The organism is Blautia sp. AF26-2, assembly GCF_003460955.1.
Taxonomy (GTDB): Bacteria; Bacillota; Clostridia; order Lachnospirales; family Lachnospiraceae; genus Fusicatenibacter; species Fusicatenibacter saccharivorans.
Genome location: NZ_QTWD01000001.1, coordinates 9,777 through 64,395, shown reverse-complemented (window position 1 = coordinate 64,395; position 54,619 = coordinate 9,777). Strand labels below are relative to the sequence as shown.

Genomic DNA, 54,619 nt, shown 5'->3' with positions numbered 1-54,619 from the left:
CCTCCACAAGATAGCCGTCCTTTTGGAGCATATCGCAGAGTTCTTCCCGCATATAGACTTCATCTTCCACAACAGCAATTCTTTTCATGACAGCACCTCCTTCCAAATTATTCTTCTCTCTGCGGCTGCATCAGTGTCAGCAAATACCGATCACTGGAGCGCTTGACCACTCTCATATAAATATATTCTATCACGCAAAGTAGTAAAATCATAGCAGCAGATACAAGCAGCATTTCAGACACTGTCCCACGGGTTCGGGACGAGAGTATTCCTGTAAATAACGCCCTGACTCCAAACAGACTGCTGACAGCCGCAACCAATACAGGAAGTCCCATAAACCAGGTAATTTGCTTTCCAGCAGACTGGCAAAGGGTTTCGTAAGTAGCTCCCAGGCGGATCAGGGTCTGGTATCTGCGCCCGGTTTTCTGCTGACTCATCAGGAACTGAACACCCACGATGGTGTTGGCAACTACCAGGAAAACAATCGCAAGATAGAGGGTAATATAACTGGATGCTATGGTGTAGAAAAGCTGACGACCTATATTCTGAAGATAGCTTTCATATTCAATGCCAGTTTCGTCCAGCTTCTCGTTCAAATCCAAATATGCAGTCATAAGGCTATTTCCATCCAGAGCCTGCTCACTGAGCACCGCATTGACATAGGTATCATACATTCCCTGGCTATAATATAGGAATGCTTCATCCGGAAGAATCAATGCAAAGGACAAGGTTATAGAACGGTCCGTGACCAAATTCACAGACTGAACCTCTCCTGTAAGATGAATCGGACTACCATCCAGTTCCACCTTGGGCTGTCCGGCCAATACTTGGTTCAGCATTGCGGTACGACTTACTGTAGTAAACTCTGTATCAATATAGACAGCGGCCTCCTTTTCGCCTAATTGGAGAGCCGGTTTGCCGGACAATTCCAACAAACGATTATAGTCCGATAAACAAATCAAATATGGGTATGTGGCATAACCAAGATTGTTCAGAAGGACATCCCGGTCTTCCGACTGGGGCAGGCTCCGAAGAGAGTCCATAACAGCGTCCATGCTGTAGGCATTATCATAATCTTCTGTGGTGCGAATACGCCCAACCCTCATTTCAAAAAGCTCTGAAAATTGATTTTCCAAACCGTTTTCTTTCAGGGCTGCCTTTATATTCGGAAGAACCTGCGATGAATCTTCTGCAGTATGATCTTCAAAAGTATAGTCGATTACATGGCCAGAAGACAGGCTATTCGTTCCTGCAATTCCTACGCCCGCACCAAAACAACACAGCGCCGCCAGAATCAGCAGGGAGCTGATGGCCATGGAGGTTGACTGATGAATAACATTCTCCTGAATCTGCCGGAAGGTAAATACATGAAGCTGCTTATTTCCTTTTCCTTTCTTAACAATCAAAGCAATCAGCGCACGCATCCCATAGAAAAGCAGCATCGTACCAACTATGCCCAACAGCAAAGTCAGTCCCATCATACTTACCTTTGTCCATGCAATTCCCTGAATCGCCATGTAGTAAGCCACTGCCAACATCACACTTCCGCATATAGCAGCCAGTCCATAGATAACAGATGGCATTTGCTTTTTGGGGCGGTTCGTTGGCTGGGATAGCAAAGTACCGATCTCCTGGCGGCTGATTCGTCCACTCAAAATCAGAAGTGCCGTCAGCTTAATTGCCAGAAATCCTGCCAGCGTCCATTCAATTGCAGACCAGGATAAAGAAAACTGATGACCGATGATCCCCATGCCTACCAGCTTGGCGGTGACAAGACTGACAATTTCTGAAAGCACCACAGCCACAGGTAAGCCTATGAGCATGGCAAGAATACTGGTCAGGAAATCTTCCGCCAGAAGCATACCAAACAGTTTACTTCTACGCATCCCCAACATTAGATAAACACCAAACTCATGCCGTCTGCGCTCGAACTGATACTTGCAGGCAAAATAGATCAAAAAGAACAGAATACCGAGGGTCATCCCATAAAACGCAGGAATCAGAAGCAGGAGTTTGTCAACTGCGTCACTCTCCATTTTCTGCAAAAAGAGCATCACATCTTGAGTGGAGATGGAAAGAATCATGTAAAAGGCAACAATAGAAATCACCAGGGAGCTGAAAAACAGACCGTTTTCCTTTCGGCTGCGGTGGCTGTTCCGAAGAATGAGATTAGAGAACATTTGCGCTGCCCCCTCCCAGTTGCGCCATCACCTTCAGGATGCGCCCGTAGAACTCCTGCTGGCTTTCGTCTCCACGCCGAAGCTCATGAAAGATCACGCCGTCCTGGATGAACAGAATGCGCTTGCAAAAGCTGGCGGCATTGGAATCATGGGTTACCATCAGGATCGTAGCTTGTTCGTCACGATTCAGGCCGGACAGCTTCTCCATAAGACTTCTTGCGTTCTTAGAATCCAGCGCACCCGTCGGTAGGTTCAATTTAGTAGTATGAAAATCTATGTTATTTTTTACGTATTTTACGTATATTTTTGTTGACATTACGTAAAATACGTGCTATTATATACTTGTAAGGAGGAAACAATACAAATGAGATTTCGAGAAATTGAAAAAATAGTCCTCAATGACGGATGGGAGTTGGTAGATGTGAGAGGTTCACATCACCAATACAAGCACCCAACCAAAACGGGAAAAGTTACAATCCCAAATCATCGAGGCGACATTCCTCAAAGGGTTGTCAACTCCATACTCAAACAGGCGGGTCTCAAATGAGACCTGCCACCCATTAAAGAAAGGAGCGTTATCATGAATTATATTTATCCTGCTGTTTTTTATCCGGAGGACGACGGGAGATATTCAGTTATTTTCCCCGACCTCAATGATTTAGCAACTTACGGAGATAACCTTGCGGACGCTTTCGCAATGGCTCAAGAGGCTTGCGGTCAGTATTTATTCACATCCTTGCGTGATGGTGATGTTCTTCCCGCTCCGACCCCTCTTGATGCAGTTGAAAAGGACGAGGATGCAGCACTTGTCAATTTGATTTGTGTCAACCTCGACGAATACGCCCGTGCGTACAATGACAAGGCGGTCAAGAAAACTTTGAGTATTCCTGCATGGCTCAATACTGCATGTGAAAATTACGGTATCAACTATTCAAAAGTTTTGCAGGATGCGTTGATTGCCAAAATTCAAGCACGTTCATAAATCCATTATAGTACAAGGACGACACCCGTTTCCGGATGCCGTCCTCTTTTTTTGTCTGTATGCTCTTATAACTGTTCAAACTGTACATGCTCGGATTCTCCGGAGAGATAGAGGTCTCCGATTGTTCTGACCATCTTCTTTCCGTCCACAACATGAATCTCTTTCACATAATATGACTGTCCTCTGATAGCACGACCGCAGATGTTCTCATTGCCCCACTCTGCGGAACGTCTGATATTGAGTGAGCCGTCGCAAATGACCGTCACTTTCATTTTTCCCTGCGGGATAATGACTTTGTCCTCCGGCTCGTCCTCTTCCTCCTGTGGCTCTGTATTTGCCCCATTCTCGCCCGTTTCCGGTTCAGACGGAGGATTTGTCGTCTCTGCATCGTTTGAGGCTGTTCCCCCGTCCTCTGCGTCCTCCTGCTGCCCTGCTGCATCCTCGTCACTCTCAAATGTTGTCATTTTCTCAACGGTTTCCGCATCGACTGTTCCGACCTTGTTTCCGTCCGCATCGTATGTGTTGACGCTGCCGTCCGGATTTGTCTGCAATGCTCCCTCCGGAACATTGTCCGTGAGTGAGCCGATGACGTTTCCGTTTTCATCCCACACAACAAAGCTCTCGTCCTTTGCTGCTGCTTTCATTGCTCCCTCAATGGTCTTGTACTCTTTGCAGTCCTCTTTCTTGAACTCTGTTCCTTTGCCTAAATAGTATAACATGATTTTCCCTCCTATTTGCTCAAATACTTGCTTGACGCATATCCGACGATGTTCTTGTAAACCACATACAACCATTTCACACCGTTGCAATCGTTATAATATCCATAGCACTGGACTTTCTCACCGTTTTTCATCACCGCAAGGATTGACTTTCCTGTTCCTGCTCCCGCACGGAGATTCAATCCGGATGCAGTCACCTTGTAAGTTCCTGCAAGGCTCTTGTTGAACCCGTGTGCAACGTCGACCTTTGCATTGCTCTTGACTGTTGTTGTGTTGGATGCACCTGTTCCGGATGACTTTGCCCCGTCCGTGAGGTTCACTGCAACGTGAGCATTGTCATTGAGGGTGATGTCTCCCTCAAGCAAATACGCATCCGATGTCAGATATTTGCTATCTGTCAACACCTCGAATCCTGCTGCCTTGAGACCTGCTCTCATGTTTCCGGTATAGAGATAAATGCTCACATTCTTCATTTTCTCATTTCCCAGTCTGTAACCTGCACCCTTTACGATTGCAGCGACACCGGATGAACAATCTGCCTCACACGCAATCGTGATTTGTGCAGGGTCGTAATTCGATGCCTTGAGATGCTCCCAAAATGTGTATCTCTCTGACTGGTCATATCCGATTTTATTGTTGACTGCTGCTGCCTTTGCCATGCTCGCAATCATTTTTCTGACCTTTGCATCCGGATGACGGAGGACACATTTCCACGGTCTGTTATACCAATTTATAACCCTCCACTCTGTACCTGTCTGGTCTCCTGCCTTTCCTCCGCTGTATCTGTTATTTTCATCATGTCCGCAATTTGAAATCATTTGTTTTCCTCCTTGTCAAATTCTTCTGTGTTTCTGTCCGTCATGTCTCCCATAAGTTCCGGACAATGTTCCTCAAGTTCTGTGTACACAATCAACCCGCAAATCAGTAACGGAATACCGACCCATAAAATCGCACATCCTAATGAAAGAATGAACCATACTACTACCGACATTCTTTCCGCAAATTCGTCATCCGGATAATAATATTCGTCATAGTAAAGCTCCTGTTCCTTTTTGCTTGCCCTGTCGACCCAAATGTAAAACGCTGTCATCGCTAAAAATACGACGACCGCACCCACAACGTACACAATCCCGATTGTCTTTGCGTTCTGCACGAAAAAGTCTATGATTTTACTCATTGACCTCACCTGCCTCACCGCTCACAAGCGTCTGCATCGCTTTGTTGCTCTCAAGCATCTTTTTCATTCTCTCAAGTGCCTCGTCGACCATCATCGAAAAAGCCTCAAAAGAAATCACTCTTGCAAGCCACGCAAACCTTGCGACAAACATGTCATATACATAACGCAGCTTGATTTGACCTGTACCGCCTCCCAGTTCCTTTTCTGCCTTTGTGACTGCATAAAGCAACCACTCTCTCACTTTGTTCAACTGCTTGTCTGACGGCATTTTCACGAAAACATATATTGCATATCCTCCCGCTGCTAATACCGCAATCAGACCCACAATCACAAACCAATTCTCGACGATGTATTTCATCCTTGTACCTCCTCGTCATCCTGTTCCGGTTCGTCATTGTGTTGTATTTCTCCGTTTGACTTTGTTCCCTTGACCGTTTTCACGGACTTAATGAGTGCCATCGCCCCGCCCTCGACTGATAGAAAACGGAATACATTCTCAATCAGTGTCGACGGTTCTGAACCCATCCGCAAAAACACAAATATCATCACGACTGTAAAGATAAATGCTGCAAGAATCAAAGTGAATACAACACGTTTCATGAACAGACCGGACACCTTTTTGTCATGTCTCTCTTTTCGCTCCCTTATCCGGTACATTCTTTTCAGATGCCGGATTCTGATGCGTCGTTCCTGTTCTGTCATTCTCATGTATTGCCTCTTTTCTGTGAGGTTGATTCTTGCCTGTTTCCTGCCCTCCTGTTATCGGTCGGAATGCTGTTCTCCGTCCAGTCTCTTGTGATAACTCTTGAGTGACTGTTCCACAATGACAACACGCTCTCTCAACTGTTTCATCTCCTCACGGTTCTCTCTTGATTCCCGTTTGATGTCCTTGATGTCGTCTGCGATGTTCTCAAGTTTCACAACCACCATTGTGTCATTTTCTGCTCGTCTCTCCGTTTCTTCCTGTGTGTCTTTTTTGTCGTTCCTCTGCTTTGAGCAGATTCCGAAAAAGATTGCGAATGCAACCGACACTCCGGAGATTAGCAAGGAAACCTCAATCGTCAACGGCGTTCTCCTTTCCGAACTCTGTCGCCTCGATGTCGTCGGTGTCGCAGTATTTCCGCATGTGATATTCGAGAACATCCATCTCCCTGTCTGTCTCCTCTACCTCTTGCCGGAGTTCCGCTCTGACCGCCTCCTCGATTTTCGACTGTTCAATGATTGTTTGCTGTTTTTTCACGATTGCCGATAGATTTTCCGTCACATCGCACAATCGTGATATTATTTCAAGCGGACTCATTCTGTATCACCGCCGGAGAATTTTTCTCCTGTGATATATTCATATTCATCCGCTGAAATACTGCCCTTTGCGACACGCTCGGAAATCTGTTCCTTTGTGAGAGTGCCTTTTTTGTACATTCTTTTGAGACTTTCAACAAGCATTTTCATACTAAATCAACCCCTCCTCAATCAACTGCTGTGTGTATTCGTCAATGACCGCATCTTTCTGAAACTGTGTCACTGATTCGACGATTCCGGATGTGTTCTCCTCAACGACTGACTTCATGAGTGCCATGTTCTCATATTCCTTGACTGTCATTTCTTTCTCGTCGTACTGCCATTCGGTCACTGTCTGCATCTTTCCGTCGCTGCCCTCAACCTCTCTTGTCACCTGTTCGATGTTCTTACGCAGGTAAACCGTTGACGGCGACGATGTCCTGTCGACCTCCTCCGGCTTGTCCGGCTGTGTTCCTGTCACCTTTTTCCAGTCTGTCATGTTCGTTCTCCTTTCTGCTATGCTTTGAAACTATCCTCTTGAGTTTCTTGACATTGATTTTTGGTTTGATGTAATCAATGTAATAGTTGTATGTGTCCGTGTGTTTGAACAATCCCATATATGACAACATCACCGATGCGTTATACCATGAGATTTTATCCTGCTTTGAGATATGGTTTGCCTTACGTCTCGCAGCCTCAATGTTTGATTTCCGGATGGTTGTCCGGTCATGGTGAAATTGAAATCCCATAAAATCAAGCATACGACCCTTTGTGACCTGCTTTCCGTCTTTATCGAGTACCGGATTCCCGCCTTTATCAAATACCGGATATTCAAATCTAAACACCTGCCAATCGCCTTTTATTTCAAGGTCGAGATTGTCATTCAGATATGTTTCGATTGCTGCATGTATTTTGTGCAGTTTCTTTTTGCTCTTTCCCAGTATCACCATGTCGTCCATATATCGCATGTAATGCTCTGCATGGAGTTCCTCCTTGATGTAATGGTCGAGTGCTTTCAAGTAAAAATTGCCGAACCATTGTGATGTGAAATATCCCAACGGAACGCCTTTTCGCATCTCCTCAATAATTTCTTTCAGTTCATCGAACATCGCTCCTGCGATGCCGATTTCCTGCAATATCTCCAACGCTCCGGAGATGTCGTCAAATGCTATGCATCCGACAAGCGTTTTCGTCTGCTCTGCATCTATCTCAACGCCTGCATCCGTCAAAATTTTTGCAACGAGTGCTATTTTGTCATGTTCAATCAGTATGCAGAGTAATCTATAAAACCGTTTATCTCGAATTACCTCTTTGAGTTTCCTTTTGAGGATTCTCCGGTTTATGGATTCAAAGAAATGGTGAACATCCATCTTGAGAACAAAGAATTTCTTTCCGTCGTAGGAATCAAGCCATTTTCTCATGTACTTTTTTCCGTAATGAACACCCCTGTCCGGAATGCTCCCGCATGAAAATTCATACAATCCATTCATCACAATCGGTTTGAACTGACCTATTGCACAATGGTGAATGACCTGCTCATATTTGTAATGTGGTTTTAATATACGGCGTGTTTTCTTGCTGCTGCTCTCGTTGATGATGCTCGGTTTGTGATAGTCCGGAATGAACAACTCCTCTGTCAACATCTTTTTCAAGAGTTCTGTGTGTTCATCGAGGTTCTCTAATACCTCCCGCACATCATTCCTGTTCTTTTTCTTTTTGGATGCATTTATAAAACACTGTTTTATGTAGTCGTCTTGCAACATTGGTTCATATAGGTTGTTGTAACTTCTCATATAGTATTTTCTTATCTCCTATCGGTTTTTGTGCTTATGCTTACTCAACCGACCCTATATCCGGAATGATTTTCGCCTTGTGGCGTGGGATATAGGCTGCATTTGATTAAACGCTCCGATATGAGAAGAAATTGGACGCACCGATGTTCCAGTTCGCATTGCCCGCAGAATTGTTCAAATTCAAGTAATCCGCACCGCAGTTCTCGCCATTGTTACAGTTACCGCCGACAAGGGCGACCGCAGGGAGCAGGAACACCGCCCGACACCGCACCCTATATCCCTATATTCATTTTTCTAAAAACGACCACACCGCCTAACGGCGGGAATAGCGGAGGCGTTCCCCCTCCGTTCCTCCCCCTTGCTGCTTACGCAGCGATAGGCTGTTCTAAGAAAACGGACGCACCGACGTTCCAGTCCGCACCGCCCGCAGAAACGTTCAAATCCAAGCAATCCGCACCGCAGTTCTCGCCATTGTGACAGCTACCGCCGACAAGGGCGACCGCAGTTATTCCGGCGTTCCACCAAAAATAGTCACATGTGTATGTGCTACTGCTGCCACCTATTGAATTGACAATGCGTCCGAATCTGCTTGATTTTGTTCCTTTCTGATAACCGCTGCCGGATGATGCAAATGTGATTCCGACCTTTTCAAAGTCCTTTCCTGTCAGATTGTACGGAGGTGTCATCTTTGCAAGGATTTCACCGCCTACCATCAACAGACCGTTGATTCTATCCCAACGGTTGCCCCACCATTTTTCAATGTAGAACACTTTGACCTCATGTGTTGTGTCGTTATATCCGAAAAACTGTCCTTTGTCCTTGAGTGTTCCGGTTGCAAGATGCCCGTAATTCTGTGATGCATCGTTCACATATCCGGATGTCTGACCCTGTCCGAATGCAGTCTGTGAATTGTCTGTCTTTGACATAATCTTGAGGATGCAATTCAACAGGTTTCGTTTGCTCCATGAGCCGATATTCCATCCCGCACCGTTTGCCTTTGCTCTTGCAATCTCTGTCGATGCGTTTGTGTTATACATGAGTGCCTGTCCTGCAAGTGAGCGGATGCGTGTTCCATCATATGAACCGCCGAACATCGGGAAATAGAGTTTGTCTGCATGTGAGCCGTCCTCTCTGACATATGCGTCATCGTTGTATGATTCATCGTACTGGACGTTTGAAATAATCATGTACTCATAATTTCCGACCTCAAACTGCGAGAGCCAAATCTTGCCCTTGTCACCGCTGCCATCGAATACGCTCATTGCATTTCCTCCGTATGCCGTGTTTGAGACATCGGATGCCGTTTTTCCATCTGCTTTCTTTGTGTGGTCGTTCGGGTCGAGTTTATAATCTTCTGTACCGTCATATTTGACCATTGCCGGATAATTGTTCTTTACAAAAAAGACGTTTCCCCAGTCTCCAAAATCGAACCGTCCGGCAGAATAATTCATTGCAGCGGGTGTCATTCCCACCGCATCGAAAAGATATGTGCATCGTGTCGCCGGATTGCTGTCATTTTTGTTGATTTTCATTCCGTAACGCTTTACACCCTTTATTCTTACATCTTCCCCGACTGCTGCCAGTATAGCGTTTGTATTTGCATATGTGCGGTCGAGTGTGTCTTTGTCTGCTACTTTTACAATTAAGTCTCCGCTTGCCATTTTTTACGCCTCCCTTATCGTCAAAATTCCATCCTCAACCGTGAGGACACATGATTTCTTTGTGACGGTGTCAACCATAGTGTTGAGACCGTTCACAATGCCTTGACACGCTTTTGCTGCTGCACTTGCTGTCGACGCTGCATTGTTTGCCGTTGCTGCTGCACCGTTTGCACTGTTCGTCGCCTCTGTCATGTTCTTGCTGAAATTGTTCACGGTGTTCATATATCCCTGTGTCAATGTCAGTATTTCCTCATAACGGGCATTGTTGACGATAATCGGCAGGTCAAAGAATTTCTTTTTACCATCTCCCTGTCTGATTTGATAATGACCGGATGTGTCAATCTCAACTCCGATTTCTCTTTCCTTGAGAATCAGAGTGTCCTCAACCGCTTTCCAGTCTGCCGTTGTTCCGGTGCATGGTCTGATTGCTGCCATTGTTCAACCTCCTTTGCTCCGTGATTATGGAATATATCACACAATCACTCCTTTGTGTTCGTTTCGCCGTCTGTTTCCAGTATCATGGAATTATACTGCTAATTGTCGGGAGGTCGGCGTTCCTCCGTCAAAATCAACGCCCTCATTCGCATTTCTGACCTGTGGCGTTGCTCCGTCAATGAAAATCGGTGTCACTGTTCGCAGATACGGTGTTTCGCCGTCACAATCAAGATACATGCTCGAATATAAAGCCTCGGCACGGTTGAAATAGTCCTGCACACTCTCAAGGATTTTCTCTGCGGATGCAAGCAGGGAATTTTGAATCGTGTCGTCAATATCCTTTTTATCCTGCTCGACCTGTTTCTTTGCCTCTGTGACTGCCGTCTGCATCTGTGAGACTTCCTGTCGAATCTGCGTCGCCGTGTTCAATGTCGCCTCAAGTTGCTCTTGATTCTGTAATGCATCCTCTGCACGCTCTGTGACCTCTTTGCAGGCTGTTGTCGCCTTTTTGGATGCATCTGTTGCCTCATTCGTATTCTTGACCGCCTGTGAGGTGTCCTGCTGCCTCTGCTGCTCCTGTTGGATGCGGGTGTTCTCATTTTCCTGTCGCTTATTTTCTGCCGTCACCCTTGCCTGTTCTGCTTTCACTCTCGCATTCTCTGCGACCACTCTTGCGGATTCCGCTTTCTTGACTGCTGCATCCGTGTCATCAATATTCTTGATGTGTCCTGCAATCCGGTTCTCAAGGTCTGTGAACTCATTCGCTGACAAGATAGCATTTTCATTCCTCTGTGACGGTTCAATCTCCATTGTGAATGATGCGGATGTGATAACCTGTGAATCATCGCTTGTCCGGATTTCAATGTCGCAATACGCCGTTCCGGAGGCTGCAAGTGCTTGATTCGTCAATTCGACTGTCACATCCGAACCGGAATATGAACATGTGTTATACACATGCTTTCCGTCCGGCTTTGTGATGTTGATGACCGCTCTCGCACCCGTCGGGATTGTGTACGGTTCACCGTTGTTGAGCAGTCTTGCGACAATGAATCGTGTTGCCTTGTCTCCCTGCTTTGCAGATACTAAATATCTTTTAGTGTCTCCGGACATTTCAAGATTGATGTTCGTTGTCAGTTTCGTCAATGCTGCCATGCTCTCACCTCCTCTCGGTGTTTACTTCTTATTCCTCCGGATTCTCCGGTTCATCCTGCTCCGGATGCTCCTCGTCCGGTTCTGTTTTCAGAACTCTCTTTGCTGCTTTCTTTGCCTTTTCAAGTTCCTCGTTTTTTTCTGCCATCATTGTATTTGTTGAGTTTATGAGTTCAATCTTTGCCTCACTCCTTACCTCTGCCAGTACGGAGGACAAAACTCCGTCCATGATGCAGGGAGGCAACGCATGTCTTTTCTGTATCGTCTCCATGGCGTTGAGGATTTCTCCCTTTGCACATTCAATTCTTACTGCAATCGGTGTATTCATGATTATTCCTCCTTTGCTGCCTGTGTCGCTGTTTGTGCTGCAAGCAGCATGTCAAGTTTCTTGTCAATACTCTGCAAGAGTTCTGTGTTTGTCTCCTCTGCTGATTCCCTCGTCACAACCTCTGCTGTTTCGTTTGGTCTTGATGTGCTTTCCGCATCATCCGGAAACTTGAACTCCGGCTCTGCTGCCTGTTTGATTTCCTCTGTTTGAATATTTTCGTCATTCATCTGCATTGTTTTTCCTCCTGTTTTATCCGTTACTCCACGCACCCGAAATCAAAATCCCATTCTTGAATGTCAATGTTGCTGTTGACCATTTTGACAATGTTCCATCGCTGTTCACTGCTAAAGGTTGCTTGAATGTCAATGTTCCATTGATTGCCCCATCTTCAAAACTCACTTTTCTCAATTTATAATAGTGCATGTTAATGTCTGCCCCTGCATGTAGCATATTTGCCTCATAATTGTTGCACTGTTGTGTGCAGTACGCCCATTTCATCATGTATGAACTGCCGTTTGCACTTTCCTTGTTCGCCCATGACATATATGCTGTGTCATATTCTATATCAAACACAAGTCCTCTCTGACTGTCATTCCCTATCATGGTGTTTGTTCCGATTTTTCCGACATATTTTCCGTCACGATAGAAATGTTCACCGTTGTAATCGAATCGTGTTCTTTTTGTGTTGTCTGTGATAGTTCCTGTGTACATCGTGATTCCTGTCGAATCAAACTGCATGTACGAACTGCCTTTGTTGAATGCAATTCGGACATTGTATGCGTTCTGTGTGATTAGTGTTCCGAAATCATCCTCATTCACCTTTTTGTTGACCTCGGAGGTGATAGCATCTGTCTTGAGTTTTATTGCAGCATTCATTTCTTTTGTTGTTGCATAACTCTCAAGCGTTTCAGATACGCTCAATTCGATTGCATCGACAGCAATATCAATGAGTGATTGTGTTTCCTTTGTTGTGGAATAATCTCCCATTGCTGCCTTTGTTTGATACGTCTGTGACACATTGAGTTCAATTTCACCTTTTGAAACATCAATCAATGCATCCGTTTCCGTCTTGTCGTAATAGCTTTCAAGCGTGTGCATAACGCCCAACTCAACCGCCTCTTTTGAGGCTGTGATTTTGGTTTCAATGTCCTCTGTGGTCGAATAATTCTCAAGGACTTTTTTCGTCGTCCTGTTGGAGATGGAGACCGCCTCCTCTGTGGCTGCTGCCGTCTCCTCTTTCTGAATCTCTGCGAATGTCTTTCTCGCATTGGAAATCTCAACCGTGTTCTTTTCCGGTGATTCCGGATATTCTGTGATTTTGACAATCCTCTGCTTTTCCCTCGTCCTCGTTTTCTTTGACACAAGCGTGACTGTATCTCCGATTCCGTATGAGAGAATGTCTTTGTATTCCTCTGATGCTTTCGCAAGGTCAACCACCTCTGCGGTGTATGCCTTGTATGGTCTTGACATTTCCTCAATCTTTGCTGTCGCATCCTCAATCAGACTTGTGGTATTGGTATATCTTTCGTCTTTCCAAACATACGCCTTGATTTTGGAACTATACTGAAAATTGTCGATGTAATCTTTTCCGGTCAGCCACTCCGGTGTGATGCCGTCCTTGCCTATCGGATAGATTCTTGTGTAAAAATCGTATGTGTCCGATTTCAATGATATTTTCCGGAGGTTCAACCCCTCCATGAAATAGCATCCTTTGTCGCTGCCTATCCGGTCATATATGTCGATTGTCTTTGTCAGTGAATGGATGATGCACTCGCAGCGGTATGTTGTGAGGCACTTTTGCAGGACATCCCATGCCGTGACGCTCTCCTGCTCGTCAATAGTTCTTTTCTTTTTTACCGTGCATGTTCCGACATGCCATCCCGTACCCTCGAACGCAAACTCAAGACACGCTTTGATTGTTTGTTCATTCGATTCAAAGCCATACGGGAACGGCGTTCCCTCCAATTCCTCTACATTGAGGACGGCTGTGTATTTGTTGAACTGTTCACCCTTTTCGACTGCTTTGATAACAAATTCGTCCGTTTTGGTGCGTATATAGTATTCTTCTTTTAGCAAGTCGACCAACGCTCCCGCTGCCGGATAACTGAACGACAACTCTTTGTCTCCGGAATCCAGTGTCGTGGTGATTTCCCTGTCCTTGAATCCGGACAATGTTCCGATTCTTTTCTTTTTGTCATTAAAAATCTGCAATGTTCTCACCTCCTAAATCCACATAGGCGTGTATCTGATAGTCACTCTCGCCTTTGTGTTGGAGAATGTGAGTGCTGTTTCTCCGGTCTTTAATACCGGAAACGTCCACATGTTCACCTTGTCGAATGCATTTGCCCCGTCGATTGTCACAAGTCCGTTCTTTGTATCTATCACAACCGTCTTTCCTGCTGCCAAACTCTCAATGATGATGTCGTCCTCTCCCAGTCCGGCGATTGTGTAATTCGTCAAGGCACTCTTTGCATATACCTCCACAACGCACGGAGCGTCTCTTGTACCCACTTTATAGAACGATGCAGAGGTTTTCCCGTCAAATGTGATTGAGAGGTCGTCATCGACAAAAAAACCGTCAAATTCGAGGTTTACAATGTACCTCTGTTTTACATTCTTTTTTTCATAGTCATTCGTTGTGATGAATCCGATGTATGTTCCTTTGTAGCCGTCGAGTTCCATCTTGCAAGCCTTTGTGAAATTGCTCATGAACTCCGATGCAGCACGGATGATGTTGTTCCTGTCCTTGCCTTTGAAATATATTGACAGTTTCAAATGACCCATCTGAACCTCTGTCTCAAATTCCGTCGGCAGTGCTGCACCCGTCAACCATTCATATGAATTAGAAAAAGAGGGAGGCTGCACATCGGCTGTCAACTGCTTTGCATCGTATTTTTTGATGTCTATTCCGTTTATTTTCATCGCCCTGTTTTACCTCCCTTTTCGTTTATTTGTTACCATTTCCGCATCTACCTTTGACACGGTTCTGCTTGCGATTTCGTCGCCGTCAATGTATGTGTGATTTGTCACATACACAACTTGTGATTTCTGAACTGCATCAAGTTTCTTGTCAAGGATGCTGTTCAATTTGTTGTAAAATTCCGCAAGAGGCAATATCGCCTCGTCTCCTGCCTCTCCTCCTACCATGAGGCTGTTTCCGTTGATTCCGAACACGGTCGGATTTGTCATAATACCGCCGGATTTATACCACTGAATCGAGAATGACGGGAGTGAACCTTTTCCTCCAATTCCGAACGGTGCTTTTCCTCCGCTCACGCTAATATGGGGCAGGTTTAAGTGTGGCAATGACCACTTGAAATTGAATGCCGATTTGATTCTCGACAATGCACCTGTCACCACTCCGTGTGCGGATTCCATTTTTGAGGAAAATGACGACTTGATATTCTCCATCGCAGATGATGCGGTCGATTTCGCACTCGCTAATTTGCTTGAGAATGCCGATTTGATGCTGTCAAGTTTCCCGCCCGTCAGAGTGTTCGCCGTGCTCATGAGAGAGTTCATTGTGTCCTTTACGCCCGTGAATGTAGCAGACACGATTCCCTTGATTCCCCCGCCCTTTTCACTGTATGCGGATTTCATGTTGTTTAGTTTCGTTGACACATTGGACTTTGCTGTCTCCATGAGTGAGGTTGCCTTGTCCTTTATGTTTGTGAAATCTGTTGACCATTTTGTCTTGATTTCCGAAACTTTTGACGAGAATCCGGATTTGATTTCCGTCAATTTATTCGATGCATTGTTTTTCCACTCGGTCATTTTGTTCGTGACCGTGGTTTTCATATTTTCCCAACCCGCCGAAACATTTGACTTGATGTCTGAAACCTTTGTCGAGAAATTTGACTTGATTTCGTTCAGTTTGTTCGATGCATTGGTTTTCCATTCCGTCATTTTTGTTGTGACGGTTGTTTTCATATTCTCCCAACCCTCGGAAACCTTTGTCTTGATTTCCGATGTCTTTTCAGAGAATTTCGATTTGATTTCAGAGAGTTTTCCTCCGGATAAATTATCAACGAATGTGAATCCTGCTGAATAATATCCTTTGATTCCCTCCCATCCGGCAGCAACAACGCCCTTGATACCGCCTCCGTTTTCTTCATAGGCGGTTTTCATGTTCCCCAGTTTTTCCTTTGCTGTTTCGGTCGCTGCCGACATGACATTGTGAACCGTGTCCTTTACGCCGTTGAATACTTTCGATGCAGCTTGTCCTATTGTGCTGTTTTTTATGTTGTCACCGATTTCCTTGACCTTATTCGTGACCGCCTCTTTCGCTTTCGTGAATGCTCCCGTGATGGTCTCTTTGATTTTGTCGAATTTCTCTTTGATATTGCCCCACAATTCGGATAATTTCTCTTTGACCTTATCCCAGTTTTTATATAGGGCGACACCTGCTGCAATCAGTCCGGCAATCAATGTCACAATCAGAATGATAGGACATAGATTCATGACCGCATTCAATGCCGTCTGTGCTACCGTCATTCCTCCGGTCGTCGCTGTGGCTGCTGTTGTAGCTGCCGTGTGTGCTGCCGTGGCTGCTGTTCCTGCCGTATCTGCTGCCGTTCCTGCTGCCGTGGCTGCTGTTTTAGCCGTAATCTTTGCAATGATTTTCGCAGCACCGGAAACAAATTTCTGTCCGGTCGTTACCGTGTCGGAGATTCCCTTTGCCACTTTCCCGAATCCGATTGACAACGGACCGATAGCAGCAACCACAAGACCGACTTTGAGGACTGTTTCTTGTTGTGCCGGAGAGAGCGACGTAAACCATTTTGTCAACTCTTGAATCTTTCCGGTCAATTTTTCAATCATAGGTGCTGCGGATGTCTGTGCTGTGGATGCCAGTGTCGACAACGCCAGTTTTGCGTTGTTCATTGCAACCTTTGCATTGTCAATCGGGTCGAGTGTTCCGTTGTAGGTGTCCTCGACTGTTGAACCGTATTCCTCCATTGATGACGAAAGACTGGTGAGGTCAATTCTGTTCTCACGAATTGCCTTTGTCATTTCCGCAGCACCTTTTTTCCCGAACAATTCCGTTGCAATCTGCATCGCCTCGGTCTCTGTCTTTGCGTTCTTGATGCTGCCGATAGTATCTGACAACGCCTCGTCCATTGATTTTCCCTCTGATGTGGCGTTCTGTAATGCTTTTTTCAGACCCGCCATTGCTTGAGTTGAATCAACACCGTTTGCGTCGAATTGAGCCATTAAATTGATTGCTTGAGGCAACGACAATCCCATTTCTTTGAATTGTGCGTTATTGTCGAGGACATATCCCTCTAATGTATCAACAGAGATTCCTGTTTCCTGTGCCTTTGCCGTGAGCAATCCTAACAGGTTTCCTGTCTGTGATGCATCGACGTTCCATGCTTTCATGATTTTGTCAACTTGGTCAACTGACTGTGTGACGTTTGTTCCGTTGATTGATGCAAACTGTACGAACTGCTTTGAGGTCTTTTCAAGTTCCGTTCCTGTTGTGTGGAATCTTGTGTTGACTTCTCCGATTGCCTCGCCTACCGTTGACATATCCTCCGGCATTGTTCCGAAAACATTATCCGCAGACTTTGTCAACCCCTCAAGTGCCTTTCCGGTTGCTCCGGTCTTTGTTACTATGGTGTCATAACCCTCGTCGAGTTCCGTGAATGCTTTGATTGATGCTGCACCAATGCCCGCAATTCCGGCAGAGACAACCGACATTTTCTTTCCGAAACTCTCCATCTTTGTTCCTGCCGTATCGCAAGCAGTCGCAAATTTTTCAAGTTTATTGTCTTTTAATTGCTCATTAACATTTTTCAGTTCTGCCTCCATATTCATGAGGGCAGTCTTTGACTTTTCTGTCTTTACTGTCTGATTTGCAAGAGCCGTCTCTGTTTTCCCGATTGCCGTTTCATTTGCCTTGTACTCCTGTTCGAGTTTGTCTAATTCCTCTTTTAAAGCTTTTGACTGCTCGGAGTTCTTCCCCGTCTCCTCTGTCGACTTTGCATAGGCTTCTTTCGCAGCGTCAATCTTTCCCTTGAGTTCCTCCTGCTTTGTTTTCTGTTCTGACAGTTTCTTTGTCAACTTTTCCTGTTGCTCACTATTTAACTGCACAATGCCTTTCTGCACCGTGATTTTTTGAGTGAGCGATTCGGCTTTTGCCTTGAGGCTGTCTGTTTCCGAACCGAACAACTTTGCTTTCGTTGCTGCCGTCGTATATTCCGCAGACAGGACTTTCATCTGCGATGCTGCTGATTTCATTTGCGATTGATAACTGCTCGAATCTGCCGATATTTTGACGCTTGTATAAGCCATTCGGTCGCCTCCTCTCTTACTGATTTTCGTTGATTGTATCTAATTCAAATTTTAGGTAGTCCAACAACGTGACAATGTTCTCTTTCATGCATTGACTGTATGAGTTTTTCAATAGCCGAATCGCAATTTTAACAACACGGTCAACAATTTCCCCGCAGACTTTCCATTGATTTTCCTCCGGTTGTTCATCCTCGTCCTCATATCCATTTTCACGGTCATAGTCATCGAATGCGGATGCCTCTTTTTCCACCTGTTCAACCTCGACAATGTTCAACATCTTCTCTGCAACAATGTTCTGCATGATGAAATGAACCGTCTTGATTGCCGTCAGAAATTCAACTGCATCAATCTCCCCGACTGCTGCAAGCGACAATTCATTCCCGAACATCTCCTGCATTATCTTTTTGTTGAAAAACATCACTCCGGAGAATCTCTCCGTGTCATTCTTTTCCATGAGACTGATGTATTTTTTATATTGTTCTACCGTTACGGAATTGATGAAAAGTCTCTCACCTCTGCAAGTGACCTCGATTTCCGGTATCACTTGCCACTCTGAAAATTTTTCTCGATGTTCTCCATTCTCTTGGTGAGTTCGTCTGCAATTCCCATGTCGATGAACTGGAACTCAAGAATCAAACCTGCTGCATCAAGTCCAGTCTCCGGATTCTTTAATTCCTCAACGGTGAACTGGTCTCCGTATGCTTTGCAGATAAAAAGACCCATCGCCTCAATGTCCTGCTTTGAATACCTCTGTTTTGCGTCGATAACCTCTGCAAGTTCGAGATATTCCGTGTATGTGTCGATTGACATTTTCGGCATTGTAAACTCTTTGTTGTTGACTATAATTTTTCTTTTCATGATTTATCCTCCTGTTATATGTCCTCTTATTAGCCTAAACCGCCGTTTTTCTCCTGCACTTTGCTGAACCATGCCTTGATTGCCTCTGCTGCCTTTGTATCTTCTGTTACAAGGTTTGATTCATCAACAGAAATCTCATATGCATTGTCAAGACTTCTCTCATAGAATGAGCCCTTGACGCTCTTTGTTGTCGGAGACAGTTTTCCCTCTTTTGTGCTTGCCTCCTCGCTGATTCCCTCTGCAAACTTTCCGGCATACAACCACTTGAAATCATACTTTCCGTTGAGTTTTCTTTCTCTCCATCCGACAGCGACCTCCGGTGCTTTGTCGTCTGCCGTCTTTACGAGGAAACCATTCTCATACAACTGACCGAAAAGAATCTGTCTGTCCTGTGGTGCAAGGGCGTTGACCTCAAGTTCGATTTCAGTTCCCTCGTATGAATTGATGACCTCCTCTGTTCCGTCGTCAGAGTAGATTTTCTCCGAACTCCATTTTTCATCAACTTTCGCCTTGATTGCTCTTGCCAGTTTTACGGGTTTACCTGCTACATACCCCGTTGCATCATTCTGTGTGAGTTTTGCGATGTAAAAATCTCTACAACCGCATGTTCTACTTCTGACAATCTTCTGTTCTGTCTCGCTAACCTGTGTTACTGTTTCGCTCATGTCTATTCCTCCATTTCATAAAACTTTGAAAACCTTTGTGCTTTCATATAGATTCCGTCCTCCGGCTTGGAATCGTCTCCGTTCCTGCCCTCAAACGAAAAATCATTTTCTTTCATGATTGACTTGATTTCTCTTGCCAGTTCAACCTCGTCACTTTCTGAAAATATAGTGACCTGCACTGACAGCGTCACTCCCTCTGCATCGTCGTCCGAAAAATTCTCGTCATTTTCTCCCAAATCCCACAATGTCACATGTCTGTCATGGATGTCTTTGTCATACCATCCTTGCATCACAGTGATTCCTCTGTCTGATATAGGTTTCAATGCGTCGGATGCATCTTTGATGATGTCCGGACTGCTGCTCATGCTCTCACCTCATTTCAATGTGTTGTCTAAATAGGATTGATATTCCTGTTCTGCGATTTTTTGCAGTTCCGCATCTGCCTCACGCCCTGTTGCGTAAATAAATTCTTGAGGCGGTTGATAGATAGTTCCCCAGTTTATGAATTTCACATAAAAGTGTTCGCTATTGTCCGACTTTTCCCATCCGACATCTGCTGTTGCTCCTGTGTCTTTCATTTTGACTGCTCCCATCGGTATGCTGTCCGCTGCATGTGATGTCACGGATGACTTTGAACCGAAGCCTCTACCGGATAATTTGATGTCTGCCGATTTCGGAATCTTACCGGACATGATGTTTTTCACGACTGGTTCGCTTTGCTTGACAATCTTTTGATTGACCTCTTTTATGTCCTCGTCGCTTGCTGCGTCCTCAAATGCTTTCATAAGTTCTTTCAAACCTTGAAATTCCATCTCAATTTTCACTGCATCACCTCCGGTGTCAGATTATGACACTATGCTCCCGCTCTGCATTTCAACTGATATTTCCTGTCGTCTGTGAACATCGGACACGCATCATATATCTTGAACTCAATGCCTTTATACACTGCATAGAACTCTTTCAGATTCAATCTGATTTCCTCCATCTTGTCGCAGGCTCTCGTTTCAAACACAATCGTGTTCTCAAGACCTATCTGCAAGGCATTGTATTTCTCGTTTGTTCCCAAACTCTTGACATCGCACCAACATGAGAAAAATTCCTGTTTCTCTTGCTGCCGTCTGCCATCAACAACGCTTGTTGTCTTACGAATTATCTTGATTCTCCCCGTCATTCTGCTGCACCTCCGTATATTTCTTTCAGTAACATGGAGGAAACGGCAGCGGATAGCGTTTTTGTGTCGCTCCGGTACTTGTCACGGTTGTCGTACAGTTCTTTCACGGACATAAATGCAAGCAGTTTTTGACGGCTTGTGAGGTTGTTCCGGTCGAAATTCGGAATCAGTTCCGTCATTTCATCCAGTGTCGTGTCAAGCATCAATTCAAGGATTTCAATGTCGTCATCATAGTCGATGTGACAATATATCTTGCATGTAGCAATCAGACCGCCTCTGTACTTCTCTTTTTCTTCATCCGTCATGTTCTCACCTGCTTTCAATTAGCAGGACGGATTCACCGCCCTGCTGCCATATTACCCGTTGATAACTTCTGTAATCTGACCCTTGATGACTGCTGCCTTGTCAACAGGCTGCACATCGAAACGGTCACGAACCTTGAGACCTGTCAAGTCCTTATCCCATAATCCTGTACCCTTGTCGTTGAGGTCGATTGTGAGGACATTTCTGTCAAAGAGTGTGATTGCCTCTTTTAAGTCGCCACAATATACCGGATGTTTGTACCCGTCGATTGTGTGACCGTCGCTGTTCATAATCTTCTCGGATGCAAGAGTTTTCTTTGATAACTTGATGATAGGATATTCGCCAAAAAGCAACTTGCCCTTTGTCTGCTGTGTCGGGTCTTTCTGTAAAATATAGTTGCCGTCCTTATCCTTTAACTTGTCGAGATAGTTGAAACCGCTCTGATTAGTGATGACAACTGCTCCCGCTGCGATTGCAGGGTCTAAATCCTCATTGAACACATCCTTGAGGCTGTCGAGGTTCTCGATTGTCACCTCTTTTCCCTTTGTCATCGCATCGAGGGTCTTGAGAATCATTGCGTTACGGGTTGCCTTTGTCTTTTTAGCAATCCATTTGTTGATGTACGCCATGATGTTGGACGCTGTGTCCTCAAGCAGTTCGGCGGTCATCTTGAGGATTCCACCCTTTTTCTTGATTTTGTACTCAATCTGCACAAAAGTAGGCTCGTCCATCTCCGGAAAATCCGCAGCCTCGTCCACGTTGTCGAACGGTGTTGAATCCGCATCAACCTCGATATTTCGTGTTCCTGTCTTGGTTGTTACACCCTCGACATTGACATACTGCTCAAGGTTGTCGGATGAACGACGCAGTTCGATGATGTCTGTTCTGATGTCCTCCGGAATTGTGACACCGATTCCAACCTCGCCCTCTCCTTTGTCGGATGTGTCGGATGTGATTGTGGCGTTATACACTGCGATGTCTGCCTCGTCTGCCTCTTTGTGCAGGAATCCGGCTTTGACGATGTTTACGAATGATTTCACGATGTTCTTTTTGTCCGGCTTTGTAGCACCGCCGACCTGCTTTACAGTTCCACTGCTGACCTTGTCCTCGATGTTCTCCTGCTCGTCCTCGTCTAAATCATAGAGGAGGTCGAATCTGTTCTGTAACTCCTTGAGTTCCTCCTTTGCTGCCTTTGCCTTGTCGAGTTTTCCATCGTTCACAAGGCTCTTGACTTCATTCTTCTTGTCGTTAATCTGCTTTAATAACTTCTGTAATTCCTTATTCATGACTTTCTGTCCTCCATTTCTTACATACCGTAAAGGTATAAATCATCAAGAATCTGCTGTTTTTCTGCCTCGATTCTTTGTTTCTCTGCCTCTGCTGCTGCATTGTTCCGGTTTTCCAGTTCTGCAATTACTGCATCGACAATGTCCTTTGTGTCGATTCCTTTGAGTGCCTCCGGAATATTGTTGTATTTCTCGAAAAAGTCAGATGCACACGCTGCAACTGCTGCCTTTTCCTCGATTTCAACATCGAAATACTGCTGCATCTTCTTACTGTCGAACCATGTCTCATTGCTCATAAGGGTCTGAATCTTGTCTCTTGTGACACCCTCCTGCACATGTTCCATGTAGACATCAAGAATCGAATCCTCGCAGAGATTCAACTGCTTTATAACTGCCTTGAAATCGTCTGCGTTTCCGTATGCCATGCATAACGGTTTGTGAATCATCGCTTGAGCACCTGTTGCAAAATGCAGCTCGTCACATGCGAACATGATGACTGATGCGATAGATGCTGCCATTCCGTCGACATATCCGACTTTGTGTCCGTCGTATCGTTTTAACTGGTTGTAAATTGCCAGTCCTGCGAATACATCTCCACCGCCGGAATTGAAATAGATGTCAATGTCCTCATATCCATCTAACTGGTTGAGGAAATCTGCGATGTCCTGCGGACATCTGTCCTCCTCGTACCACATGGATTCCCATGTCGCCGATACAATGTCGCCGTAGAAATACAAGGAACATCTGCTCTGTTCCTCGTCCTGCTCTAAATCCAAATAGCCGACATTCTCAACTTTTCCGCTGCGTTTATTTTTCTTTGTGAAATCAAAACGTCTTTTCTTTCCCATGCTTATTCACCTCCCTCCTCGTCAGTCTCGTCCTCTGCCGTGTCGGTTTCGTCCGGTTCTGTTGCTGTGTCCGGCTGCTCTGTGTCCGGCTCTGTTTCTTCCTCCGGTTGCTCCGGTTCATCGGTGTTCTCCCGCTCGGATTCACCTTTCAAATATGCTGCACCCGCCATCGTCAACGGTACGATGCTACCGTTTGCAAGTAGGACATCGCCTCCCTCCGCATCTTCCATGTCGAGTTTACGTCTTGCCTCATTCGGTTTGATAATCATTCCACCGACACCGTTTCTCAAATACTCCATCTGTGTTTTTGAATCGGTGCGGAACAGTACCTTTTCGTTGAATTTGTAATAATATCCGTCGTCTGATTCTTCATCCGGCAGCATCTTATAATTGATTTCTTCCTCATACTGCTTGATGATGAACAGTTCTGTGTCGACGTAGAACGATAACTGCTGCATTTCGCTGTTACTGTACGACGACTTTGAATAATCGTTGATTTGATTCGGTTTCACTCCGAACGCACCTGCGATTTGCAATGCATTATATTTTTTCAATTCAAAGAACTGTGAATCGGTCAGTTTGATGTCGAGAGGTGTGAGTTTCATTCCCAACGGAACAGGCAGGATTTTTCCCGTATTCTTTGCCCCGCTGCCGAACTCCTCAAACGATTTGACAAGTGCCTCTTTTGCCTTTTCGTTCAACTCTCCTGTGTATTCGAGTGTCGCTTTTGCTGTCAGACCGCTCTCATACAAGTTATTCATGAACGCCTGTGATTCAGATGCACCTGCAACCGTATCTCTCAATATCTGCTGCACTGGTAGTCCTGTGATGCCGTCAAAACTGAATGATGTCTTGAAATGCATCACCTCGTCTGTACTGAATACATATTGACGACCGGATGTCGGGTCTGTGTAGACATACCACAAACGCCCAACTCCTGCGAATATTCCCGCATCATCGACGACTATCTGCACACAATTTGACTGCATGACCCACAAATCAACGATTTTGATTTCACCGCCGTATTTCTTGCGGTCAAATTTCTTTCGCATATACACATAGGCGTTTCCGTAATGGTTGCGGTTGATTTCAACTGTGTTCCAGAATGTTGTCGGTGTCATAAACGGATTCGGTCTCTTTGATAGCAGTTTCGATGTGTCCGTCGCCTCTGCCTCGATGATGCCCTTGTCCGTTTTTTGATAGTATTTGATAGGCATTTTCGCAAGGGTCTCCGACAGCATCTTGAGACAAGTGAAATATGTGACCTCTGATGTCGGTTTCCCTTTTCTTTTCAATCCTATTCGCTCAAGGAACGACGGTGAGTTCAATGTCATTTTCCCTCCGTCGTTCTGTGGTTCGCCTCTCCACCAATTTGAAATTTTTACTCCTAATCTCTGAAACGGATTCATTTATTTCTCACCGCCTTTCTTCATGTATTTTTCATATTGTTCAAGCCATTCATTGACAGTTTCGTTCACATCCGGACGGTATTCCTCTTTCATTGCGTGTTTCCATGCGTCGATGATAGCGTCAATCGGGTCTATTCGTTCTGTCGTGATGTCCTTGTCAATCTTTATTTCGCCGTAGTTGTTTGAAATGGTCTTTGCGTTCGCAATCGACCAAACAAGCAGGCTGTCAACCGGAACAACTATCTTGTTGCCCTCTTTGCCGACTTCCATTCCCTCAATCTCCACATTGCCCGCAAGAATCTCAAGTCTGAAATCAACGGTCGCATCGTTCAATTCTTTTGCTGTCTGTGTGACAGAGATTGAATCGAATCCCATCGCCTCAAGGTCTGACAGGAACGCCGATGCGTTGTGCGGGTCGTAACAAATCAACTGCGGTTTGAGGTTGTATTCCCTCACTAAATCCTCAAGGTATCTGATGATGTATTTGTAATCTGTCTTGATTCCTCCCAGTGTTTCCGTTACCGTCACAAGACCTTTTTCAATCCATACGTCGTATGGTACTTTGTCGGTCTTGATGTGTTCATCCACCCTTGAGGACGGAATGAACGAATGTGTGTGAACAAAATATTTTTTCGTGTCCTCTACCATGAACGGAATCACGATTGCGATTGATGTCAAGTCGCCTCCGGATGACAAGTCAACGCCGACATAGCACTTTGACCCTCTGAAATCCTTGAGTGATTTCAGAACGGCACATGCTTTCCATGATGCAATGTCCTTGATATACAGTGAATTTGACCACTGCATCCACATATTCAACTGCTTTACGAGGAAATCTCTCAAGTCCTCCCCGCCCATATCACGGGCAGTGTGTGCAATCGGAATGAGGTTCTCAAGTGCGTCTCGGTCAAACTCAAGAATCGGGTTCGCTTTTATCCAGTTTTCCGGAGTGTATCTGTCGTCGTGTTCGTCCATCTGTGCGATATACACAAATTGACTGTCGTTTTCAAAAACTCCCTTGAGTAGATTGCAGCAATACTCATATAACTTGTAACACGGCGACTTGAGGTCGAATCCTGCTGTCGTGATGACCGAAATCAACGCCGACTTGAGTTTCTTGATACCACCCTCAAGCAGTTTGTACATCTGATTTGTTTTGTGTGCGTGGTACTCGTCGACAATTCCCAAATATGCACGGTGTCCGTCGAGTGACTTTGTGTCTCCGGACAACGCTTTGATTTCCGAATGTGTCAACAGACAGTCAATCGTGTGGTTGTGGTCATGAACCTTGAACCACTCTGACAAATCCTCGTCGGAATTGATGAATTTTGCGACCTCGTCAAAAACAATATTCGCTTGGTCTTGCTTTGTAGCCGTACAAAATATTTTTCCGTACTTGTACCCGTCGAAATTACCGTAATAACACGCCAAAATACCATTGATGAACGATTTTCCGTTCTGTCGCCCTAATTGCACATAGGATGTTCTGAATCGTCTGTATGACTTTTCCTTTGTTCTCCATCCATTGAGTGACCCTAAAATGAAACACTGGAACGGATATGCCGTCACATGCTCATTTTCCTCACCCTCTGCAATAGTCAATTCCTCTGCGAAATTGATGATTTCCTCCGACTTTTCAACGTCGAAATAGTATTTGTATGGTGCTGCTTTCGATTTTTCGATGTCGTCAAGATGCCTCTGACATGCAAGACGGACATATTCTCCGGCTGTTATCTTGCCCGATACAACATCAAGGGCGTATTGTGTGCAGCGGTCTTGTGTTTCTCCTGCTTTTGCCATGCCTTAATTTGCATATTTCGCAAATTTGTTCTCCGGCTTTTGCTGCTGTGGTTTCGGTACGACCAAACGGCAGCGGGAGGAAACTGTCAGTCCGAAATCTGATGCTCCCTGCCTACACTGTTTCATGCAGCGGTCTTGAATAATCATGAGACGCTCACGTTCACCGTTCACGACCTGCCTTGTACCGACCTGCACACGTTCTTTTTCTCCCGTGTCCGGATTCGTCTTTGTCTCATATACCGGAACATCCTCCATCAATGGAGTTGCTCTGATTTGCTGCGTGATTTCGATGTACTGGTCTTGTGCAATGAGTAATCTCGCCAGTGCATCGCAGTCAACATTCGCAATCAGTTTGATTTCAAGTAATTCTTTCGCAATCTTCCGGAACTTTTTCTTTTGCTCCGGTGTCAAATATGACGGAGGTTTCACTTTGTCGTTCGGTGCTACAACCTCGGCGTTTTTTCGTGCCTCAATTTCTGCTTTTGTGAGGTGTTTTCGCCCGTTCATAACAACCAAATCCGTGGGTTGTCTCTGTCCTGCCATGTAGCAACAAACCCCCTTTCCGTCAACATTTCAGTGATTTTGTGTCACATTCTGACACCCCTTTCGGATGTACCTTTCTGCTGAAATTCCCGTGGGGAGTTTTCTCCAAACAAAAGAGGGGGTGCGACTAGAAATGAATCGCACAAAACTTTTTTATATCCCCCTGCCTCTCGAAAGTGGTACTCAATCAGTGACCTCAACTGTTTCTGTGTTGCTCTCATGCTCGCTTTGCTCTGCTTATACAGAGCCGTGATTGTGTTGTGTGTCTTATGGTTGAGAGGTATGAGGTTGAACGGATTCAAGCGTTGTTCCCAGTCGTCCTCAAGTTCAACTATGTGGTGTACTGGTTCGCATGTGAGTAGTTCATTCTCGACATACAATGCGTATATATCCACGTTGTCATAGACCTCAATGATACGCTCCCGCATCGCCCGCCATTCCTTTGACACATAGAACTCGGCTGCTCTCTTGTCTCGCCGTGTGTTGTTGTATATCATGTGTCTCGACTGCTGCCGTCGCTCACATTCCTCGCACATCTTTACTGACTGCGGAATCAACTTGCCACACCTGCATGATTTCAAAAGCATCTGCGTTCTCCTCTCTTTCTTGGTTCTCCTGTCCTGTTATCCACAAGAGGCGGGCAGTTATGCACATTACTGTGTACACTTACCCGCATATAACAGGAGGGCAAACAGGCAAGAAAAAAGCGACTGCATATCTGCAATCGCTCGTCTCAACTGTTCACGCTAACATATTATCACGTTTATTTTGCCTTTTGTTCACCCACTTTTTACCCCTATTTTCACCCTCATTTCACCCTGTTTTCACTCCGTTTTTATCATTTTCAATCGCTTTTGCACCGAATAATTTGATTGACAGGCGTTGAATCATGACCTTGCACCACTTTTTCGGTGAGTTGCGTCCGCATCCTGTTTCCCTTACTATATCCTCGTATGTCTTGCCCTTGATATAAACTGCCTCAAGTGCGTCGTACTTGTACCCCTCACCTGCTGCCTCTGCATCCTCTTCGAGCGATGCAAGAGCCTGTTTGAGATGTTCGAACAGAATGACCGTCTCTGCACGGCACTCTCTGACCGATTGCAGGAACGCTCTTTCTGCTGATATGTTGTATTTGTCTATATCCGGCACTTGAGAGGTCTCTGATACCGCCTCTTTGATGTACCGCTCCATTTCACGATAGTTTTCGAGATATAGCAGAGTTTTGTCAATGACTGTCTGCTCTTTTTCCTCTTTCATGCTTTTTCCTCACTTTCTGCTTTCTTCTCATAGGCAGACCGTGCATTTTACGCCAGTTATTCGTGTTTTGGCGATTTGTGCATCTTTGCGAATCGCACATTTTCATAATTGCCGTTTTTACCTGCTCCGCTGTGACACCCGTTTGCATGACTGCCTCGACGAACTGTTCTGCCGATGTTTCGACCTTGATTTCTGGTCTTTTATATTCCTTTTTTTCTGTAACGCCTTTGTTGACTGTCGCCCTGTCTGCTGCCTGTTCAATCATTCCCGAAATCTCATTTTCTGTCTTTCCGGCTTTTCTGAAATGCTCAATCACGTTTTTCACGATGCTCATAATTCCCATATTATCACGCTCCTCCTTTCCGTTTACGCAAAAGGGAGTTGTTCGTCAACGCCGTCCGGAATACTCATGAACCCGTCACCTGCATCCGTATAACCCGCATTTTGCTCCTGTTCTCCTGCTGCTTTCTTACTTTCTGCAAATTCCTGTTCCTCAATCACAACATCGGTCGTATATATCTTTTGACCGTCTCTGTTGGTGTATGAACCTGTCTGAATCCTGCCCGTAATAGCAATTTTTGTTCCCTGCTTGAAATACTTCTCTGCAAATTCGCCGTTTTTGGCAAATGCAACGCAGGAAATAAAATCCGCTGACTGCTGCCCGTCTCTTGCACCTCTGCGGTCGACTGCCAGTGTGTAACGTGCCACGCACATGGATTCTTGTGAACTGTTCTGCTGCGTATATCTGACATTCGGGTCTCTTGTAAGTCTCCCCATCAATATGACTTTATTCATTTGCCGTTTCCTCCCGTTCTCTCTGCATCACATATTCATTTTGCATTTTCTGCAATCTGACAAGTCCTTTTTTGAACTCAAGGTCATCGCCATTCATGCAGACATCGAATATTTTCTCATAATCAACAATATGGGTCTTGATGAACTCTGCCTCCGCTGCCGTCCTGCTCTCATTGATGAACATTCCCTTGACTGCCTCTTTTATCATTTCGCAATGTGTCTTTTCCTCCTCCGTCTGTGGAGGTGTGCTTGCAATCAAACGGTCATAGGCGTTGTCAATCGCTCCTGCAATCAATTCTCTCCAACCTTTGCCCTTTTCCCCGATTAACTGGTTTTCAATGTCCTCGAATCGGTTTCCGTGTCCTGCTGCCACGATGCGGATGTCCTTTTTGCCCTTTGCTGCAATCAGAATCAAATCGTCATCGTATGCCTCCATGTAATAATCAAATTTCGCATCGAAATTCTCTCTCGGATTGATGATGATTTCCGGCTGACTGCTGCCCTCCGTCTTGATACTCACTCCGATGTATTTCGCATCCTTGATTTTCGCATTGATAAATTCTGCCTTTAATGTACTTTTGTTCATGCTGCTCCTCCATTCACTAATCTGTTGAGTAACTGTTCATACATGGTCTTGTATGTGTCTCTTTCTGTCTGTAATCTGATTGTCTCCTCTGATGATGCCGTGATTTCCGGCTTTTCATTTTCCTTTTCTTTCAACGCCTCCTGCATCGCTTGAATCTTCTTGCGATAAAGGTCAATTTCCTCCTGCTGTTCTTTGATTGTCTCGTTGTATTTCTTCGAGGTTTTCATGTTGCCGTCAAGCTGCAAGGAAATCATGAGAGCGATGTCGATGTTCTCCATCTCTTTGTCTGAACACTCTCCGATATACGTTCCGATGCGTTCTGCCGATACCGAATAGACCTGCTCACATAAAACGGTGCTTGGTCTGCCTGTCGACCTCACTGTCACATGTGTCGGGAGGTCTGTTTTCGGCTGCGTGGTCATATATACAACCTCAACGACATTGCTGTTCTCATTATTCTTGTCATTGCTTACAACGACCGCCGGACGGTCGGAGTGCTGTTCGCTCCCGCTATACGACACCCCCCCTCTGCTGATATAGAACATTTCGCCTCTTTTGATGTTATTCATGTCTTTTCCTCCAATTCTTCAAACTGTATTTGATGATATATGCAAGCTGCATCAAATACGGGTGTCTCTGTTTATAACTCATTCTGTCTCCTCTATGCCACGTCTAAACCGATAACGCACCAACCGTCTGACAGTCCGCTGCATGTGATGTCATCGTCTTTGCATGTGATTCTCATGTCTGCTGTCTCTCCGGTTGCTTTGCCTGCTGCAAATACTACTAATTTAACGACATTTCCGACCTTGAATCCGTCGTCTTTTGTTATCATGTACGGTTTTCTATATTCTCCCGTGTATTCCTCGAATTTGTCCTGTGACACTCTGATTGTCTTTATTTCCTCCGGTGCTGTTGACGGGAGTTTCTGCATCTTCTCCTCCTGCTCCATCTCACGGAGTTTTTTCTTTGTCTCACGGTCGATTGCATCCTGTTCCTCTGAATATCTCTGCTCGTCGGTCTTGTATGCCTCTGTACGGTTCTTGTGCTGGTCGCATGAGGTGCATGTTTCGGTTTTGACGTTGCATGTCTCATATTCGGTGCAGGAATAACAGATTGATGTGATTCCCTCCGGATGCGGTGTCTCATAATCGTCGCCCGCTCTTGCCTCCGGAGGATTCATGCCGTTTTCTTCCGTGTCGGATTCTGACACCTGCTGTCCTGCTGCTTTCGCCTCTTTCATGTCTTTCACTTCTTTGTGTGTCAGTTCTCCGGTCTCTGAAAATTTCCCCAGTGTCTCACGCTGTTCATCCTCCGTCATTCCGCTCAATTCATAAGCTGCGGAGAATGTGAGGCGTTCTTTCTTGAGTTCCTCTTTCCATTCCGGAATCAGATTGTTATTGATTGCCTCAATCTGTGCAATCTTTGTTTTGCTCACATGCAGCATTGAGGAAATCACATCCCTCAATCGTCCGGATTGCAGGTCATATCCCTTGATTTTCTTTCCTGCTGCTTTCATACGCTCAAGAGATGCCTTGAGGCGTGTTTCCTCCTCAATCATGTCGGAAATGGTCTTTGAACGGTATGAGTTGGCGATGATGATTTCAACCTGCTCCTCGTCATCGTCCTGCGGTGTGGTCAATTTACTGGTTGCAAGTTCAAAATCTTTATATCCCTTTGATACGAGGTACTTGAGAGCCTCCCAACGTCTTTCACCTGCGACGATTCTGTATTCGCCTTTTTCGCACGGTGCATATACAAGTTCGAGGTTCTGTTTCAAACCGGACAGGAGGATATCTCCTGCCAGTTCTTCGATGTCTGCAACACTATAAAAATTCATGTCATTGCGGTACATCTTGAAAATTGAAATGTCCTTTGTGCGGAATCTTGCTCTCGGAGATTCGTCAATCCCTGCTTTGCTGTTCTTGTTGAGTGCGTCTTTCACGCTGAATCCTGCTGCCATCTGTTCACCCTCCTGTTATTACTCTGTGAGTTTCTGTTTTTTTGTCTCGGTGCGTTCGACATTGATTTCACCCTTGCTGTTCTGCGAAATAGAGGCTTTCACGCCTCCACGGAGGTTCAACGTGACCTTTGCCAGTCCTCCGGTGTAAATTTCCTCAACTGCTGCCTTGAGAATCTTCACAATTCCCTCTCCGCATCTCTTGTCCGGTGTTGCTGCCTCTCCAAACAGTGCAGCAACGTTCTGCATCGCCTTTTCTTTCCTCTGTTTCTCTTTCTGATACTCAACCGCATCTGTGCAGTTACATGTCATTGTTGCCTGTTCCTCTGCCTGTGCTGCTGTCAGTTCTTCGTCTGCCTCAATCTGCGTCATTTGACCGCAGAATCTGCATTTTGCTGTTTTCACAATATTTCCCATGTGTTTTCCTCCTTTTCCGGTCTTATGCGACCTCATGCAAAATAATTTTTCTGAATATGCTCTCGAATATTGGAACGGCGATGCTGTTTCCTGCTTGGTCATATAATGCTTTGTAATATTTTCCGTTTCTTTCCTGCACTGCTTTCGCCCTGTCGAAATCCTCGTCCGTGTAACCCATCAATCGCCAACATTCACGCTCGGTCAAATAACGATAGCGTCCATCGCCTCGGTCGATGACCTGTGCAGGTGTCCGGTCTTGTCTCGTTGTGATGGTATATGCACAATCTTTGATAACCGTTGCCCTGCGGATGCCTTTTTCTCCGATACATGCAAGTACAGACGGTTGTGTCACATCGTAAACATCCGGAACACTTGCATCATCCTCAAGAAACTCCTGCAAGTTTCGCATCGGTGTTCTTATAAGGTCATCAAACTCAAATCTTTCTCCATTCAGAACAGAAACTGTGAACACTCGCTCTCTTGCCTGTGGCAATCCGAACTCTCTCGCATCCAGTACCTCAAAATTGTTCGTATATCCCAACCGCTCCATTTCAACCATGTATCTGTCAAAATTCGGTCTCATGTACTTTGATTTCACATTCTTCACGTTTTCCCATATCACATAACGAGGTCTCCATTCGCCCATATTCTCAATGATGTGTATTGTCTCCCACATGAGAGAGGAACGTGTTCCGCTCCCCTCGTCTGAACCTTTGCCTCGGTTGATTCTGCCCTCTCCTGTCGCTTTTCCTTGATGTCCTGCAATGCTCATGTCTTGGCAAGGTGAGCCATGAATCAGAATGTCCGGTTTTAGATTCCATCCGACAACCGTTTGTGTTTTATATGCCAATTCCTCACGGAACATCGAATTGTACGAACGCACCGCCTTTTCATTGATTTCCACATAGTCGATTGCTTTCGTTGGAATGTTCAAATTTCTCAAGGCACATCGAGGCGACCCAATCCCTCCGAATAACTCAAGGATTTGTATTGTCTCGTTTTCCATGCCTTACCCCTCCATTTCCTTGAGTAACTCATGCACAACACATCTGTAATCTTGAGACACGATTCCACGCTTTGAGAATTTCGGGAGTGGTATCATTGCCGTTGTTGATTTCTCCGCAACAATGGAACGGCGAACCGGAGTGACAAACATATCAAATCCGGAATCTGCTTTCAACCACTCCTCAACCTCAAGAGAGGTTTTATTTTTCTGTCGCATGGTCATGAGTGCCTTTATTCTCAAATCCGGATTGATGTCTCTCAAATCCTCAATCTGCTCCTCAAGGTTCTGCAATGCCTCGATTTCATATCCTCCAACTTTTACGGGTGCAATGATTAACTCTGCCGATATAAGGATATTGATGACCACCATGTCAAGCAGTCGACCGCAATCACAAATACAATAATCGTATGCGTCCGCTACCTCCTCCAACGCCTCACGCAATCGTGTAACTTGATTGTCCTCCTCTTTGAGTAGCAAATTCATGTCCGTTTTCATGAGATAGCCATTCGCCGGAATGATGTCAACGTGTGAATACTCTGTCGGTCGAATCAAGTCGCCTGTTTTATATGTACCTCCGACGCACTCATGTTTCTCAAGCAATTCGCTCATGCCGATTCCACCCGGTTCGTACACTCCGAATGTCTTTGATGTATCGCCCTGCGGGTCTCCGTCTAACACAAGCACTCTCTTTCCCTGCTCCTCGCCTAACATATAGGCGATTGAATCGGATGTCGTCGTTTTCCCGATTCCTCCCTTTGGTGACATTACTGCAATAATTCTCATGTTTTTCCTCCTGTTATCCTGTTATATTTTTTAGTCCATAAATTCGGACGCTATATCGACCGCAACTGCTGCCACGAATAAAATCACCGCAAGAAATACCATCGCAAGCATGACAACCGTTGCAATACCTAACGCAATCAATACTTTCATCGCTTTTCTCCTCTATTCTTGATTTTCCCGTCCTTGAGGATGCTGTTGTTCGGGATGCTCATTGTTATATTTCTTAATGCCTCTCTGTTTTCCAATGGTATGACAATTTCAATATCTCCCATTTTGTGATTCATCAATTTGCAGTATTCCTCAATAACCTTAACCGCCTCCTCCGCTGAATAGCAGGTTGCGACGAAATGTCCTGCTGCTGCCATGTCTGCAAGGAACTCTTTTTGCGTGTCCTGTTGTCTGTTGTTGCCGTATTTCATTTCGATAAACAGTCCGCAATAAATTCCTTTCGGATATGGGAGGCACAAATCAGAAACGCCCGCTTTGACACCCATTTGTTTGAATTTGACTGCCTCCTGCTTGTTTCTGCTGCCTCCGTTTGGCACATGGAACAACCACTTTAATTCCGGATAACGGTTCATGTTCCACCCCGCCCATGACACGACGTTGATTTGCTCCGTGTCCTCACTTCTCTTTGCATATCTCATGTTCATTCGCTTTCGCCTCCTCTTTGCACATGTCATAATATTCACAGAACAGACATACATGTTTGCAGTCCTTGACCTTGAGCATGTGTCTTATTCTTTCAATGATTTCTCCTGCCCTCACCTGTCCTGCTCCTCCATTTCTAAAACCATATAGGCATGAATAAAAATGGTTTTCTTTTTCCTGCCGAACTCGTCACGCCCTCCGGACTGCTCCTGCATCCCTGCGATGCTTTTCTTTGCCTCCCACCATCGGCGGGTCTTTCCCTCTCTCGGAATCGGCTTGAAATACACCTTGACCGTGCTTTTCGTGATTGCAAACTGTTCTTTGCTGATTTGCAGGATGTCATCGAATCCCGCTGCCTTGACTGCTGCCTCGGCTTTTCTGAAATACCTGTCTTTTGATTCCGGTCGCCAGTCAAAACTCATTTCCCGACCACCTCCTCAATCTCTTTCATTCTCTGCATGATTGCACTGTTGTACGAATAGACATACACGCCATTGTTCCACAAATGTTCCCTCGCACCTTTTTCACCGTAGTTGTACGCTGCAAGTGCGTCTTGAATCGTTCCGTATTTTTTGAGCAGGTATGAGAGGAAATCAATCCCGACCCTCACGTTTTGATATGGGTTCATGAGGTCGGTGCAGCTTAACCGTTTCATCCGGTCAGTGTGCCATTTCTCATATATCTGCATATATCCCTTTGACTGCCCGTCGTCTCCGACCTTGTCAAATTCATATCCGGATTCACGCTCGATGATTGCCAGTACAAGAGCATAGGGAACGTCATTTTGCTTGCATAGACATCTTGTGTATATCTGCATTTTCTCCGGAAAATAGCCTTTATCCGCATACTGTTCCGGCAACTCATAAAGCACGAATCCCTCAAGGTCATCACTTCCCCAGTCCTCGGACATACCGTCAAAAACCTTGTATTTGCTTTCGGTCTCCTCTGCTGTCTGCACGATTGTTTCCGGATTCTGCACCACTTCCGCATGTGTCGTCTCCGGCTGCTCCTCCTCGTTCTGCTCCGGCTCTTTGATGTTCACTATCATCAAGCACAACACCGTCATCAATACCGCAATCATGGTCAAATGAAACGCATCACGTCGTCCTGCATGTCTTGCCCGTCTTTTCCGTCTTTTCACTTTGTAGCCTCCTTTTCCTCATTCGTGCATGTATGTAAAACATGCAGTTAAAATCGTTATAGTACACATTTGCGTTCGTGAAATCCATGTCCGGATACCACTTTTTTAATATCTCCGGTATTGAATCCCTGTCTTTGACCATACCATCAACAAATGACCCTATTTTTTTATAGCTGCCTCCTGCTGCCGGACGTTTGGAGTGTACGACCTTGATTCGTGGGTCTCTCAATCCCTGTGAACTGTTCCATCTCTTTTCCGACGGAACACGGTTCTTTTCTTCAACGATGTAATTCGCCATACCGGACAAACCGTTTTCGTCCGTCTGCAACCTGCGAACCTCATTCCTGCTTGACTGTTTCCAACAGGATTCAACCGTCTCCATGTCTAACGCACCATCCATGACAATGTGATGATGCCATCTGATTTCCGCATCCGGATTGTATGCGGTCACATAGACATATTTTGCATTCGGGAGACCTCTCTTTTTCCTCTGATAGTTGATGCGTCGGATGTACTTTTGCACATTCTTTATTGCTGCATCAACATCCCCGTCCGGCGGGAGGTGTGCGTCATCATAGGTCAATGTCATCCAAATATCACGGTCGCTGAAATTCTCGTTGATTAACCTCTCAACGTATTTCCTTGCGTTCTTGTCATTCAGATTCTTTTGAGCCTTGTTGTTGTCTTTCTTAATTGTCCTCCCCTCCGGAGGTACTTCATCCATACTCCGGAACTGTGGATATATCTCAATTTCAAACTGGTCTCCTGCTGTTATCTCTTTGAGTGCATATATCACTTTCTTTCGATGTTGGAACAGGTTCTCAATGAACCATTCATGCATATCCTCCATCGCTTTGTTATATGCTGCCTCATAATCATACGGGATAAACTGCATCCCTCTTTTTCTTGCCATCTGACACAATCCTCCTGTTATGTTTTCGTAGACTTGTTAGTATCTATTACAAGGACGACAAAACCTCCGAAAACCCTTTGTTTTTCCGACCTTTACGGTCGTTTTTGAGTTGCTTTTTCGTGTCAGATTTGATATAATATTCTTAGTTTGAAACATATCAATCGACACCGATTGACACACGGATGACCGTTCGCAGCGGTCATCCGTTTTTTGTCTTTATGCTGCTTTTTCTTTCTTTGAGACGCTCACGGTGATTTTCACCTGCTCACGTTCAGAAATGATTCTCGCTAATGTCTCATAAAATTTCTTGATGTTCTGTTCACTCACCTGCTGCACCTCCAATCTATTAAAAAGGCTCTTGCCTGTTGTTTTCGTGTTCGGTTAGGCGGTCGTTGCAACCGCCTCTTTCTGTTCCCATCTGCGACGCTCCTCGACTTTTCCTGCTGCCTTGCCCTCTGCGTATGCAGACATGACCATGATTGCCATTGATTTTCCCTCAAGGTCAGAAATATTCATGAATCTTTCTGCCATGTTCTCGATTGCCGTCTTTTTCTCGTTTCTCGTCATGATTCAACACCTCCTCTGTTGATAGTGTTTTATGTGATTTCCTGCACTGGTGGTTCTCTCGGTCTCTGCATCCCGTCCACCTGCTTTCCGGCTATGTCTACCGTGTTATGACTTTTCACCTTAAAAAATCATTGAAAACCTGTTGACCAACCGTGAACCTTTTAGCAAGTCCACCCGCTGCCATGTTTCCCACGGTATCGCTGACGCTGTCTCTCGGCTTGCCATCGTCAGAGCGTCGGTCGCCATCCGGACGCTGACGGGGCGACTGTTGCCCCGTTTCGGCTTTAATAAAACGAATCTCTCTGCATTTCGTCGTCGACTTCTTTCGGTATCGGAATAGGTTCAAAATCATCGTTTTTTCCATCCCAATAATCAAATAATTCTTTTATGTACTGGTTCAATGTCTCTGCATTGCTCATTTCTGTTCCTCCTGCTTATATGAAAATGAATAATTTTTCATCATTGAAATTGAGAACTCTTTTTGTCTCTGTCATTTTGATTCTGTATGCCTCATTCTGCATCGTTTCGCACGGATGCAGGAATTTCTCAACATCTCCGGAGAAAATCACTGAATCCTTGTCGTCCTCAATGATTGTCACCTGTTCGATGTCAAATTTGCTCATATATCCTTTTATTACGTTCAACACTTTTTTCTGTTTTTCCATTCCTGTTCCTCCTGTTCTTCCTTGTCCTGCTGCCCCTCCTGCCATATAATAAATGTGCGACCATTCCCAAACGACAGGAGGTGAATTGCTGTGGACGATTATCAAAAGTTGTTTAACGATATTAGCAATCAGAACATCAAGGCTGCTGAACTCGAACGTCGTAAAAAAGACCGTTATCAAAACCGTTTCAATTATTACAATAGTGTTGTTGCAACCCTCGCCTTGATTCTTTCGATTATTGGTATAATCTTAGGACTAAACTGATAATTGACAAGATAATCGCTAATGTTGAGCAGATTGCGGGCATCCATTTAATGATTTTCGTTTTCATGGGTGTCTGCTGTTTCTCAAGTCTCTCCTCTGCCTCCGTTTCAAGCTGTTTCTTTGCAATCGCAACTTTCGCAGCTACGTTCTGACTTCTTGAGACAATTTCAATCTCTGTCATGTTCAAATCTAATTTTTCATACACATTCAAGGTCTCTTTCATTGCCTCTTTGATTTTTGTTCTTCTGATTTCCTCCACCGTCTCACCTCCTTGTTGTTCTCTTTGCGTACATCATATTCCTATTTCAGAACTTTGTCAATACAATTTTTCCTTTTTGCGAACTTTTTTATTGATTTTTGTTTCGTTGGGTGTTATGCTTTAGAAAACAGAGGAGGTGATTCAGTATGACGCAAGGCGAACGTGTCAAAGAATTAAGAAAGACTTTATCCCTTACCCTTGAGAAATTCGGTCAACGTATAGGTGTTGGAAAGTCGACTGTATCTGATTTAGAAAACGGTCGCAGGTCTTTCTCCGAACACATGACAAAATCTATCTGCCGTGAGTTCAGTGTTGATTATATGTGGTTGACTACTGGTGAGGGAGAAATGTTCATCGACAGCGACGATGATTTCATCGAACGCATTGACCGCATCATGGCGGGTGAGGACGAGGCACGAAAAAACCTTTTCAAATTCATGCTTGAGTTGAGCGACGAGGACATCGCTGCACTTGACCGCTTAATGAAAAAGGCGATTGAGTTCACACAAAATAATAAAGAAAAAGACTGACAGCTTTTTCAACTGTCAGCCTCATGGGTGTATAGATACGCCACGAATTTATATATCCTCTTGAGGATGCGTTCGTTTTGTATCTTCCCGACTATTTCAACAATAGCCTCTTTGTAATTCAAGGGGAACACCCCCTTTCCGATTACAGTGTATCATATATTTCCATCATTGTGGAAATATCGAGGTTGATTTCCATAATCGTGGAAATCGTTCCTCCTGCTACCGGAATCCCGCTGCAATGTGATACAATTATTTGTATTCGGATTCAAACAGGTCGGTGATTTTTACGCCTAATGCAATCGCTATCATTTCAAGCTGAAATAATGTCGGCGACACCTTACCGTTTTCGATGTTGTTTATCGTAGATTTTCCGATTCCGGATTTCTTCGATAACTCCATCAATGTGAACCCTTTTGAGGTTCTCATTTCCCAAACGAGAATTTTCATCCTGCTCACCTCCTTTCTCAAGGAAAGTGTACAGAACGAATTTTTCGCACTGATTTGATGTCGTTATCGAATTTTTACAATAAAAAAAGAGCAGCCTCCACGCCAATGGAAACCGCTCTTTGACAACATATATCTATCGTACAAGCACGATTGATAAAATGTCACCCGCAAGTCTCATTTTATCATAAAACCGTGCTTGTGCATAGGTTTTATTTTTATACCTTTTTTGAATGGAGTTGATAAAATGCGACGTAAAACAACCGCTCCTGTCGAGAAAATCCTGCTCCGTGTGGCAATCTATATCCGTGTTTCAACTGACAAACAGGTCAAGGACGGAGATTCCATGCGTGACCAATTAGCAACAGGGCAAAAATACATAGACAGTCATGAGAATATGATTCTCGTTGACACATACATTGATGACGGAATCTCCGGACAGAAATTGAAACGAGACGACTTTCAACGCCTCATTGATGATGTCCGTGCAGGTAGAATTGACCTCATTATTTTCACCCGTCTTGACCGTTGGTTCAGAAATCTCCGTCATTATCTGAACACGCAGGACATTCTTGACAAACATGGTGTTTCATGGACTGCCATTGAGCAGCCTTATTTTGACACCTCAACCCCTCACGGTCGTGCTTTCGTTAATAATTCAATGATATGGGCAGAACTTGAGGCTCAAAATGATTCCGACCGAATCCTCGGCGTGTTCGATGACAAGGTTGACAACGGGGAGGTTCTTTCCGGCTCAACTCCTCTCGGATATACGATTGTAAATAAACACCTTGTACCGGATGACGATGCTCCGACTGCCGTTGCTATCTTCCAATACTACCGCAAGACTGGAAACTTGAGCATGACACTCCGGTACATGGAGAGCGAGTTCGGACTTGTCCGCTCTGCTGCCAGTCTCAAAAATATGCTCACAAATACGAAATACATCGGTGAGTTTCGTGACAATAAAAATTATTGTCCTGCTATCATTGACCGTGACCTTTTCTTTGATGTGCAGAGACTTCTCAAAATCAACATCAAGAGCGGAAAAAAGCACGATTATATTTTCAGTGGTCTCGTTGTCTGTGATGACTGTGACCATATCATGAGCGGGTGTCAGCAACGTGCAAGAGGTCGTGTCCGTGCCGATGGAACACGAATTATATATAAATACAGTGTGTACCGCTGCCGACAGGGTGTGAACCTGCATCGCTGCCCGAACCGAAAACTCGTCTTTGAGACAACCCTTGAAAAGATGCTCCTCGAACGCATCCGTCCGGAACTGGAAAACTATATTGCAGAATACGAGGTCGCAAATCTTCCGGCATTGCGTACCGATGCCAAACGCCGGAGTGTTGAGGGAAAAATGCAGAAATTGAAAGACCTATATTTGAACGACCTCATAACAATGGACGAGTTCAAACTTGATAGAGAAAAATTGCTGATGCAGCTTGAGAAAATAAATGCAGAGGATTCCCGACCCGTCAAGGATTTATCGTATTTGAAAAACTTTTTGAAAATGGATTTTGAAAGTGTGTATGATTCTTTGTCTATACCGGAGAGGCGTGAATTGTGGCGTTCCATTGTCAAGGAAATCCGTGTTGACCATGACAAAAACATTCATATTATTTTTTTGTGATTGTTATACTACTAACTGAACCCCTCCGGTCGGTTCATCGGCAAGGATCATTTGGGGATGTAAGATCAGAGCCCTTGCTGCCGCAACACGCTGACGCTGGCCGCCGGACATCTTGGACGGAAACTTATCCAGAACATCAGTGATTTCCAGATAGTCAGCCAACTGCTTCAGCCGCTGGCTGCTTTCTGCTTCGGATACCCCATGCAAGGAAGTCGGGAGCAGGATGTTTTCCCTGCCAGTCAGGTTGTCCAGCAATTCAAAGTTTTGGAATAGATAACCAACTTTTTTGCCACGGTACTCTGCAAGAGCCTTTCCCTTGAGGGATTGCAGAGTATCGCCTTCCACCTGAATGCTTCCACCTGTGGGTTGAATCACAGTCGCAATACAATTGAGCAGTGTGGATTTACCGGAACCGCTGCTTCCCATAATGCCGAGAAACTCTCCCGGCATCACCTGGAAGGTGATCCCATTCAGTGCCTTTGTTTGACTTGGCACATTGCCATAGATTTTTGTTAAATTTTCAATATTCAAAATGGGTTTCATGTGAATACCTCCTATCATTTGTAATAAAATGATAGCATGGGAACACAGCAAATACCACTTACAGTGGTTGTAAGGATTCAAGATATAAGTGGCGGCTCAAGGGGGACGAGCATATATTTTGTAAGAGCATCAGGCGACAATGATAAAATATACCGGATCGCCTCCTTGGCAAACCAGTTCGTTTTAATTGTATCCCAATCAGCAAGTCGGATAATCTCTGCTGTGCCGTTCTCAAAATCAACTGAAATTTCGCCCCATTCGCCGTCGCAGTCTGCTTGATATTCGTAGATTGCGGCGGCGATTTTCTTTTTGCGCTTGGTTTTGGTTTTCTGTTTCAGCCGGACAGCATGGAGCGCACCTTCGGCAACCAGCAGTTCTGTCAGTTTGTCCACCGCTTTCCGGTAGGCTCGCTCTGCACCGCTGGCTGTGCTGCCCTCAAACATAATCGCCAATTCTTCAAAAGTGGGGCGGTTCTTCCATGAGCCAACTCGCCCGCAGGTCATACAGATTGCTAACCGTTTTTCGAGCAAGGTCTGTTCCCGGTAATTCAGCTTCTCAAATGCCCGCTGTACCTTTTCTGCTTGTATGCCGTTCCAGAGGATGTCGGTATAGTTCCAGCTATCGTCAAGGGCTATATCCTCGCCTGTTTCCTCGCCGTCCTCGTCCGTTATATAGAACGGCTGCTGGTTGCGGATTCCACGGACAACTTTCAGATATTCTTCCGCAAGAGCAAGGTCGCAGTTATACTTCTTGGAAAACTGGTTGACCGCATCTTTGGTGTTATGGTACAGCCACGCCATTGATCGCACCATTTTGTAATTGGTCAGAGAGGATACCGACCATTTTTCTTCGCCCATGCGGAAACGGAGCATAGAATCCCAGATGAACGGATAGATGTATGTAGCATACTCCGCACCCTTGGCAGGATCATAGTCCATCAGCTTTTGGAGCATTTGCTCCCGGCAGGAGATCTTTATATCGATAAATCGGTCTGTGTCGTACAGATTGCCGCCGTCCACACTGAGAAAGCCTTTGATGCGCTTGTTGAGCTGCGTTTCGTAGTGGTGCAGAAAGAACGAAAAATATAGCAAATTCTTTTCCCGCAAAGCAGACAGGATATATTCATTCAGACTGTCCACCGCTGGCGGTTCCGGTTCCAGTTGGAAGATGCGCTCTGCCACATAGGGGATGATGCCGTCACCGTGTGGATTAACTTGGTGCTTCGGTATGTATCCGGTCATGTTCCACGAAAAATCATTTAGCATAGCGCACCTCCCTTCTAAGTAATCAGCGGGAATAATTAACCATAATTCCAAGTTTGTCTTGCAGCATTTATATTATCCAGAAGAACAGATGCAGGATTTGCCTCGTAATAGTACGTGCTCATATCCAAAATGCCTTCTTCCATTTCACCCCACTCTGCTGTGCGAGAAACAAAGATTCTATAATATACACACCAATCGCATGTGGTGGTGAAAGCAGCAATATCTGCAAAGTCTTTTGGAAATACAATTCTTCTTCCATTTGATGTTGGCTTAAGATAGTTCTCCATTATTTCTTTGAAATTCTTCAGATCATAATCCGTAGCGTTTTCCAAAGCTTTACAGACAATCAATTCTTCGTGCGTGAATTCTGTAAGTGTTTCTAAATGGTTTGCAAGAATTAGACCATAAATAACGCAAACCTTTGGGCATTCTGCATTTACGGTTTGTTTGAACAGATTGGCTACGATAATAGCCTTTTCCGGGCTGGAGTTTACATAGTTGTAAAGCTCGTTCAATCTTCTTTCGAGATTAAAGCCAGATGCAAGACCGTTCAGTAGATGGCCGAGTTTGAAGGTATTGTATTCAGATAGAAGATCATTTCCTATTCCGCCTACAATTCCCGCAACTGGGTTTACTACGCCCAACACACCAATAGAGCCAGAACGGATTATTTTGGTCATAGGATTGTCCATAACCCGGCTAAGCGCATTCCCAATATCAGTTAAATCATATTTCTGTGCCATTACATATTCCTCATTTCGTCCGTAATTTTGCTTCTTTCTTCAAAGCAGCCTGTCCCATCTCTTTTTCGTAATCACCTTTGGCATAGGCGACATTGCTCAGCGCTCGAAGCATTTTATCCTTTGCCAGCTTTTTCATAACCTCTGCAAGATCAGCGTCCAGAGTACCACGCTTCACATAGCGGTTTATGGTGTTCAGCCGTTTCTCATAAATCTGTTTCACCGGATGATCGTCCGCAAGCTCCCGTTGTTCTCTGCCTTTCAGGTTGCCGATCTGTCGGCAAGTGCGGTGCAGCTTGTCCCCCGGTGCATAGCCGCCGCAGTATTTGGTGTGCCTTGCGTTGGTGGTGAGGAACCACTTGCCGCAGATTTTGCATTTTTTCGGGGCATGACCAACACATAAGCCCTCAAAAAGATCAGACCGGAACATCCCTACAAAGGATACATAGTGCATCCGCTTGACCAGCTTCGCAACTTTTTCGCCGGGACGGATGACCGATATATACTGAACGGAATTATTCAAAGTAGACATCCAGGCATTGCCCTCCGTGATAGAGAACTCCGGCGGAAAATAGTCGCCGAACATTTTTGCAAAACCCTCTGCGGTGCGTTCTGCTTCATTGCCGTCTGATTTTTCTGCAAAATCAAGCATGGCCGTTTGGTATTCCCCAAGGGAGTATGCCAGATGCCCGAAAACTGCGGTATAGCGTTGGAGCATCATCGCATCGGCAAAGTTCTGGATTTCTTCAAATTGCAAAGAATTGGTTGCGGCTTTTATGGCAAACTCCACATATTTCAGCGCATTGTCCACAGTAAAGACTTTTTCAATCCGTTCTCTGTGCTTTGAGATATTCATATAGGAGAACGGCGGTGTTTGACTGAGAATATCAAGCATCGTCAGAGCAGCTTCCGTTGCAATAGGACAGAGTGCAGAAGCATCCTGTCCGGCGTTTAATATTCCAAGCAGCAGATTGATTTTCTCGCATTGCTCGTTCATCTTTGCGATGGTATCCGCAGGGACATTCAGCGCATCACAGGCAAGAGCGCCGACAGGAAGTGTTTTTCCCTCATATATGACCGTATCCTGCCAAAAATCCAATGTCATCAGTTCTTGGTTCATGCTTGCCCCTCCTGTCCTGTTTTTTCATTTTCTTAATTCTATCATGCTAATGTAAAGAAATCTACATCTATCCATAAGTTGTCCTGTTTTTTGAAACGGGGTTGTCCTCCGATTAGCCTGTTTTTTGAAAAATCCGGCATAACCATAGTAGAAGGAGCCAAACCCCTGCCAATCACGGCGGGTGTTTCGTGCTTTCTAAATACTATGAACGGAGGTTTTTCTATGACAATCTATGAAATCATCAAGGCGGCAATCAGCGTAAAGCAAGCCGCAAAACACTACGGGCTGAATGTCAACCGCAATGGTATGGCTTGCTGCCCGTTCCACAACGACAGGCATCCGAGCTTGAAGCTGAACGAGGATTATTTCTTCTGCTTCGGCTGCGGAGCCAAGGGGGATGTAATCGACCTTGTGGCAAGACTGTTCGATCTGAGCAGTTATGAAGCAGCGCAAAAGCTGGCTGCGGACTTCGGGCTTGACCCGAAACCGCCCACTGCCGCAGCTATGGTCAAGCCAAAGCGTCCCTATATCCGTCAGTTCCGGGAGAATGAAATGCTGTGTTTCCGGGTGCTGACGGATTATCTGCATCTGCTGGAAGATTGGAAAATACGATACGCACCCAAGACACCGGAAGATGCTCTGGATGACCGTTTTGTGGAAGCCTGCCAGATGCACTGCTATATCGAATATATGGCAGATGTGCTGACGGTGGGTGATCTGGAAGAACGGGTGGCATTGGTGGACAAGCTGATGCAGGACGACAAAATTGCTTTTCTGCAAGAGTATACCGCACGAAAGAAAAAGGAGGTGGCGCACCGTGGCGAAGAACCGGAAAACGCCTAATATGAATTTTCCTGTCTGGTTTGACGGGCAGAACATCAACGAAGCTCTGTTTTGTGAAGAATTTCTGCATGAGCGCAGAATCATCTTCGCAAACGGAGCTTTTTTCACGCCCGATGGTCGAGTGACGGATGACCTTCCTCTGCGTGGGGAGATTTACGACAAGCTGAAATTTTGTGCCGTGAACAACATCCCACGGAAGATCACCAACATTCTGGAAGTGCTGAAACTGGAAGCGCAGGTGTCTGACTTCCCTCCGGAGCAGGATCGCATCCATGTTGCCAACGGTACGCTGCTCTTGAACGGCACTTTCACCGAAGGCAGACCGGCTATCGTGCGAAGCCGTCTGCCTGTCGGCTATAATCCCGATGCTCCTGCACCGGTGATCTGGCTGAACTTTCTGGATGGGTTGCTTTACGCCGAGGACATTCCAACTTTGCAGGAGTTTATCGGCTATTGCCTGATTCCCTCCAACAAGGGGCAGCGCATGATGGTGATTAAAGGCAACGGTGGCGAGGGTAAATCTCAAATCGGTGCGGTGCTGTCCACCATCTTCGGCACGAATATGAAAGACGGCAGCATCGGGAAGATTTCTGAAAACCGTTTTGCCCGTGCCGATCTGGAACACATCCTGCTGTGCGTGGATGATGATATGCGGATGGAAGCTCTGCGTCAGACCAACTATGTAAAATCCATCGTGACTGCACAGGGCAAAATGGACTTGGAACGCAAGGGCAAGCAGAGTTATCAGGGCTGGATGTTTGCCCGGTTGCTGGCATTCAGCAATGGTGATCTGCAAGCCCTATATGATCGCAGCGATGGTTTTTACCGCAGACAGCTTGTGCTGACCACCAAAGAAAAGCCCATGGACAGAGCCGATGATCCTGACCTTGCAGAGAAGATGAAAGCTGAAGCCGAGGGTATCTTCCTGTGGGCATTTGAAGGCTTACAGCGGCTTGTTGCCAACAACTTTAAGTTTACGGAGAGTGACCGTATCCAGAAAAACCGGGAAGCGGTCAAGCGTGACAACAACAATATCTTTGATTTCATGGAGTCGGAGGGATACATCCGATTGAAAGCGGATGCTTCCATCAGCTCTAAGGATTTCTATGAAATCTACCGGATGTGGTGTGAGGAAAACTCCCTTGCACCGCTGAAAGCCCGTAGCTTCAGCGATGCCATGATTGCCAATGCCGGGAGATTCAATCTGGAGCATTGCAACAACATCACCAACTCTGCCGGACGGCGGGTGTGGGGCTTTATGGGCGTGGAAGCTGTGGCAAGACCTCATATAAATGGATTTTACGATGTTTCGCCGTGTACGTACGTACCGGAGGACTGGCGGGATTGATTTTGCCAGTCATGCTCTGTACGTATGTACGCAGCATTTACCCCTGTTTTCTTCCGTTATAGGAAACAGCAGCTTTCAAAGCTGACCTGTTTTCGGGCATTAAAAATCAATGGTAATGGAAACAGCAAAGTTTTTGACCGCAGGACGAAACTATTTCACGAAATCGTGCTTCTCTGAACCGTGTACCCTGTTCACGGAACAATGGGTGTTTTCACTGTTCCAGACCAAACCACACAAAACGGCAAAGTGGGATATGGTCATATATGGACAGGACATCACAAGCGAAATTCTGAACGGATTTCGGAGATTGCAGATTTTTCACTGTTCGGTGCATCCACTCCACCTTGGAGCGCAGAGGTTGCACCGACACATGAACTGAATTATGGAGGATTTTATCAATATGAATATACGCAACGAAATAAAGGCACAGATCATCCGTGCCGGGATGACCATGCAGGAAGTTGTTGACCTGCTCTCGGACGAGTACGGATGGAGCGACAGCGTTTCCAACCTGTCCGCAAAATTACAGCGGGAAAGTATACGATACAAGGAAGTATTGGAGCTTGCCGCTGTGCTTGGTTACGACATCGTATGGCAGAAAAGACGGGAGAAGTGATACCCCGGCAACAGCCCTCCGCATCTCCCGTCCCCATAGGCGCACCGCAGTGCTGCCCATGGACAGGCAGTGAAAGATACGGTTTTCGCTGCCATCGTCTGCAAGAAATGTTCCGCAGAACAGCTTCATGCAGACGGGCTGACCAAGGTAAAAGGCGCAGACATTTTGCCTTGGTCAGCAGAGGTCACCGCAGTGACCGCATTCCCCCTCGGGAGAGCCCTCGGAGAGCCCACGGCACTTTGTAGCCAGCATGGATGAAAGTGTAATAGTGGGTTATTACACTTTGAAAAAGTGCCGTTCCTCAGCCCTCCGCTGTCTGCAAATCTTAAAGAAAGGACAAAAATCTATGGCAAGAAATGATGGAATTGATCGTACCTTAGCCAGAAATCAGGACTTGGAAACTCCGGATGATGTGACAAAAGTACAGGAACACAATGAGCGTGAAAAAGACCGTTATTCCAATGTGGACATCGTGCCGGAACGTACTGCGCTGAATGTTCACTTCAAGTCTCCCACTGACGATTATGTAAAAATGTTTGAGCAGATGGAGCAGGACAAGATCATCTCCACCAGAGGGCTGAAACCGGATGCCGTCAAATATGGCGAGTTGGTTTTCGATGTGAACTCCGCTTATTTCTACAACCACGGCGGCTATGAGTTTGCAAAACAGTTTTATGCCGATGCCTATAAAGCCGCCGTGGAGATCGTGGGCGGTGAGCAGTATATCCTCTCCGCTGTAATGCATGCCGACGAGCGCAACCGGGCAATGTCGGAAGCTCTGGGTGAGGATGTGTACCACTATCACCTTCATGTGGTTTATATCCCGGTGGTGGAGAAACAAATCCTGTGGTCGAAGCGATGCAAGGATGAATCCCTCCGGGGAACGGTAAAGGAAACGATCACACAGGTCAGCCGCAGTAAGAAGTGGGAATCCAAACCCGTTCTTGATGAAAACGGAAATCCTATGTTGAACGCAAAAGGGAAAAAGATTTTGAAGTCGTCCTACAGTGTGCTGCAGGATGACTTTTTCAATTTCATGCGAAACGCTGGTTATACCGATGTAGAGCGTGGAGAATGTGGCAGCACCGAAGAACATCTGACGGTGACACAGTTCAAGGTACAGGCCGAACAGCAGCGTTTGGAAGCTGTGACCGGACAGGTGGCACAGGCCGAGCAGAGCTTAGCGGATGCCAAAGCTGCCACGGAGAAGCAGAAAAAGAAACTGGAAGCTCTGAAAAAGGAAACTCAGGCTGCTAAGTCTGTTGCTATGACTGCACATGAGATTGAGTCGATGGGCAAGAAAAATCCCATTACGGGAAATGTTACCATGACGGCGGATGAGTGCCGCACGCTAAAGGATTATGCGGTCAGCAGCTTTGCGGAAAAGTCTGAGAAGCTGAAATACAAGCAGAAATTCGAGCAGGCAGATAAAAACGCAAAGATATGGAAAGACCGTTTTGAAAAACTGAACAAAGACTATGAGGAGCTGAAACAAAAAGCCCAGCCTTTCCTGGATGCGATTGAGATTGCATCTGAAAAGGTCTGGGCTTTTATCAATGCCATCCTCGCCAGGGGAAAGGAACTGTATGAACACAAACACCCTGCCCGCAATCGTGGACAGGACATGGAAATTTAAGAAAGGAACTATTTGCCTATGAAGAAAACCGTAGATGAAATTAACAAGATGATTATGGAAGATGCCCCGATGGAAGAAATCAACGATGCCATCGGCTATATTGATATTTGCTCCTGCTTCGATCCGATTTTTGAGCCGCCTATTGATTTTCTGGAAGAATGCCGCAAGCGTTGGGAAGCGGCACAGTCCTCTTTCTGCAAAACCATTGAGTGCAAGATCGGAAACACATGGTATGTGATTGAAACGGAGTGTGATGGAAATGAGCCACTTACCGACAAGGTAAAACGGCTCATTTTTTCTGACAAGGGGGTGATTTGTTAATGACTGCGACACAAAAGCATGATATAATTCCAATATGCACAACGGTACTGTCGGCTGACCAACCACCGAAGGAGGATATTATGTTGGATCAGCAGAAAATTACCATTCTCTATTGCCGTCTGAGCAACGAGGATGCCCAGGAAGGCGAGAGTAACAGTATCGCAAATCAGAGAGAGTATTTAACCCGATATGCCCGTGACCACGGGTATACAAACCTGAAAATTCTGGTGGATGACGGTTATACGGGGACGAACTTCAATCGTCCCGGTGTGCAGGAAGGCTTTGAGCTTGTCAAGCAGGGGCTTGTGGGCTGCTGGCTGGTCAAAGACCTCAGCCGCTTTGGTCGTGACTATCTGACTGTTGGACAATATACGGATATTATCTTTCCGAGTTATGATGTCCGCTTTATCGCTATAAATGATGGCGTAGACAGCAACCGGGGAGACAGCGAGGGCTTCGCCGCAATCCGTAATCTGTTCAACGAGTGGTATCCCCGTGATACCAGCAAGAAAGTCCGTGTCAGTTTGCGGCAGAGAGGAACCAGTGGGAAGCACATGGGCAAACCGCCCTACGGATACCGCTGTGACCCGGAGGACAAGGATCACTGGATTCTGGATGAAGAAGCGGCTCCGGTAGTCAAGCTCATCTTCGACCTTTGCATTGACGGCAAAGGCCCGGAGCAGATTGCAAGGATTCTGGAAGAAAAGCAGATTATGACCGCAAAGGCACTCTATGCCAAGCGAAAGAAAAAGCCGATGCCGGAAAGACCGTACCACTGGGGCAACCAGTCCATTGCAGGGATTTTGGAACGGCAGGAGTACACAGGCTGTACCTGCAACTTCAAGACTTATTCCAAGTCCTACAAGCTGAAAAAGCGGATTCCCAATGAGCCGGAGAATATGTTTTATCTGCCGGACACACAGGAAGCGATTGTATCTCAGGCACAGTTTGACAGGGTGCAGGAACTGAGGAAAAACAAACGCCGCCCCGCAAAAGCGGAACGGCAGGGATTGTTCTCCGGGCTTCTGTTTTGTGCCGATTGCGGCGGCAAGCTCCACTTTGCCACAAGCAAAAGCTTTGAGGGCAAGCAGGATCACTACGTCTGCAACAACTACAAGAGCAACCGTGGTACTTGTACTGCCCACTATATCCGGGAAGATGTGCTTCGTGAAATCGTTCTGGAACGCATCCGGGCAGTCAATGAGTATATCCGAAGCGATGTGGACGGTTTTCAGGAGGAATGGCTGCAATGCCGCAGGACTGACCAGGAGCGCAGCATCCGGGATGACAAAAAGAAGCTGGAACAGGCAAAGAAACGCCTTGCCGATCTGGATGTCATCATCGCCCGGCTGTACGAGGACTATGTTCTTGGAAATCTCAATCAGGACAGATACAGAAAGATGTCTGCGGACTATGAAGCGGAGCAGGAACGGTTAAAGCTCGAAATTGAAGTTATCGAAGAATGGGTGGAACAGCGGGAAGAAATGAACGACGGTCTGGATGCCTTTATCGCCCTGACACAGAAATATGTGGATGTGGAGGAGCTGACACAGACCATCGTGAACGAGTATATCAAGAAAATCATCGTCTATGCCCCGGACAAATCCAGCGGCAAGCGCAAGCAGAAAGTGAAGATTTTCTTCAACTTCGTGGACGATGTAGATATTCCCGTTATTTCCGAGCCTATCATCACGCAAACAACCTATGAACACAGAAAAACGGCGTGACCTTCGGGTCACACCGTTCTCTGCGACAAAATAGTTACTTGTCACTATTAATCCTTGATTTTCCGGGCTTTTTGAACCATTTTGATATAGCCTGAGCAGTCGATTATCGCTTGCTGAACTGCGGAGCGCGACGAGCTGCTTTGAGACCGTACTGCGCGAGTTTTTGAGTTGTTCTCCCTTGATACTCCGGGCTTTTCCGGCTTTCTACCTCTCAGTTATCCGGTGTGCGGACCATAAAAAACGGCCTTTTTTCATTCAGCAATAGCCTGATGAAACGCACCATTTACTACCCCAAACAGCTCCTGCGGTTTATTATACTTCACTTTTGCATAGATGTCCATAGTTGTTTTGCTGTTTTCGTGTCCGGCAAGGTATTGGACGGTCTTTGGATCAACACCAGCATAGAGAAGATTGGTAATGTAAGTGTGCCGTAGCTGATGCGGGGTTACATCAAAGTCCAGCGTATATCTGATTTTGGGTTGATTTTTCTGGGTCATGCCCAGCGTTGGGGTAACCGTGTATTTGATGCTCTGCCCATTCACATACTTATAATAGTTCCGGGGCTTAGTGGAGCGGACAACGACATACTGCCACACTCTTTGAAACTGCGAAGCAGCCAGCGGCTCCCCTTTGCTGTCAGCAATCACATAATCTGATATGGAATTTTCTTTCGTTTCTCTCAGACAATCCACCAAACACTTCGGTATCGGAATATCCCTTTTTGCCGCCGGAGTCTTTAGCACCGTAGAAATCACGGGTCTGTTATGCTCTGTACGCCATGCCCGCCTCACCGATAGATAAGGTGTATCCTCGTCCAGAAATACACAATCCCATTGCAGTGCAAGAATTTCTTCCCGACGCAGACCGGAATACAAACCGAGCATAATAAACAAATATGGAGGAAGCCCCTTGACTGTATCCAGAAGCACGGCTACCTGCTGATCTGTCAATGCCTCCTTCTTTTTTGTCGGTTTTCCGCCTTTACCGGATATTCCCGCACAGGGATTGTGTTCAAGAATTTGGTTTCTCTCTGCCGCATAAAAAATGCACTTGAGCAGCATATTGACCTTATTGTATAAGCCTTCCGATTTCTTTGACAATGGAACAAGAGCCAGCCGAATATCGTCAGCAGTCACTTCTTCCATATACATCTCGCCCAGGGGTTTGATGATATAGTTTGTCATATCCCTCGTATAACCTCTGAGTGTAGACGCAGACACCTTTGCCGACTGCATCAGCAGCCACTTCTCGCCATACTCGGCTACTGTCGGGTGCTGCCGGTGAAAGATAATTTCTTCTACCTGCTTCCGGGCCTCTAACTGCTTCTCATACAATTCTTCACAAGTAGCGGCATACAAACTCAACTCTTTGCCATCTGCATCCGTAATCCTGGTTCTGTAATACTGGATTCCTTTCAATGTAATGGTCCCGTACTTCGGGATCTGTGTTTTCTTTTTTGCCATCTTTGATTGTCCTTTCTTGATAATGTGTAGTCTCCGTATCTACACTCTCTTTTTATCAGAAAGCCTCGATTTAATCAAAGATACGGCTGATGTAAAACAAAGAGCGAGACATCCTTGCCTCGCTCCTGCTTTACTTCCTATTTTATTATTACTGTGCTGCGTCCCAGCTTGCAAACGCGCTACTCATTGATCTGACCAGCTCATCTGGTCTGTTGTACTTAACCTTTGCATAAATGTCCATGGTAATCTTGCTGCTTTCATGGCCTGCCAGGTATTGAACCGTTTTGGGATCTACCGATGCATGAATGAGATTGGTAATGTAAGTATGCCGCAGCTGATGGGGTGTTACTTCAAAGTCCAGACTGTAAACCACTTTTCCGTTATGAGCAGCCTTTTCTCCCAAGACAGGTGTGACAGTATGCTTTACTCTTTTTCCATCTTCATACCGATAATAGCTCCGCTCCTTGACCGTCCTCGTAACAATATACTGCCAAAGTCGCTTAAACTGCGTGTAGGACAGCGGTTCGCCGTCCCGGTTTGAAACCACATACTCCGAAGTCGATGTTTCCTTTGCTGCTTTCAAACACTCAGCCAAGCAAACAGGAAGAGGGATATTTCTCTCCGCAGCCTTGGTTTTCAATTCGTCTGAGATTACCGGTCTGTTGTGTTCTGTGTGCCATGCCCGCCTTACCGTCAGATATGGAGTATCCGTATCCAGATATACTGAATCCCATTGCAGAGCAAGAATTTCTTCCCGGCGCAGCCCTGCATATAAACCAATCATGACAAAGACATAAGGCGGCAAATCTTGGATAGCATCCAAAAGGCGTGCTGCCTGTTCATCTGTCAAAGCCTGACGATCCTCTTGTGGAACACCACCACCTTTTGTCGTGAGATAAATCGTCGGGTTATGGTCAATGATCCTGCTTTCCATCGCTGCGCGAAAGATAGATTTGTAAAGGATTACCACAGATTTATAAACCGATGCAGATTTCTTGGAAACCGGAACAAGGGCAAGCTGAATATCATCCAGGCTAACCTCACCCATCCGTTTATCTCCCAATTCCGCTATAATATGCCGCCTGACCTTTGAGGTGTAATCCGTCAAAGTAGTAGCTCGTACATGAACCGACTGCATCAGCAGCCACTTTTCACAATACTCTGCAACTGTGGGCGTTTTCCGATGAAAAGTGGCATTCTCAATCTGTTCCAACGCAAGCGTTTCTTTGTTGTATAGTTCTTCAGGTGTTTTTGCGTAGATAGCTACGAGCTTACCATTCGTGTCTTTGATTCTGGTCCTATAATATAGGACACCTCTTTTCATAACTGTGCCATATTGAGGAAGCATTATTTTTCTATTTGCCAATTTCTCCACCTCCTAAGAATATACTCCAGCGCTGTATCTATGTTTTATCAGACCATTATGATTTCGACAAGGATACGGACCGGCTCACACTCCAGCTCTGCGAGGTTTACGATAAGTTGCGTTCTTTTCTGCTGGCTTTGCTCTGTGGGTGCATTTTGCGATATACTCCTGAAGGCCCGCTGAGGTAAAGTACACACAGCCATTCTGCACATATTGCACATAAGAAATAAGACCATTGTTACGGGCCGCGTCCAGCGTTGCAATGCTGATACCCAAAATTTCTGCTGCTTCTTTTCGCGTAATAAGTTTTTCCATAAAGCATATTTCCTCCAATCCGTCAAGTTTGTCATCGTGTTTGTTCAAAATCACATGAATACGCTGGCAGCCGAAACCACCAGCGCATGGTATCTGATTTTGAACAGAAAGCGGCAAACGCTTCCTATTTATATTTCTCAGCTTTCGTCACATTTGCCACGCCCCCTGACGATGGGAACACAATAGGTCTCCGCTGGCGCGGATGTCATAACTCCGCAGCATCGTTCGTAACGTGTGCCGCAGGGTTCCCCCCAAGTCTTTGGCGGGCCGTGAGGAAGTATCTTTAAGCCCCCATGCAGTCATCGCGCCGAATCTGCCACAATCCGTTTTATGAAATCGTAGATCGCTCCGAAGAAGTCTTTTCATCACCTCCCTGACTGCTCCATCTTCGCGGCGTTTCATATTCGCTCGTACATGGGTTATGTACCTGTTGTGCTGTCTATTCGATTGTCAATGTACTGATGAAGGATGAAAACTTGTCCTTCTTATTAACACTGACAAAAAAGGCAAAAAACAGGCGCATCAAATGAAATTTTATCAAAAATATTTTACAAGCT

At 45.6% G+C, this 54,619-nt stretch carries 68 protein-coding genes and 2 pseudogenes (1 of these 70 running past the window's edge); 11 read left to right on the top strand and 59 right to left on the bottom strand.

Features of this window, described 5'->3' with window-relative positions; all coding sequences use genetic code 11:
* The 3 genes and pseudogenes from DWY63_RS00410 to DWY63_RS00400 form a co-directional block, all read right to left on the bottom strand.
* Positions 1-88 carry the start of a response regulator transcription factor gene (locus tag DWY63_RS00410; RefSeq protein WP_055228678.1) on the bottom strand. The gene continues 590 nt to the left of window position 1, outside the view, so only the first 88 of its 678 coding nucleotides appear in the window; it begins with the start codon at positions 86-88; its stop codon lies off the left edge, out of view.
* 19 nt (positions 89-107) lie between these two features.
* Positions 108-2,180, bottom strand: a complete 2,073-nt coding sequence (locus DWY63_RS00405; protein ID WP_055228677.1) for an ABC transporter permease — start codon at positions 2,178-2,180, stop codon at positions 108-110.
* Positions 2,170-2,427 (bottom strand): annotated as a pseudogene (locus tag DWY63_RS00400) (ABC transporter ATP-binding protein); the annotation flags it as partial. The pseudogene DWY63_RS00400 and the gene DWY63_RS00405, both read right to left, overlap by 11 nt.
* A 117-nt stretch (positions 2,428-2,544) precedes the next feature.
* Between DWY63_RS00400 and DWY63_RS00395 the strand changes: the two are divergent.
* Positions 2,545-2,727 carry a type II toxin-antitoxin system HicA family toxin gene (locus DWY63_RS00395; RefSeq protein ID WP_055055841.1) on the top strand — a complete coding sequence of 61 codons (183 nt, stop codon included), beginning with the start codon at positions 2,545-2,547 and terminating at the stop codon, positions 2,725-2,727.
* A 33-nt stretch (positions 2,728-2,760) separates the two neighbouring features.
* A complete protein-coding gene (locus DWY63_RS00390) occupies positions 2,761-3,162 on the top strand; it encodes a type II toxin-antitoxin system HicB family antitoxin (RefSeq protein WP_117800729.1) in 402 nt (133 codons plus the stop codon).
* Positions 3,163-3,227: 65 nt separating this feature from the next.
* On the opposite strand, the gene DWY63_RS00385 is transcribed toward DWY63_RS00390, so the two are convergent.
* The 47 genes from DWY63_RS00385 to DWY63_RS00160 all read right to left on the bottom strand — a co-directional run bounded on the left by DWY63_RS00385 (position 3,228) and on the right by DWY63_RS00160 (position 37,623).
* Positions 3,228-3,881 (bottom strand): hypothetical protein, encoded by a 654-nt coding sequence (locus DWY63_RS00385; RefSeq protein ID WP_117800727.1) that lies wholly within the window; start codon positions 3,879-3,881, stop codon positions 3,228-3,230.
* Positions 3,882-3,892: 11 nt separating this feature from the next.
* A complete protein-coding gene (locus DWY63_RS00380) occupies positions 3,893-4,699 on the bottom strand; it encodes an SH3 domain-containing protein (protein ID WP_117800725.1) in 807 nt (268 codons plus the stop codon).
* Positions 4,696-5,058, bottom strand: coding sequence for a hypothetical protein (locus DWY63_RS00375; RefSeq protein WP_117800722.1), 363 nt, complete (start codon positions 5,056-5,058; stop codon positions 4,696-4,698). The genes DWY63_RS00380 and DWY63_RS00375 overlap by 4 nt, the downstream gene beginning before the upstream one ends.
* On the bottom strand, positions 5,051-5,416 hold the full coding sequence (locus DWY63_RS00370; RefSeq protein WP_117800720.1) for a hypothetical protein: 366 nt from the start codon (positions 5,414-5,416) through the stop codon (positions 5,051-5,053). The genes DWY63_RS00375 and DWY63_RS00370 overlap by 8 nt, the downstream gene beginning before the upstream one ends.
* The gene (locus tag DWY63_RS00365; RefSeq protein WP_226972216.1) at positions 5,413-5,766 is read right to left on the bottom strand and encodes a hypothetical protein; all 354 of its coding nucleotides are present in this window, start codon (positions 5,764-5,766) and stop codon (positions 5,413-5,415) included. Before DWY63_RS00365 ends, DWY63_RS00370 begins: the two co-directional genes overlap by 4 nt.
* Before the next feature lie 51 nt (positions 5,767-5,817).
* Positions 5,818-6,123: a hypothetical protein gene (locus DWY63_RS00360; RefSeq protein ID WP_055287287.1), complete on the bottom strand. Its 306-nt coding sequence runs from the start codon at positions 6,121-6,123 to the stop codon at positions 5,818-5,820.
* Complete coding sequence (locus tag DWY63_RS00355; protein WP_101874790.1) at positions 6,113-6,358, bottom strand: hypothetical protein; 246 nt, start codon at positions 6,356-6,358, stop codon at positions 6,113-6,115. Before DWY63_RS00355 ends, DWY63_RS00360 begins: the two co-directional genes overlap by 11 nt.
* A complete protein-coding gene (locus DWY63_RS00350) occupies positions 6,355-6,507 on the bottom strand; it encodes an XkdX family protein (protein ID WP_082426029.1) in 153 nt (50 codons plus the stop codon). Before DWY63_RS00350 ends, DWY63_RS00355 begins: the two co-directional genes overlap by 4 nt.
* A 1-nt stretch (position 6,508) precedes the next feature.
* Positions 6,509-6,835, bottom strand: a complete 327-nt coding sequence (locus tag DWY63_RS00345) for a hypothetical protein (protein ID WP_145992657.1) — start codon at positions 6,833-6,835, stop codon at positions 6,509-6,511.
* Complete coding sequence (locus DWY63_RS00340) at positions 6,744-8,129, bottom strand: RNA-directed DNA polymerase (RefSeq protein ID WP_117800718.1); 1,386 nt, start codon at positions 8,127-8,129, stop codon at positions 6,744-6,746. The genes DWY63_RS00345 and DWY63_RS00340 overlap by 92 nt, the downstream gene beginning before the upstream one ends.
* A gap of 365 nt (positions 8,130-8,494) precedes the next feature.
* On the bottom strand, positions 8,495-9,790 hold the full coding sequence (locus DWY63_RS00335; protein ID WP_117800716.1) for a hypothetical protein: 1,296 nt from the start codon (positions 9,788-9,790) through the stop codon (positions 8,495-8,497).
* Positions 9,791-9,793: 3 nt separating this feature from the next.
* Positions 9,794-10,225, bottom strand: coding sequence for an alanine-zipper protein (locus tag DWY63_RS00330; RefSeq protein WP_101874787.1), 432 nt, complete (start codon positions 10,223-10,225; stop codon positions 9,794-9,796).
* Between the two features lie 90 nt (positions 10,226-10,315).
* Positions 10,316-11,377, bottom strand: a complete 1,062-nt coding sequence (locus tag DWY63_RS00325; RefSeq protein ID WP_117800714.1) for a BppU family phage baseplate upper protein — start codon at positions 11,375-11,377, stop codon at positions 10,316-10,318.
* Positions 11,378-11,405: 28 nt separating this feature from the next.
* Positions 11,406-11,702 (bottom strand): hypothetical protein, encoded by a 297-nt coding sequence (locus DWY63_RS00320; protein WP_117800712.1) that lies wholly within the window; start codon positions 11,700-11,702, stop codon positions 11,406-11,408.
* A 2-nt stretch (positions 11,703-11,704) separates the two neighbouring features.
* The gene (locus tag DWY63_RS00315; protein WP_117800709.1) at positions 11,705-11,935 is read right to left on the bottom strand and encodes a hypothetical protein; all 231 of its coding nucleotides are present in this window, start codon (positions 11,933-11,935) and stop codon (positions 11,705-11,707) included.
* A 16-nt stretch (positions 11,936-11,951) separates the two neighbouring features.
* Positions 11,952-13,913, bottom strand: coding sequence for a phage tail protein (locus DWY63_RS00310; RefSeq protein ID WP_158568298.1), 1,962 nt, complete (start codon positions 13,911-13,913; stop codon positions 11,952-11,954).
* Between the two features lie 12 nt (positions 13,914-13,925).
* Positions 13,926-14,624 (bottom strand): phage distal tail protein, encoded by a 699-nt coding sequence (locus DWY63_RS00305; protein WP_117800705.1) that lies wholly within the window; start codon positions 14,622-14,624, stop codon positions 13,926-13,928.
* A 9-nt stretch (positions 14,625-14,633) separates the two neighbouring features.
* Entirely contained in the window at positions 14,634-17,999 is a 3,366-nt protein-coding gene (locus DWY63_RS00300) for a phage tail tape measure protein (protein ID WP_243001814.1), read from the bottom strand.
* A gap of 16 nt (positions 18,000-18,015) precedes the next feature.
* The gene (locus DWY63_RS00295) at positions 18,016-18,417 is read right to left on the bottom strand and encodes a hypothetical protein (RefSeq protein ID WP_242854930.1); all 402 of its coding nucleotides are present in this window, start codon (positions 18,415-18,417) and stop codon (positions 18,016-18,018) included.
* Positions 18,418-18,539: 122 nt separating this feature from the next.
* Positions 18,540-18,857 (bottom strand): phage tail assembly chaperone G, encoded by a 318-nt coding sequence (gpG, locus tag DWY63_RS00290; protein ID WP_117800701.1) that lies wholly within the window; start codon positions 18,855-18,857, stop codon positions 18,540-18,542.
* 29 nt (positions 18,858-18,886) lie between these two features.
* Complete coding sequence (locus DWY63_RS00285) at positions 18,887-19,522, bottom strand: major tail protein (RefSeq protein ID WP_117800699.1); 636 nt, start codon at positions 19,520-19,522, stop codon at positions 18,887-18,889.
* 2 nt (positions 19,523-19,524) lie between these two features.
* Entirely contained in the window at positions 19,525-19,887 is a 363-nt protein-coding gene (locus DWY63_RS00280) for a hypothetical protein (protein WP_117800697.1), read from the bottom strand.
* Between the two features lie 9 nt (positions 19,888-19,896).
* Positions 19,897-20,346, bottom strand: coding sequence for an HK97-gp10 family putative phage morphogenesis protein (locus tag DWY63_RS00275; RefSeq protein ID WP_117800695.1), 450 nt, complete (start codon positions 20,344-20,346; stop codon positions 19,897-19,899).
* A 29-nt stretch (positions 20,347-20,375) separates the two neighbouring features.
* Entirely contained in the window at positions 20,376-20,693 is a 318-nt protein-coding gene (locus DWY63_RS00270) for a phage head closure protein (RefSeq protein WP_117800693.1), read from the bottom strand.
* Complete coding sequence (locus tag DWY63_RS00265; RefSeq protein ID WP_055287252.1) at positions 20,690-20,998, bottom strand: head-tail connector protein; 309 nt, start codon at positions 20,996-20,998, stop codon at positions 20,690-20,692. Before DWY63_RS00265 ends, DWY63_RS00270 begins: the two co-directional genes overlap by 4 nt.
* 51 nt (positions 20,999-21,049) lie before the next feature.
* Positions 21,050-22,282: a phage major capsid protein gene (locus DWY63_RS00260; protein WP_117800691.1), complete on the bottom strand. Its 1,233-nt coding sequence runs from the start codon at positions 22,280-22,282 to the stop codon at positions 21,050-21,052.
* Positions 22,283-22,302: 20 nt separating this feature from the next.
* Complete coding sequence (locus tag DWY63_RS00255; protein WP_117800689.1) at positions 22,303-23,130, bottom strand: head maturation protease, ClpP-related; 828 nt, start codon at positions 23,128-23,130, stop codon at positions 22,303-22,305.
* A gap of 2 nt (positions 23,131-23,132) precedes the next feature.
* Complete coding sequence (locus DWY63_RS00250) at positions 23,133-24,539, bottom strand: phage portal protein (protein WP_117800687.1); 1,407 nt, start codon at positions 24,537-24,539, stop codon at positions 23,133-23,135.
* A complete protein-coding gene (locus DWY63_RS00245) occupies positions 24,540-26,339 on the bottom strand; it encodes a terminase large subunit (RefSeq protein ID WP_117800685.1) in 1,800 nt (599 codons plus the stop codon).
* Positions 26,340-26,342: 3 nt separating this feature from the next.
* The gene (locus tag DWY63_RS00240; RefSeq protein ID WP_117800683.1) at positions 26,343-26,882 is read right to left on the bottom strand and encodes a phage terminase small subunit P27 family; all 540 of its coding nucleotides are present in this window, start codon (positions 26,880-26,882) and stop codon (positions 26,343-26,345) included.
* 44 nt (positions 26,883-26,926) lie between these two features.
* Entirely contained in the window at positions 26,927-27,379 is a 453-nt protein-coding gene (locus DWY63_RS00235) for a hypothetical protein (RefSeq protein ID WP_243001812.1), read from the bottom strand.
* Positions 27,380-27,695: 316 nt separating this feature from the next.
* Positions 27,696-28,139: a hypothetical protein gene (locus DWY63_RS00230; protein ID WP_117800680.1), complete on the bottom strand. Its 444-nt coding sequence runs from the start codon at positions 28,137-28,139 to the stop codon at positions 27,696-27,698.
* On the bottom strand, positions 28,108-28,482 hold the full coding sequence (locus DWY63_RS00225; RefSeq protein ID WP_117800678.1) for a hypothetical protein: 375 nt from the start codon (positions 28,480-28,482) through the stop codon (positions 28,108-28,110). The genes DWY63_RS00230 and DWY63_RS00225 overlap by 32 nt, the downstream gene beginning before the upstream one ends.
* Positions 28,483-28,505: 23 nt before the next feature.
* Positions 28,506-28,934 (bottom strand): single-stranded DNA-binding protein, encoded by a 429-nt coding sequence (locus tag DWY63_RS00220; protein WP_117800676.1) that lies wholly within the window; start codon positions 28,932-28,934, stop codon positions 28,506-28,508.
* A complete protein-coding gene (locus DWY63_RS00215) occupies positions 28,927-29,520 on the bottom strand; it encodes a hypothetical protein (protein WP_117800674.1) in 594 nt (197 codons plus the stop codon). The genes DWY63_RS00220 and DWY63_RS00215 overlap by 8 nt, the downstream gene beginning before the upstream one ends.
* Positions 29,517-30,089, bottom strand: a complete 573-nt coding sequence (locus tag DWY63_RS00210; protein WP_199607164.1) for a type II toxin-antitoxin system PemK/MazF family toxin — start codon at positions 30,087-30,089, stop codon at positions 29,517-29,519. Before DWY63_RS00210 ends, DWY63_RS00215 begins: the two co-directional genes overlap by 4 nt.
* A 92-nt stretch (positions 30,090-30,181) precedes the next feature.
* Positions 30,182-31,483 carry a ParB/RepB/Spo0J family partition protein gene (locus tag DWY63_RS00205; RefSeq protein WP_117800672.1) on the bottom strand — a complete coding sequence of 434 codons (1,302 nt, stop codon included), beginning with the start codon at positions 31,481-31,483 and terminating at the stop codon, positions 30,182-30,184.
* 18 nt (positions 31,484-31,501) lie between these two features.
* Positions 31,502-31,897 (bottom strand): hypothetical protein, encoded by a 396-nt coding sequence (locus DWY63_RS00200; protein ID WP_243001811.1) that lies wholly within the window; start codon positions 31,895-31,897, stop codon positions 31,502-31,504.
* 22 nt (positions 31,898-31,919) lie between these two features.
* On the bottom strand, positions 31,920-32,903 hold the full coding sequence (locus tag DWY63_RS00195) for a DNA cytosine methyltransferase (RefSeq protein ID WP_117800670.1): 984 nt from the start codon (positions 32,901-32,903) through the stop codon (positions 31,920-31,922).
* A 3-nt stretch (positions 32,904-32,906) separates the two neighbouring features.
* Positions 32,907-33,686: a ParA family protein gene (locus DWY63_RS00190; protein WP_117800668.1), complete on the bottom strand. Its 780-nt coding sequence runs from the start codon at positions 33,684-33,686 to the stop codon at positions 32,907-32,909.
* A 146-nt stretch (positions 33,687-33,832) separates the two neighbouring features.
* The gene (locus DWY63_RS00185) at positions 33,833-34,339 is read right to left on the bottom strand and encodes a VRR-NUC domain-containing protein (RefSeq protein WP_117800665.1); all 507 of its coding nucleotides are present in this window, start codon (positions 34,337-34,339) and stop codon (positions 33,833-33,835) included.
* Between the two features lie 111 nt (positions 34,340-34,450).
* On the bottom strand, positions 34,451-34,759 hold the full coding sequence (locus DWY63_RS00180; RefSeq protein WP_117800663.1) for a hypothetical protein: 309 nt from the start codon (positions 34,757-34,759) through the stop codon (positions 34,451-34,453).
* The gene (locus DWY63_RS00175; RefSeq protein ID WP_243001810.1) at positions 34,756-35,478 is read right to left on the bottom strand and encodes a lytic transglycosylase domain-containing protein; all 723 of its coding nucleotides are present in this window, start codon (positions 35,476-35,478) and stop codon (positions 34,756-34,758) included. Before DWY63_RS00175 ends, DWY63_RS00180 begins: the two co-directional genes overlap by 4 nt.
* Positions 35,435-36,391 carry a rolling circle replication-associated protein gene (locus tag DWY63_RS00170; RefSeq protein WP_117800661.1) on the bottom strand — a complete coding sequence of 319 codons (957 nt, stop codon included), beginning with the start codon at positions 36,389-36,391 and terminating at the stop codon, positions 35,435-35,437. Before DWY63_RS00170 ends, DWY63_RS00175 begins: the two co-directional genes overlap by 44 nt.
* A 381-nt stretch (positions 36,392-36,772) precedes the next feature.
* A complete protein-coding gene (locus tag DWY63_RS00165) occupies positions 36,773-36,958 on the bottom strand; it encodes a hypothetical protein (RefSeq protein WP_071144226.1) in 186 nt (61 codons plus the stop codon).
* A 284-nt stretch (positions 36,959-37,242) separates the two neighbouring features.
* Complete coding sequence (locus tag DWY63_RS18600; RefSeq protein ID WP_256137875.1) at positions 37,243-37,377, bottom strand: hypothetical protein; 135 nt, start codon at positions 37,375-37,377, stop codon at positions 37,243-37,245.
* A 15-nt stretch (positions 37,378-37,392) separates the two neighbouring features.
* Entirely contained in the window at positions 37,393-37,623 is a 231-nt protein-coding gene (locus tag DWY63_RS00160; protein ID WP_117800659.1) for a hypothetical protein, read from the bottom strand.
* A 90-nt stretch (positions 37,624-37,713) separates the two neighbouring features.
* On the opposite strand from DWY63_RS00160, the gene DWY63_RS17910 reads away from it, so the two are divergent.
* A complete protein-coding gene (locus DWY63_RS17910; RefSeq protein ID WP_158568297.1) occupies positions 37,714-37,887 on the top strand; it encodes a hypothetical protein in 174 nt (57 codons plus the stop codon).
* On the opposite strand, the gene DWY63_RS00155 is transcribed toward DWY63_RS17910, so the two are convergent.
* Positions 37,859-38,146: a hypothetical protein gene (locus DWY63_RS00155; RefSeq protein WP_117800657.1), complete on the bottom strand. Its 288-nt coding sequence runs from the start codon at positions 38,144-38,146 to the stop codon at positions 37,859-37,861. The genes DWY63_RS17910 and DWY63_RS00155 overlap by 29 nt on opposite strands.
* A 146-nt stretch (positions 38,147-38,292) precedes the next feature.
* Here DWY63_RS00155 and DWY63_RS00150 point away from each other — a divergent pair, with 146 nt between their 5' ends.
* Complete coding sequence (locus DWY63_RS00150; RefSeq protein WP_117800655.1) at positions 38,293-38,676, top strand: helix-turn-helix domain-containing protein; 384 nt, start codon at positions 38,293-38,295, stop codon at positions 38,674-38,676.
* A gap of 249 nt (positions 38,677-38,925) precedes the next feature.
* Here DWY63_RS00150 and DWY63_RS00145 read toward each other — a convergent pair whose 3' ends face one another.
* Positions 38,926-39,123: a helix-turn-helix domain-containing protein gene (locus DWY63_RS00145; protein ID WP_055296883.1), complete on the bottom strand. Its 198-nt coding sequence runs from the start codon at positions 39,121-39,123 to the stop codon at positions 38,926-38,928.
* 244 nt (positions 39,124-39,367) lie between these two features.
* On the opposite strand from DWY63_RS00145, the gene DWY63_RS00140 reads away from it, so the two are divergent.
* On the top strand, positions 39,368-40,759 hold the full coding sequence (locus tag DWY63_RS00140; protein WP_199607163.1) for a recombinase family protein: 1,392 nt from the start codon (positions 39,368-39,370) through the stop codon (positions 40,757-40,759).
* An 18-nt stretch (positions 40,760-40,777) separates the two neighbouring features.
* On the opposite strand, the pseudogene DWY63_RS00135 reads toward DWY63_RS00140, so the two are convergent.
* From DWY63_RS00135 to DWY63_RS00120, 4 genes and pseudogenes are all read right to left on the bottom strand, one after another.
* Positions 40,778-41,302: pseudogene (locus tag DWY63_RS00135) on the bottom strand (ABC transporter ATP-binding protein); the annotation flags it as partial.
* Positions 41,303-41,379: 77 nt separating this feature from the next.
* A complete protein-coding gene (locus tag DWY63_RS00130) occupies positions 41,380-42,567 on the bottom strand; it encodes a hypothetical protein (RefSeq protein WP_033121506.1) in 1,188 nt (395 codons plus the stop codon).
* Between the two features lie 35 nt (positions 42,568-42,602).
* Positions 42,603-43,310: a hypothetical protein gene (locus DWY63_RS00125; protein WP_117800652.1), complete on the bottom strand. Its 708-nt coding sequence runs from the start codon at positions 43,308-43,310 to the stop codon at positions 42,603-42,605.
* Positions 43,311-43,320: 10 nt separating this feature from the next.
* Positions 43,321-44,427, bottom strand: a complete 1,107-nt coding sequence (locus DWY63_RS00120; protein WP_033121508.1) for a DUF6076 domain-containing protein — start codon at positions 44,425-44,427, stop codon at positions 43,321-43,323.
* A 222-nt stretch (positions 44,428-44,649) separates the two neighbouring features.
* On the opposite strand from DWY63_RS00120, the gene DWY63_RS00115 reads away from it, so the two are divergent.
* The 6 genes from DWY63_RS00115 to DWY63_RS00085 all read left to right on the top strand — a co-directional run bounded on the left by DWY63_RS00115 (position 44,650) and on the right by DWY63_RS00085 (position 50,918).
* Positions 44,650-45,270, top strand: a complete 621-nt coding sequence (locus DWY63_RS00115; RefSeq protein ID WP_033121509.1) for a CHC2 zinc finger domain-containing protein — start codon at positions 44,650-44,652, stop codon at positions 45,268-45,270.
* A gap of 1 nt (position 45,271) precedes the next feature.
* Entirely contained in the window at positions 45,272-46,618 is a 1,347-nt protein-coding gene (locus DWY63_RS00110) for a DNA primase family protein (protein WP_117800650.1), read from the top strand.
* A gap of 400 nt (positions 46,619-47,018) precedes the next feature.
* Positions 47,019-47,234: a hypothetical protein gene (locus DWY63_RS00100; RefSeq protein WP_055228675.1), complete on the top strand. Its 216-nt coding sequence runs from the start codon at positions 47,019-47,021 to the stop codon at positions 47,232-47,234.
* A 346-nt stretch (positions 47,235-47,580) separates the two neighbouring features.
* On the top strand, positions 47,581-48,870 hold the full coding sequence (locus tag DWY63_RS00095) for a plasmid recombination protein (RefSeq protein WP_033121833.1): 1,290 nt from the start codon (positions 47,581-47,583) through the stop codon (positions 48,868-48,870).
* An 18-nt stretch (positions 48,871-48,888) separates the two neighbouring features.
* Positions 48,889-49,191: a hypothetical protein gene (locus tag DWY63_RS00090; RefSeq protein ID WP_033121834.1), complete on the top strand. Its 303-nt coding sequence runs from the start codon at positions 48,889-48,891 to the stop codon at positions 49,189-49,191.
* Between the two features lie 80 nt (positions 49,192-49,271).
* Positions 49,272-50,918 (top strand): recombinase family protein, encoded by a 1,647-nt coding sequence (locus DWY63_RS00085; RefSeq protein ID WP_199572093.1) that lies wholly within the window; start codon positions 49,272-49,274, stop codon positions 50,916-50,918.
* 251 nt (positions 50,919-51,169) lie between these two features.
* Here DWY63_RS00085 and DWY63_RS00080 read toward each other — a convergent pair whose 3' ends face one another.
* The 3 genes from DWY63_RS00080 to DWY63_RS00070 all read right to left on the bottom strand — a co-directional run bounded on the left by DWY63_RS00080 (position 51,170) and on the right by DWY63_RS00070 (position 54,062).
* Positions 51,170-52,381, bottom strand: coding sequence for a tyrosine-type recombinase/integrase (locus DWY63_RS00080; protein WP_117800648.1), 1,212 nt, complete (start codon positions 52,379-52,381; stop codon positions 51,170-51,172).
* A 148-nt stretch (positions 52,382-52,529) separates the two neighbouring features.
* Complete coding sequence (locus DWY63_RS00075) at positions 52,530-53,747, bottom strand: tyrosine-type recombinase/integrase (protein WP_117800646.1); 1,218 nt, start codon at positions 53,745-53,747, stop codon at positions 52,530-52,532.
* 84 nt (positions 53,748-53,831) lie between these two features.
* Positions 53,832-54,062 (bottom strand): helix-turn-helix domain-containing protein, encoded by a 231-nt coding sequence (locus DWY63_RS00070; RefSeq protein ID WP_008728422.1) that lies wholly within the window; start codon positions 54,060-54,062, stop codon positions 53,832-53,834.
* Positions 54,063-54,619 lie beyond the last annotated feature (557 nt).

Excerpts from the sequence above, each read along its gene's own strand:
- DWY63_RS00405 (WP_055228677.1), bottom strand. The coding sequence starts at position 2,180 with ATGTTCTCTAATCTCATTCTTCGGAACAGCCACCGCAGCCGAAAGGAA.
- DWY63_RS00395 (WP_055055841.1), top strand. The coding sequence starts at position 2,545 with ATGAGATTTCGAGAAATTGAAAAAATAGTCCTCAATGACGGATGGGAG.
- DWY63_RS00390 (WP_117800729.1), top strand. The coding sequence starts at position 2,761 with ATGAATTATATTTATCCTGCTGTTTTTTATCCGGAGGACGACGGGAGA.
- DWY63_RS00385 (WP_117800727.1), bottom strand. The coding sequence starts at position 3,881 with ATGTTATACTATTTAGGCAAAGGAACAGAGTTCAAGAAAGAGGACTGC.
- DWY63_RS00380 (WP_117800725.1), bottom strand. The coding sequence starts at position 4,699 with ATGATTTCAAATTGCGGACATGATGAAAATAACAGATACAGCGGAGGA.
- DWY63_RS00375 (WP_117800722.1), bottom strand. The coding sequence starts at position 5,058 with ATGAGTAAAATCATAGACTTTTTCGTGCAGAACGCAAAGACAATCGGG.
- DWY63_RS00370 (WP_117800720.1), bottom strand. The coding sequence starts at position 5,416 with ATGAAATACATCGTCGAGAATTGGTTTGTGATTGTGGGTCTGATTGCG.
- DWY63_RS00365 (WP_226972216.1), bottom strand. The coding sequence starts at position 5,766 with ATGAGAATGACAGAACAGGAACGACGCATCAGAATCCGGCATCTGAAA.
- DWY63_RS00355 (WP_101874790.1), bottom strand. The coding sequence starts at position 6,358 with ATGAGTCCGCTTGAAATAATATCACGATTGTGCGATGTGACGGAAAAT.
- DWY63_RS00350 (WP_082426029.1), bottom strand. The coding sequence starts at position 6,507 with ATGAAAATGCTTGTTGAAAGTCTCAAAAGAATGTACAAAAAAGGCACT.
- DWY63_RS00345 (WP_145992657.1), bottom strand. The coding sequence starts at position 6,835 with ATGACAGACTGGAAAAAGGTGACAGGAACACAGCCGGACAAGCCGGAG.
- DWY63_RS00340 (WP_117800718.1), bottom strand. The coding sequence starts at position 8,129 with ATGAGAAGTTACAACAACCTATATGAACCAATGTTGCAAGACGACTAC.
- DWY63_RS00335 (WP_117800716.1), bottom strand. The coding sequence starts at position 9,790 with ATGGCAAGCGGAGACTTAATTGTAAAAGTAGCAGACAAAGACACACTC.
- DWY63_RS00330 (WP_101874787.1), bottom strand. The coding sequence starts at position 10,225 with ATGGCAGCAATCAGACCATGCACCGGAACAACGGCAGACTGGAAAGCG.
- DWY63_RS00325 (WP_117800714.1), bottom strand. The coding sequence starts at position 11,377 with ATGGCAGCATTGACGAAACTGACAACGAACATCAATCTTGAAATGTCC.
- DWY63_RS00320 (WP_117800712.1), bottom strand. The coding sequence starts at position 11,702 with ATGAATACACCGATTGCAGTAAGAATTGAATGTGCAAAGGGAGAAATC.
- DWY63_RS00315 (WP_117800709.1), bottom strand. The coding sequence starts at position 11,935 with ATGCAGATGAATGACGAAAATATTCAAACAGAGGAAATCAAACAGGCA.
- DWY63_RS00305 (WP_117800705.1), bottom strand. The coding sequence starts at position 14,624 with ATGAAAATAAACGGAATAGACATCAAAAAATACGATGCAAAGCAGTTG.
- DWY63_RS00300 (WP_243001814.1), bottom strand. The coding sequence starts at position 17,999 with ATGGCTTATACAAGCGTCAAAATATCGGCAGATTCGAGCAGTTATCAA.
- DWY63_RS00295 (WP_242854930.1), bottom strand. The coding sequence starts at position 18,417 with ATGTTTTTCAACAAAAAGATAATGCAGGAGATGTTCGGGAATGAATTG.
- gpG (WP_117800701.1), bottom strand. The coding sequence starts at position 18,857 with ATGAAAAGAAAAATTATAGTCAACAACAAAGAGTTTACAATGCCGAAA.
- DWY63_RS00285 (WP_117800699.1), bottom strand. The coding sequence starts at position 19,522 with ATGAGCGAAACAGTAACACAGGTTAGCGAGACAGAACAGAAGATTGTC.
- DWY63_RS00280 (WP_117800697.1), bottom strand. The coding sequence starts at position 19,887 with ATGAGCAGCAGTCCGGACATCATCAAAGATGCATCCGACGCATTGAAA.
- DWY63_RS00270 (WP_117800693.1), bottom strand. The coding sequence starts at position 20,693 with ATGACGGGGAGAATCAAGATAATTCGTAAGACAACAAGCGTTGTTGAT.
- DWY63_RS00265 (WP_055287252.1), bottom strand. The coding sequence starts at position 20,998 with ATGACGGATGAAGAAAAAGAGAAGTACAGAGGCGGTCTGATTGCTACA.
- DWY63_RS00260 (WP_117800691.1), bottom strand. The coding sequence starts at position 22,282 with ATGAATAAGGAATTACAGAAGTTATTAAAGCAGATTAACGACAAGAAG.
- DWY63_RS00255 (WP_117800689.1), bottom strand. The coding sequence starts at position 23,130 with ATGGGAAAGAAAAGACGTTTTGATTTCACAAAGAAAAATAAACGCAGC.
- DWY63_RS00250 (WP_117800687.1), bottom strand. The coding sequence starts at position 24,539 with ATGAATCCGTTTCAGAGATTAGGAGTAAAAATTTCAAATTGGTGGAGA.
- DWY63_RS00245 (WP_117800685.1), bottom strand. The coding sequence starts at position 26,339 with ATGGCAAAAGCAGGAGAAACACAAGACCGCTGCACACAATACGCCCTT.
- DWY63_RS00240 (WP_117800683.1), bottom strand. The coding sequence starts at position 26,882 with ATGGCAGGACAGAGACAACCCACGGATTTGGTTGTTATGAACGGGCGA.
- DWY63_RS00235 (WP_243001812.1), bottom strand. The coding sequence starts at position 27,379 with ATGATATACAACAACACACGGCGAGACAAGAGAGCAGCCGAGTTCTAT.
- DWY63_RS00230 (WP_117800680.1), bottom strand. The coding sequence starts at position 28,139 with ATGAAAGAGGAAAAAGAGCAGACAGTCATTGACAAAACTCTGCTATAT.
- DWY63_RS00225 (WP_117800678.1), bottom strand. The coding sequence starts at position 28,482 with ATGGGAATTATGAGCATCGTGAAAAACGTGATTGAGCATTTCAGAAAA.
- DWY63_RS00220 (WP_117800676.1), bottom strand. The coding sequence starts at position 28,934 with ATGAATAAAGTCATATTGATGGGGAGACTTACAAGAGACCCGAATGTC.
- DWY63_RS00215 (WP_117800674.1), bottom strand. The coding sequence starts at position 29,520 with ATGAACAAAAGTACATTAAAGGCAGAATTTATCAATGCGAAAATCAAG.
- DWY63_RS00210 (WP_199607164.1), bottom strand. The coding sequence starts at position 30,089 with ATGAATAACATCAAAAGAGGCGAAATGTTCTATATCAGCAGAGGGGGG.
- DWY63_RS00205 (WP_117800672.1), bottom strand. The coding sequence starts at position 31,483 with ATGGCAGCAGGATTCAGCGTGAAAGACGCACTCAACAAGAACAGCAAA.
- DWY63_RS00200 (WP_243001811.1), bottom strand. The coding sequence starts at position 31,897 with ATGGGAAATATTGTGAAAACAGCAAAATGCAGATTCTGCGGTCAAATG.
- DWY63_RS00195 (WP_117800670.1), bottom strand. The coding sequence starts at position 32,903 with ATGGAAAACGAGACAATACAAATCCTTGAGTTATTCGGAGGGATTGGG.
- DWY63_RS00190 (WP_117800668.1), bottom strand. The coding sequence starts at position 33,686 with ATGAGAATTATTGCAGTAATGTCACCAAAGGGAGGAATCGGGAAAACG.
- DWY63_RS00185 (WP_117800665.1), bottom strand. The coding sequence starts at position 34,339 with ATGAACATGAGATATGCAAAGAGAAGTGAGGACACGGAGCAAATCAAC.
- DWY63_RS00180 (WP_117800663.1), bottom strand. The coding sequence starts at position 34,759 with ATGAGTTTTGACTGGCGACCGGAATCAAAAGACAGGTATTTCAGAAAA.
- DWY63_RS00170 (WP_117800661.1), bottom strand. The coding sequence starts at position 36,391 with ATGGCAAGAAAAAGAGGGATGCAGTTTATCCCGTATGATTATGAGGCA.
- DWY63_RS00165 (WP_071144226.1), bottom strand. The coding sequence starts at position 36,958 with ATGACGAGAAACGAGAAAAAGACGGCAATCGAGAACATGGCAGAAAGA.
- DWY63_RS18600 (WP_256137875.1), bottom strand. The coding sequence starts at position 37,377 with ATGAGCAATGCAGAGACATTGAACCAGTACATAAAAGAATTATTTGAT.
- DWY63_RS00160 (WP_117800659.1), bottom strand. The coding sequence starts at position 37,623 with ATGGAAAAACAGAAAAAAGTGTTGAACGTAATAAAAGGATATATGAGC.
- DWY63_RS00150 (WP_117800655.1), top strand. The coding sequence starts at position 38,293 with ATGACGCAAGGCGAACGTGTCAAAGAATTAAGAAAGACTTTATCCCTT.
- DWY63_RS00145 (WP_055296883.1), bottom strand. The coding sequence starts at position 39,123 with ATGAAAATTCTCGTTTGGGAAATGAGAACCTCAAAAGGGTTCACATTG.
- DWY63_RS00140 (WP_199607163.1), top strand. The coding sequence starts at position 39,368 with ATGCGACGTAAAACAACCGCTCCTGTCGAGAAAATCCTGCTCCGTGTG.
- DWY63_RS00130 (WP_033121506.1), bottom strand. The coding sequence starts at position 42,567 with ATGCTAAATGATTTTTCGTGGAACATGACCGGATACATACCGAAGCAC.
- DWY63_RS00125 (WP_117800652.1), bottom strand. The coding sequence starts at position 43,310 with ATGGCACAGAAATATGATTTAACTGATATTGGGAATGCGCTTAGCCGG.
- DWY63_RS00120 (WP_033121508.1), bottom strand. The coding sequence starts at position 44,427 with ATGAACCAAGAACTGATGACATTGGATTTTTGGCAGGATACGGTCATA.
- DWY63_RS00115 (WP_033121509.1), top strand. The coding sequence starts at position 44,650 with ATGACAATCTATGAAATCATCAAGGCGGCAATCAGCGTAAAGCAAGCC.
- DWY63_RS00110 (WP_117800650.1), top strand. The coding sequence starts at position 45,272 with ATGAATTTTCCTGTCTGGTTTGACGGGCAGAACATCAACGAAGCTCTG.
- DWY63_RS00100 (WP_055228675.1), top strand. The coding sequence starts at position 47,019 with ATGAATATACGCAACGAAATAAAGGCACAGATCATCCGTGCCGGGATG.
- DWY63_RS00095 (WP_033121833.1), top strand. The coding sequence starts at position 47,581 with ATGGCAAGAAATGATGGAATTGATCGTACCTTAGCCAGAAATCAGGAC.
- DWY63_RS00090 (WP_033121834.1), top strand. The coding sequence starts at position 48,889 with ATGAAGAAAACCGTAGATGAAATTAACAAGATGATTATGGAAGATGCC.
- DWY63_RS00085 (WP_199572093.1), top strand. The coding sequence starts at position 49,272 with ATGTTGGATCAGCAGAAAATTACCATTCTCTATTGCCGTCTGAGCAAC.
- DWY63_RS00080 (WP_117800648.1), bottom strand. The coding sequence starts at position 52,381 with ATGGCAAAAAAGAAAACACAGATCCCGAAGTACGGGACCATTACATTG.
- DWY63_RS00070 (WP_008728422.1), bottom strand. The coding sequence starts at position 54,062 with ATGGAAAAACTTATTACGCGAAAAGAAGCAGCAGAAATTTTGGGTATC.